Origin of the sequence: Anoxybacillus suryakundensis (genome assembly GCF_001418025.1) — a bacterium.
Classification (GTDB): domain Bacteria; phylum Bacillota; class Bacilli; order Bacillales; family Anoxybacillaceae; genus Anoxybacillus; species Anoxybacillus tengchongensis.
Map to the genome: position 1 here is coordinate 115,343 of NZ_LIOK01000004.1, position 56,699 is coordinate 172,041.

Annotated in this window: 69 protein-coding genes and 2 riboswitches (2 of these 71 running past the window's edge); of the genes, 5 read left to right on the plus strand and 64 right to left on the minus strand. The window is 41.9% G+C overall.

What is annotated here, in order from left to right; all coding sequences use genetic code 11:
* From ASC42_RS04080 to ASC42_RS04115, 8 genes are all read right to left on the minus strand, one after another.
* Positions 1-740: the 5' portion of a MerR family transcriptional regulator gene (locus ASC42_RS04080; RefSeq protein ID WP_032099911.1), read on the minus strand. 181 nt of this gene lie to the left of the window's left edge; only the first 740 of its 921 coding nucleotides appear in the window; its start codon is at positions 738-740; the stop codon falls past the left edge of the window.
* A gap of 82 nt (positions 741-822) precedes the next feature.
* A complete protein-coding gene (locus tag ASC42_RS04085) occupies positions 823-1,584 on the minus strand; it encodes a metallophosphoesterase (RefSeq protein ID WP_055440671.1) in 762 nt (253 codons plus the stop codon).
* Between the two features lies 1 nt (position 1,585).
* Positions 1,586-1,960, minus strand: coding sequence for a hypothetical protein (locus tag ASC42_RS04090; RefSeq protein WP_032099913.1), 375 nt, complete (start codon positions 1,958-1,960; stop codon positions 1,586-1,588).
* Positions 1,961-2,005: 45 nt separating this feature from the next.
* Positions 2,006-2,446, minus strand: a complete 441-nt coding sequence (locus ASC42_RS04095) for a YpbF family protein (protein WP_032099914.1) — start codon at positions 2,444-2,446, stop codon at positions 2,006-2,008.
* 60 nt (positions 2,447-2,506) lie between these two features.
* Complete coding sequence (locus ASC42_RS04100; RefSeq protein WP_055440736.1) at positions 2,507-3,028, minus strand: LysM peptidoglycan-binding domain-containing protein; 522 nt, start codon at positions 3,026-3,028, stop codon at positions 2,507-2,509.
* Positions 3,021-3,611 carry a CPBP family intramembrane glutamic endopeptidase gene (locus tag ASC42_RS04105; RefSeq protein ID WP_055440672.1) on the minus strand — a complete coding sequence of 197 codons (591 nt, stop codon included), beginning with the start codon at positions 3,609-3,611 and terminating at the stop codon, positions 3,021-3,023. Before ASC42_RS04105 ends, ASC42_RS04100 begins: the two co-directional genes overlap by 8 nt.
* A complete protein-coding gene (locus tag ASC42_RS04110) occupies positions 3,608-5,050 on the minus strand; it encodes a RecQ family ATP-dependent DNA helicase (protein WP_055440673.1) in 1,443 nt (480 codons plus the stop codon). The genes ASC42_RS04105 and ASC42_RS04110 overlap by 4 nt, the downstream gene beginning before the upstream one ends.
* Positions 5,043-6,065, minus strand: coding sequence for a YpbB family protein (locus tag ASC42_RS04115; protein ID WP_055440674.1), 1,023 nt, complete (start codon positions 6,063-6,065; stop codon positions 5,043-5,045). The genes ASC42_RS04110 and ASC42_RS04115 overlap by 8 nt, the downstream gene beginning before the upstream one ends.
* A 200-nt stretch (positions 6,066-6,265) precedes the next feature.
* On the opposite strand from ASC42_RS04115, the gene ASC42_RS04120 reads away from it, so the two are divergent.
* From ASC42_RS04120 to serA, 3 genes are all read left to right on the plus strand, one after another.
* Positions 6,266-6,514 (plus strand): ferredoxin, encoded by a 249-nt coding sequence (locus ASC42_RS04120; RefSeq protein ID WP_003394452.1) that lies wholly within the window; start codon positions 6,266-6,268, stop codon positions 6,512-6,514.
* Positions 6,515-6,633: 119 nt separating this feature from the next.
* Complete coding sequence (locus ASC42_RS04125; RefSeq protein WP_032099918.1) at positions 6,634-7,131, plus strand: inorganic diphosphatase; 498 nt, start codon at positions 6,634-6,636, stop codon at positions 7,129-7,131.
* A gap of 174 nt (positions 7,132-7,305) precedes the next feature.
* Positions 7,306-8,880, plus strand: a complete 1,575-nt coding sequence (serA, locus tag ASC42_RS04130; RefSeq protein WP_055440675.1) for a phosphoglycerate dehydrogenase — start codon at positions 7,306-7,308, stop codon at positions 8,878-8,880.
* A 29-nt stretch (positions 8,881-8,909) separates the two neighbouring features.
* Here the strand turns inward: serA and ASC42_RS04135 are convergent, their stop codons facing one another.
* The 30 genes from ASC42_RS04135 to ASC42_RS04290 form a co-directional block, all read right to left on the minus strand.
* Positions 8,910-9,722, minus strand: a complete 813-nt coding sequence (locus ASC42_RS04135; protein ID WP_055440676.1) for a histidinol-phosphatase — start codon at positions 9,720-9,722, stop codon at positions 8,910-8,912.
* Between the two features lie 223 nt (positions 9,723-9,945).
* On the minus strand, positions 9,946-10,647 hold the full coding sequence (locus tag ASC42_RS04140) for a hypothetical protein (RefSeq protein WP_055440677.1): 702 nt from the start codon (positions 10,645-10,647) through the stop codon (positions 9,946-9,948).
* On the minus strand, positions 10,640-11,110 hold the full coding sequence (locus ASC42_RS04145; RefSeq protein ID WP_082435684.1) for an ECF transporter S component: 471 nt from the start codon (positions 11,108-11,110) through the stop codon (positions 10,640-10,642). The genes ASC42_RS04140 and ASC42_RS04145 overlap by 8 nt, the downstream gene beginning before the upstream one ends.
* Positions 11,111-11,112: 2 nt before the next feature.
* Positions 11,113-11,694, minus strand: a complete 582-nt coding sequence (locus tag ASC42_RS04150; RefSeq protein ID WP_032099922.1) for a cob(I)yrinic acid a,c-diamide adenosyltransferase — start codon at positions 11,692-11,694, stop codon at positions 11,113-11,115.
* A gap of 12 nt (positions 11,695-11,706) precedes the next feature.
* A complete protein-coding gene (locus ASC42_RS04155; RefSeq protein WP_055440679.1) occupies positions 11,707-12,135 on the minus strand; it encodes a bifunctional adenosylcobinamide kinase/adenosylcobinamide-phosphate guanylyltransferase in 429 nt (142 codons plus the stop codon).
* On the minus strand, positions 12,087-12,683 hold the full coding sequence (locus ASC42_RS04160; RefSeq protein WP_055440680.1) for a histidine phosphatase family protein: 597 nt from the start codon (positions 12,681-12,683) through the stop codon (positions 12,087-12,089). The genes ASC42_RS04155 and ASC42_RS04160 overlap by 49 nt, the downstream gene beginning before the upstream one ends.
* The gene (locus ASC42_RS04165; protein WP_055440681.1) at positions 12,641-13,390 is read right to left on the minus strand and encodes an adenosylcobinamide-GDP ribazoletransferase; all 750 of its coding nucleotides are present in this window, start codon (positions 13,388-13,390) and stop codon (positions 12,641-12,643) included. The genes ASC42_RS04160 and ASC42_RS04165 overlap by 43 nt, the downstream gene beginning before the upstream one ends.
* Entirely contained in the window at positions 13,369-13,920 is a 552-nt protein-coding gene (locus ASC42_RS04170) for a bifunctional adenosylcobinamide kinase/adenosylcobinamide-phosphate guanylyltransferase (RefSeq protein ID WP_055440682.1), read from the minus strand. Before ASC42_RS04170 ends, ASC42_RS04165 begins: the two co-directional genes overlap by 22 nt.
* The gene (gene cobD, locus ASC42_RS04175; protein ID WP_055440683.1) at positions 13,917-14,972 is read right to left on the minus strand and encodes a threonine-phosphate decarboxylase CobD; all 1,056 of its coding nucleotides are present in this window, start codon (positions 14,970-14,972) and stop codon (positions 13,917-13,919) included. The genes ASC42_RS04170 and cobD overlap by 4 nt, the downstream gene beginning before the upstream one ends.
* Positions 14,947-15,879, minus strand: coding sequence for an adenosylcobinamide-phosphate synthase CbiB (cbiB, locus tag ASC42_RS04180; RefSeq protein WP_055440684.1), 933 nt, complete (start codon positions 15,877-15,879; stop codon positions 14,947-14,949). The genes cobD and cbiB overlap by 26 nt, the downstream gene beginning before the upstream one ends.
* Before the next feature lie 6 nt (positions 15,880-15,885).
* On the minus strand, positions 15,886-17,328 hold the full coding sequence (locus ASC42_RS04185) for an adenosylcobinamide amidohydrolase (RefSeq protein WP_082435685.1): 1,443 nt from the start codon (positions 17,326-17,328) through the stop codon (positions 15,886-15,888).
* Positions 17,329-17,330: 2 nt separating this feature from the next.
* A complete protein-coding gene (locus ASC42_RS04190) occupies positions 17,331-18,371 on the minus strand; it encodes a FecCD family ABC transporter permease (RefSeq protein ID WP_055440686.1) in 1,041 nt (346 codons plus the stop codon).
* A complete protein-coding gene (locus tag ASC42_RS04195; RefSeq protein WP_055440687.1) occupies positions 18,337-19,293 on the minus strand; it encodes an ABC transporter substrate-binding protein in 957 nt (318 codons plus the stop codon). The genes ASC42_RS04190 and ASC42_RS04195 overlap by 35 nt, the downstream gene beginning before the upstream one ends.
* Positions 19,294-19,409: 116 nt before the next feature.
* Positions 19,410-19,601: riboswitch (cobalamin riboswitch) on the minus strand.
* A gap of 67 nt (positions 19,602-19,668) precedes the next feature.
* Positions 19,669-21,432, minus strand: a complete 1,764-nt coding sequence (locus tag ASC42_RS04200; RefSeq protein ID WP_055440688.1) for an ATP-binding protein — start codon at positions 21,430-21,432, stop codon at positions 19,669-19,671.
* Positions 21,429-22,145: a response regulator transcription factor gene (locus ASC42_RS04205; protein ID WP_055440689.1), complete on the minus strand. Its 717-nt coding sequence runs from the start codon at positions 22,143-22,145 to the stop codon at positions 21,429-21,431. The genes ASC42_RS04200 and ASC42_RS04205 overlap by 4 nt, the downstream gene beginning before the upstream one ends.
* An 88-nt stretch (positions 22,146-22,233) precedes the next feature.
* Complete coding sequence (ccsB, locus tag ASC42_RS04210; protein WP_055440690.1) at positions 22,234-23,409, minus strand: c-type cytochrome biogenesis protein CcsB; 1,176 nt, start codon at positions 23,407-23,409, stop codon at positions 22,234-22,236.
* Positions 23,410-23,420: 11 nt separating this feature from the next.
* On the minus strand, positions 23,421-25,037 hold the full coding sequence (gene resB / locus ASC42_RS04215) for a cytochrome c biogenesis protein ResB (protein ID WP_055440691.1): 1,617 nt from the start codon (positions 25,035-25,037) through the stop codon (positions 23,421-23,423).
* Positions 25,038-25,049: 12 nt separating this feature from the next.
* Positions 25,050-25,571 (minus strand): thiol-disulfide oxidoreductase ResA, encoded by a 522-nt coding sequence (resA, locus tag ASC42_RS04220; protein WP_055440692.1) that lies wholly within the window; start codon positions 25,569-25,571, stop codon positions 25,050-25,052.
* Between the two features lie 93 nt (positions 25,572-25,664).
* The gene (rluB, locus tag ASC42_RS04225; protein ID WP_055440693.1) at positions 25,665-26,402 is read right to left on the minus strand and encodes a 23S rRNA pseudouridine(2605) synthase RluB; all 738 of its coding nucleotides are present in this window, start codon (positions 26,400-26,402) and stop codon (positions 25,665-25,667) included.
* Positions 26,403-26,973: 571 nt separating this feature from the next.
* Positions 26,974-27,507 (minus strand): spore maturation protein, encoded by a 534-nt coding sequence (locus ASC42_RS04235; RefSeq protein ID WP_055440694.1) that lies wholly within the window; start codon positions 27,505-27,507, stop codon positions 26,974-26,976.
* The gene (locus ASC42_RS04240) at positions 27,507-28,100 is read right to left on the minus strand and encodes a nucleoside recognition domain-containing protein (protein ID WP_055440695.1); all 594 of its coding nucleotides are present in this window, start codon (positions 28,098-28,100) and stop codon (positions 27,507-27,509) included. Before ASC42_RS04240 ends, ASC42_RS04235 begins: the two co-directional genes overlap by 1 nt.
* Positions 28,093-29,205, minus strand: a complete 1,113-nt coding sequence (locus ASC42_RS04245) for a D-alanyl-D-alanine carboxypeptidase family protein (protein WP_055440696.1) — start codon at positions 29,203-29,205, stop codon at positions 28,093-28,095. The genes ASC42_RS04240 and ASC42_RS04245 overlap by 8 nt, the downstream gene beginning before the upstream one ends.
* A 70-nt stretch (positions 29,206-29,275) precedes the next feature.
* Positions 29,276-30,052, minus strand: a complete 777-nt coding sequence (locus ASC42_RS04250; protein ID WP_055440697.1) for a superoxide dismutase — start codon at positions 30,050-30,052, stop codon at positions 29,276-29,278.
* Between the two features lie 59 nt (positions 30,053-30,111).
* On the minus strand, positions 30,112-30,600 hold the full coding sequence (locus tag ASC42_RS04255; protein ID WP_032099942.1) for a YpuI family protein: 489 nt from the start codon (positions 30,598-30,600) through the stop codon (positions 30,112-30,114).
* Positions 30,601-30,611: 11 nt separating this feature from the next.
* Entirely contained in the window at positions 30,612-31,031 is a 420-nt protein-coding gene (locus tag ASC42_RS04260; protein ID WP_055440698.1) for a hypothetical protein, read from the minus strand.
* 399 nt (positions 31,032-31,430) lie between these two features.
* Entirely contained in the window at positions 31,431-31,712 is a 282-nt protein-coding gene (locus tag ASC42_RS04270; RefSeq protein ID WP_167338092.1) for a hypothetical protein, read from the minus strand.
* Positions 31,713-31,792: 80 nt separating this feature from the next.
* Entirely contained in the window at positions 31,793-32,098 is a 306-nt protein-coding gene (locus ASC42_RS04275) for a hypothetical protein (RefSeq protein WP_141653489.1), read from the minus strand.
* 530 nt (positions 32,099-32,628) lie between these two features.
* Positions 32,629-33,414, minus strand: a complete 786-nt coding sequence (locus tag ASC42_RS04280) for an ISL3 family transposase (RefSeq protein ID WP_209424220.1) — start codon at positions 33,412-33,414, stop codon at positions 32,629-32,631.
* Between the two features lie 104 nt (positions 33,415-33,518).
* On the minus strand, positions 33,519-34,100 hold the full coding sequence (gene scpB, locus ASC42_RS04285) for an SMC-Scp complex subunit ScpB (protein WP_082435686.1): 582 nt from the start codon (positions 34,098-34,100) through the stop codon (positions 33,519-33,521).
* The gene (locus tag ASC42_RS04290) at positions 34,093-34,854 is read right to left on the minus strand and encodes a segregation/condensation protein A (protein WP_032099948.1); all 762 of its coding nucleotides are present in this window, start codon (positions 34,852-34,854) and stop codon (positions 34,093-34,095) included. The genes scpB and ASC42_RS04290 overlap by 8 nt, the downstream gene beginning before the upstream one ends.
* Before the next feature lie 48 nt (positions 34,855-34,902).
* On the opposite strand from ASC42_RS04290, the gene ASC42_RS04295 reads away from it, so the two are divergent.
* Positions 34,903-35,409 carry a DUF309 domain-containing protein gene (locus ASC42_RS04295; RefSeq protein WP_055440703.1) on the plus strand — a complete coding sequence of 169 codons (507 nt, stop codon included), beginning with the start codon at positions 34,903-34,905 and terminating at the stop codon, positions 35,407-35,409.
* A gap of 6 nt (positions 35,410-35,415) precedes the next feature.
* On the opposite strand, the gene ASC42_RS04300 is transcribed toward ASC42_RS04295, so the two are convergent.
* From ASC42_RS04300 to ASC42_RS04325, 6 genes are all read right to left on the minus strand, one after another.
* A complete protein-coding gene (locus ASC42_RS04300) occupies positions 35,416-35,760 on the minus strand; it encodes a GNAT family N-acetyltransferase (protein ID WP_055440704.1) in 345 nt (114 codons plus the stop codon).
* Between the two features lie 82 nt (positions 35,761-35,842).
* The gene (ribH, locus tag ASC42_RS04305; RefSeq protein ID WP_032099951.1) at positions 35,843-36,307 is read right to left on the minus strand and encodes a 6,7-dimethyl-8-ribityllumazine synthase; all 465 of its coding nucleotides are present in this window, start codon (positions 36,305-36,307) and stop codon (positions 35,843-35,845) included.
* 13 nt (positions 36,308-36,320) lie between these two features.
* Positions 36,321-37,514, minus strand: coding sequence for a bifunctional 3,4-dihydroxy-2-butanone-4-phosphate synthase/GTP cyclohydrolase II (locus ASC42_RS04310; protein ID WP_055440705.1), 1,194 nt, complete (start codon positions 37,512-37,514; stop codon positions 36,321-36,323).
* Between the two features lie 5 nt (positions 37,515-37,519).
* Positions 37,520-38,158 (minus strand): riboflavin synthase, encoded by a 639-nt coding sequence (ribE, locus tag ASC42_RS04315; RefSeq protein WP_055440706.1) that lies wholly within the window; start codon positions 38,156-38,158, stop codon positions 37,520-37,522.
* Positions 38,159-38,163: 5 nt separating this feature from the next.
* Positions 38,164-39,240 carry a bifunctional diaminohydroxyphosphoribosylaminopyrimidine deaminase/5-amino-6-(5-phosphoribosylamino)uracil reductase RibD gene (gene ribD, locus ASC42_RS04320; protein WP_055440707.1) on the minus strand — a complete coding sequence of 359 codons (1,077 nt, stop codon included), beginning with the start codon at positions 39,238-39,240 and terminating at the stop codon, positions 38,164-38,166.
* A 140-nt stretch (positions 39,241-39,380) separates the two neighbouring features.
* Positions 39,381-39,513: riboswitch (FMN riboswitch) on the minus strand.
* Positions 39,514-39,661: 148 nt separating this feature from the next.
* The gene (locus tag ASC42_RS04325; RefSeq protein WP_055440708.1) at positions 39,662-40,102 is read right to left on the minus strand and encodes a peptidylprolyl isomerase; all 441 of its coding nucleotides are present in this window, start codon (positions 40,100-40,102) and stop codon (positions 39,662-39,664) included.
* Between the two features lie 119 nt (positions 40,103-40,221).
* On the opposite strand from ASC42_RS04325, the gene ASC42_RS04330 reads away from it, so the two are divergent.
* The gene (locus ASC42_RS04330; RefSeq protein ID WP_055440709.1) at positions 40,222-41,085 is read left to right on the plus strand and encodes a DUF1002 domain-containing protein; all 864 of its coding nucleotides are present in this window, start codon (positions 40,222-40,224) and stop codon (positions 41,083-41,085) included.
* Between the two features lie 24 nt (positions 41,086-41,109).
* Here the strand turns inward: ASC42_RS04330 and lysA are convergent, their stop codons facing one another.
* The 20 genes from lysA to ASC42_RS04430 form a co-directional block, all read right to left on the minus strand.
* Entirely contained in the window at positions 41,110-42,429 is a 1,320-nt protein-coding gene (gene lysA, locus ASC42_RS04335) for a diaminopimelate decarboxylase (protein WP_141653490.1), read from the minus strand.
* 69 nt (positions 42,430-42,498) lie between these two features.
* Positions 42,499-43,968: a spore germination protein gene (locus ASC42_RS04340; protein WP_082435688.1), complete on the minus strand. Its 1,470-nt coding sequence runs from the start codon at positions 43,966-43,968 to the stop codon at positions 42,499-42,501.
* Positions 43,925-44,527 carry a stage V sporulation protein SpoVABEA gene (gene spoVAEA / locus ASC42_RS04345; RefSeq protein ID WP_055440712.1) on the minus strand — a complete coding sequence of 201 codons (603 nt, stop codon included), beginning with the start codon at positions 44,525-44,527 and terminating at the stop codon, positions 43,925-43,927. The genes ASC42_RS04340 and spoVAEA overlap by 44 nt, the downstream gene beginning before the upstream one ends.
* Entirely contained in the window at positions 44,524-44,844 is a 321-nt protein-coding gene (locus tag ASC42_RS04350) for a SpoVA/SpoVAEb family sporulation membrane protein (RefSeq protein WP_055440713.1), read from the minus strand. The genes spoVAEA and ASC42_RS04350 overlap by 4 nt, the downstream gene beginning before the upstream one ends.
* A 2-nt stretch (positions 44,845-44,846) precedes the next feature.
* The gene (gene spoVAD, locus ASC42_RS04355; RefSeq protein WP_055440714.1) at positions 44,847-45,854 is read right to left on the minus strand and encodes a stage V sporulation protein AD; all 1,008 of its coding nucleotides are present in this window, start codon (positions 45,852-45,854) and stop codon (positions 44,847-44,849) included.
* A gap of 11 nt (positions 45,855-45,865) precedes the next feature.
* Positions 45,866-46,210, minus strand: coding sequence for a SpoVA/SpoVAEb family sporulation membrane protein (locus tag ASC42_RS04360; RefSeq protein ID WP_055440715.1), 345 nt, complete (start codon positions 46,208-46,210; stop codon positions 45,866-45,868).
* Positions 46,211-46,221: 11 nt separating this feature from the next.
* Positions 46,222-46,641 carry a stage V sporulation protein AB gene (locus ASC42_RS04365; protein ID WP_055440716.1) on the minus strand — a complete coding sequence of 140 codons (420 nt, stop codon included), beginning with the start codon at positions 46,639-46,641 and terminating at the stop codon, positions 46,222-46,224.
* Entirely contained in the window at positions 46,631-47,251 is a 621-nt protein-coding gene (locus tag ASC42_RS04370) for a stage V sporulation protein AA (protein ID WP_055440717.1), read from the minus strand. The genes ASC42_RS04365 and ASC42_RS04370 overlap by 11 nt, the downstream gene beginning before the upstream one ends.
* An 81-nt stretch (positions 47,252-47,332) precedes the next feature.
* On the minus strand, positions 47,333-48,070 hold the full coding sequence (gene sigF, locus ASC42_RS04375) for an RNA polymerase sporulation sigma factor SigF (protein ID WP_004889712.1): 738 nt from the start codon (positions 48,068-48,070) through the stop codon (positions 47,333-47,335).
* A 13-nt stretch (positions 48,071-48,083) separates the two neighbouring features.
* Complete coding sequence (gene spoIIAB, locus ASC42_RS04380) at positions 48,084-48,524, minus strand: anti-sigma F factor (RefSeq protein WP_032099963.1); 441 nt, start codon at positions 48,522-48,524, stop codon at positions 48,084-48,086.
* A complete protein-coding gene (spoIIAA, locus tag ASC42_RS04385; RefSeq protein ID WP_055440739.1) occupies positions 48,525-48,875 on the minus strand; it encodes an anti-sigma F factor antagonist in 351 nt (116 codons plus the stop codon).
* 100 nt (positions 48,876-48,975) lie between these two features.
* Complete coding sequence (locus tag ASC42_RS04390; protein WP_055440718.1) at positions 48,976-50,133, minus strand: D-alanyl-D-alanine carboxypeptidase family protein; 1,158 nt, start codon at positions 50,131-50,133, stop codon at positions 48,976-48,978.
* Positions 50,134-50,222: 89 nt separating this feature from the next.
* Entirely contained in the window at positions 50,223-51,524 is a 1,302-nt protein-coding gene (locus ASC42_RS04395; RefSeq protein ID WP_055440719.1) for a pyrimidine-nucleoside phosphorylase, read from the minus strand.
* Positions 51,525-51,541: 17 nt separating this feature from the next.
* The gene (locus ASC42_RS04400; RefSeq protein ID WP_055440720.1) at positions 51,542-52,366 is read right to left on the minus strand and encodes a purine-nucleoside phosphorylase; all 825 of its coding nucleotides are present in this window, start codon (positions 52,364-52,366) and stop codon (positions 51,542-51,544) included.
* Between the two features lie 13 nt (positions 52,367-52,379).
* A complete protein-coding gene (gene deoB / locus ASC42_RS04405; RefSeq protein WP_055440721.1) occupies positions 52,380-53,561 on the minus strand; it encodes a phosphopentomutase in 1,182 nt (393 codons plus the stop codon).
* A 157-nt stretch (positions 53,562-53,718) separates the two neighbouring features.
* A complete protein-coding gene (xerD, locus tag ASC42_RS04410) occupies positions 53,719-54,615 on the minus strand; it encodes a site-specific tyrosine recombinase XerD (protein ID WP_055440740.1) in 897 nt (298 codons plus the stop codon).
* A 7-nt stretch (positions 54,616-54,622) separates the two neighbouring features.
* A complete protein-coding gene (locus ASC42_RS04415; protein WP_003394345.1) occupies positions 54,623-54,835 on the minus strand; it encodes a YqzK family protein in 213 nt (70 codons plus the stop codon).
* Positions 54,836-54,934: 99 nt separating this feature from the next.
* Complete coding sequence (gene fur / locus ASC42_RS04420; protein WP_003394343.1) at positions 54,935-55,384, minus strand: ferric iron uptake transcriptional regulator; 450 nt, start codon at positions 55,382-55,384, stop codon at positions 54,935-54,937.
* Between the two features lie 104 nt (positions 55,385-55,488).
* Entirely contained in the window at positions 55,489-56,133 is a 645-nt protein-coding gene (gene spoIIM, locus ASC42_RS04425) for a stage II sporulation protein M (protein ID WP_003394340.1), read from the minus strand.
* Between the two features lie 86 nt (positions 56,134-56,219).
* Positions 56,220-56,699 carry the 3' portion of an NUDIX hydrolase gene (locus ASC42_RS04430; protein WP_003394338.1) on the minus strand. 60 nt of this gene lie beyond the right edge of the window, so 480 of the gene's 540 nt are visible here — the last part of the coding sequence; the start codon falls outside the window, past its right edge; its stop codon occupies positions 56,220-56,222.

Here is a 56,699-nt window from a genome sequence, read left to right on the forward strand (position 1 = left end):
TCGACAAGTTGTAGTGTCGCTCGTACATTTTGGTGCAATGTGCACGATAAAAAAATATAAGACGGCTTCACTTCATGGATGACAATCGGTAAATCTTGTTGCTGAATGCTTGCCCCTAAATAAATGGTTTCATAGCCTCTTCTACGCAAATATAAAGTAAAAATAAGTAATCCAAGTTCATGCCATTCATTTGGCCCGCAAACAGAAATTGTTTTCGGAAGCAAGCGATTCACTGGAATCATAGAAAAGGCCATACCAAGTCGTGAGCGTAAAAAGGCGGAAGCGAAATGTTCATGCGCGCTCGTAATTTTTTCATTTTCCCATAAGTCCCCGATCCTTACAAGAAGTGGACTTAATATGTCAAGTGCAACTTTTTCAACCGTATATAAACTGAACGCCTCGTTTAGCAATTCATGTGCTGTCCACTCTTCAAATGATAAAAGGGCTTGCAATAACCGTTCGCGAAGCGCAGTGACATGATCTTCTGCTTGTATATGCATTTCTGACGGTCGCTGTTCTAACAGCGAAATGGCTTGGCTAATTGTAAACCCTTGATTTACTTTATCAACGAGCCATTTTAATATTTGTACTTGCTCTTCTGTATATAGACGGTGCCCTGCTTCATTTCGCGGTGGGGCAATAATTTGATAACGGCGCTCCCACGCTCGCAACGTCCCAGGTTGAATCCCTAGCATGTTTGAGACCGCCTTCACATTATATTTTCCTTCTTGTGTTGACATACAAAATCCTCCATATCTCGCGTCATTCTGTCAACATTATAGCGGATGTGAAGGAAGTGTGTAAAATTTGTATAGGTTTTGCTTAACTTTTTTTATGTTTTAACTCAATGAGATGCGTTTCCACACGTGCACCTAAACGAAGTGGAAGCGTCGTCGTCCCATACCCGTTACTAACAAGCAACATCGTTCCATTTACATTTTGCAAACATCCTTTTTCATATAAACCAAACGGTCCGAGACGAATTTGGCCGCCATGCGTATGTCCGCTTAAAACGAGATCAATTCGATGTTGTGGCATGATTTTCTCAATGATGCGTGGATCGTGACTAACGAGAATGCGAAACGTTGTATGCTCTGCGTCACTTAACGCAAGATCGAGCCGATCTCGCTTTTTATTCATATCATCAACACCGAGCAAAGCGATGCAATCACCTTGCTCACTTTCAAACGTAACCGCTGTATTATCTAATATTTTTACACCGCTTCCAAGTAGTAGTGCGTCTAACTCATGGTAATCTACTTCATAGTCATTGTTTCCCCAAACAAAATAAACAGGGCCGAGTTGTTTTAACAATTCAATATTTCGTTTGACACGTGAAAATGGGACCCCTTCTTCAGTTAAATCGCCGCCGATGATGACAAGATCGACTTTTCCTTTTAATGAGTCAATAAACGTTTCAGATATGCGTCGACGATGAATATCTGAAATAAAAAAAAGACGAAAGCGCGAAAAGCTTTCTGGAAACGTTGGAAATGATAATGAATGAAAAACTACTCGATGACGATGCGCTTCGATCCACATGTATATCATAAATGCAACAAAAGCTACGATAATATACACCATATTAACTTTCCCTCTCTTTGTATACGTTCATTGACATCATACCATATGCGAAAGAAAAGAGAAAAAAAATGATCGTTTTTTTTACATCAATCATCGACAATATAAAAAATGTAAGCAGTACAGTATACGAAAGAAACTGCTCTTTTCGGTTCGTTGTCTCCTTTCGCCACGCTTGTAACGTATGCCAAGTGGCTGAGCGAATTAAAATCGCATTAGAAATAAAACCAATAAAAAAACTAACAAGCGCAAAAAATGTTTTCATTGGATCGAAAATGATATCCGTTAAAAACACTTCCAACACGAACGGATCTACCGTTGGCGTCCAAGCAATCATAAAATATCCACATAACAATCCAACAATAAAAAGAAACCACATGTTGCTCCCTCCCTTTCTCAACATATGAAGCGAGAGAGTGTGTGGTCACTTATTTTCATGATAAAGTGAAATATCGTACGTTTTTTTCATCCATTCATAAAGAACATGCCTTTTCTCCCACGCTCGTTCTTGAAGCAATTCGCTACTTTTTTGAATGAATTCGCAGCGGAGTGCATGGAAGTCTTGCTCCGCTTTTTCACTTTTCTTTTTATAAAAAAGGACGAGCCATGCGAGCGATCCGACAAATACAACGAACGAAAAGGTACGCTCATCATTCATGAGCGCCATCATTATTCGTTCTATAGATGTTCGATGCGAAATAACAAACGTCTGATATATATATAATCCAAATAAAGCAAGTGAAAGCAAAAACAAAATGAATGACAGGTGCATTCTTTTTTTCATGTCATTCCATTCTTTTTTATGCGTCATGACTCGCTTTAAAATCGCTTTTGTTACTTCATCTAATTCAATTGGAAAAATCATAACCACCCCTACCGATCATGTTTTACTACGATTGTATGTCCATCGACGGGGCAGTATACCTTATTTTCCATTCATATTTGGGATTTTTAATACTTGGCCTTTTTGTAGCTTCATGCTCGTTAAATGATTCCATTCTTTAATAAGATCCATTCCTTTTTCATTTCCGTAATATTTCATCGCAATACTATATAATGTTTCATTTTCTTGTACCGTATGATAAGTAAAGGATGACTCTGTTTCATCCGCCTCTTGTTCTACTTCTTTTGCTTCGTTTTCAAGCGGTTTTTGTTGTGGCTTATGTTCTTTCTGTTGATCGACATCAACAGTCTCATAGCTTTCATTATCAATCGTCACGACTTGGATCGGTCGTTTTTCAACTAAGTGGTATATGCTATAAATGGAAATAGGCAATAAAACAAAAAAGAGCGCAAGAATACGGATGAGTGGATGTTTGATTTTCCATTTCGTTTTTTTCGTTTTATGCACTTCGCTGCGCGGTGGCAACTGAAGTTCATCATTTTCTAGCTGCTTCCCGATACTTTCCATCTTTTTTCGCAAGTTCTCTGCTTGATCTTCACGCATCATTTGTCACCTCTTTTGTCCGATACCGGATGTGTAACGCCAAAATAAAATCAATAAGAAAATGAGCAAAAATCGTTACCCATAAATTGTTTGTCCATTCATATATAAGACCAATCCAAAAGCTTAAACTAACGACAGCAACAAGAAGAAGCCATTTTCGCCAATAACGAATGTGCAATAAAGCAAAAATGACACTTGCGAAAAATAAGCCAACGTGTGTTTGAATGACACCACGAAACAATAGCTCTTCACAAAATGCAATGACTATAGTCATCAAAAAAATGTGCGGTACCGAACGGGAACGAAATAATTTTTCATTGATTCCACCATCATCATACCATTGTTCAGGCGCATACTGAATAAGTAAAAAATCGACAAAAAGAACGAGCGCCGCACAACCGCTACCGTATAATAGTATTTCTCGTATATCCCACTGCCACATCGAAAAAAATGTCACAGGTGTAAATAAAAATATGCTGAATATGACCGCAACAAGAAAAATAAGCGCTTGTGTCATATATAGATGATATACCATTTCTCGGTCGCTCATTTGACTTGCCATCTCTATTTGTTTTTTAATCATTTGTTCCCCACCTTTATGGCAAACATTGAACGGAGCTCTTCATGCCAAGGCCGAAGCTGTATTTGTTGAATATGTTCGATAGTGGCATCTGCATGTATATGAGCGCCACAGCGATCGCAACAACGTTCATTTTTAAGCGGCTGTTGTTCAAAATAGGAAAGAAGCGAACGTCGACGACATGTGTGCCCGATTACCCATCGTTGCATAAATATCCATTTTGTCAGTTTTTCTTTTTTTCTTTGTTCCGTGCGAGCATATAGTTGCTTCGCTAATGTGTGGATATGTTCTTGTTTGTCCATTTGTTCAAGCCAATATAAAAGTAGACGTTGTTGTACGTCTGTCAGCCCTGTTTCTTTCTGCCCATGACGTAAAGCGTGTAGCGCATAAACAATTTGTTCCATTGTTGGAAATTCCATATCGATCATCGTTTGTCCCACTTGTTCATCTCCTGGTGCATACAGTAATATCGCGATGCTTTCTTTTCCATCACGTCCGGCGCGCCCAACTTCTTGCCAATATGCTTCTGGTTGTGTCGGCAAATGAAAATGGATGACGAAGCGAACGTTCGGTTTATCGATCCCCATTCCAAACGCATTTGTACAACAAATGACCTCTAACTGATCATAAACGAACTGTTGTTGAATAAGTAGTCGCTGTTCACCATCCATGCCTCCATGATAGTAACTTACACGATGATCCTCACGAAGCACCTCGGATAATGTTTCTGCCCATTGCCGACTAGCGACGTACACAATTCCAGGTTTCGGCAATATCGCAACGAGATGTTTTAACATCGTGATTTTTTCTTCTAGCGTACGAACATATTGAACGCATAAACAAATGTTTGTGCGATCAAGTGGATACACGTGTTGTTTGACATGATCCAGACGAAGCGTTGTCACGATATCATCAATGACTTGGCGTGTAGCGGTTGCCGTTAGTGCTAAACAAGGCGGATTGCCAAGCGTCTCGCGAAGAAGACCTAGCTTCAAAAAATCAGGGCGAAAATCGTGTCCCCATTGTGAAATACAATGCGCCTCATCTACAACAAACAGCGAAATGTTTATACGTGTTAGCGCTTCAATGAGTAACGGAGATTGTAAAACTTCAGGAGAAGCATAAATAAAACGATACGATGCCAACTCACGCAACACGTCTTTTTTTTCGCGATAAGAAAGGAAACGATTGAGGGCTACCACACGTTTTTCACCACGATTTCTCAGTTGTTGTACTTGATCTTCCATAAGTGAAACAAGCGGGGAAATAATCAACACACTGCCGTCTAACATATAACCCGGGAGCTGATAGCAAAGCGATTTTCCTCCACCGGTCGGAAGCATAGCAACACAATGTTGTCCATTCAGCACATCTTCAATAATTTCTCTTTGACCTATCCGAAACGAATCGTAACCAAATCGTTCCTTTAATATGTTAAGCATCTTCTCTCTCCCACCTTGCTAGCGCGAGCCGAATTTCGAAATAAGAAACGTCTGGTAACAATTCTTTTATCGCCCGCAATTTTTTCGTCTTTAATTGACGTGCTTGTTGAATAATGCGCTTGCGTTTATTTTCCTCTAAAAATGGTGTCGACACAAACGTTGGAATATACGTGGCAATTTCTACAATATGATCTTCAATCGTTCCTTTTCTCAACCCGCGCAGCTGTGCAATTTGTTCAAGTGAATAACCTTCCTTTAGCAATTCCCATGTTTTTTGAGCTGAACTTGTCAATTGTGAACGTTTTCGTTCACGTAACGAATATAAAAGCGGAAATTTTTCCGTTTCTTTCTCTGTCATTTCAAGCATAAAATGAAGGACGTTTTGAAACGATAACAAAACCGCCACATCTTCCTCATTTATGGCATAAGCAATTTGTTCGTTCGTCCATCCGATGCGTTCATGGCTTGTTAACCGCCAAACGAAAATGTTAGCATCTTTTTCTTCTACATAACTAAGTAGCTCGTACATTTCTTCATATAATGAACGAGCGAGCGTTTTTATATGTGTATGTTGAAACAGCCACCGTTTCACGAACGATTGAATGTGTTCATCGCGATGTATAGGCTCAAATGACGTACGATGAATGATGTTTGCGATCGTTTGAATGAGTAAAGAGAGCCTTTTCCAAAACAAAGAAGATTCATTCATATATTTCCATCCATCAATGTAAGGAGGAAGTATAAAGCGTCGAAGTTTCTCTTTTCCACTTTCAGTTGTGCAATATATATGTTCATCGACTTGAGAAATGAATCCGTCCGCCTCTAATGCTCGTGCGACATCAAATAAACGAGAACGATCAATCGGTACCATTCCAAATAAACGGCTAACGTCATACCATTTACTATCTTGTAACGTTTGGGCTGTTTTTTTTCCATTGAGTAAATGATCGATCGCAGCTAGTGATCGTTCTCCACGAAACCGATCGATACAAAATAAAACGATATGTTGTAACATGCGACATTCACTCCATTTTCCCTTTCATTTTATCAGATTAAGCGAGGGGATGTGAGGGAAAACTACGTACTGATAAGCATTTTCATTGGAGTTTTTTATTGAAAAGTTACCGCAACACCTTTATTATAAAAGTGTGAGGAATACGTTTCCAACGTTTCATACGAAGCGATTGGTTCCATATAATTAAGGAGGGTCATTGTATGCCAAAGTACACGATTGTTGACAAAGAAACATGTATTGCTTGCGGTGCATGCGGAGCGGCTGCACCAGACATTTACGATTACGATGATGAAGGTATCGCTTACGTTACACTAGACGACAACCAAGGCATTGTTGAAGTGCCAGACGTACTCATTGATGATATGATGGATGCATTTGAAGGCTGTCCAACAGACTCGATCAAAGTAGCGGACGAGCCATTTGACGGCGATCCAAACAAATTCGAATAAGAAACATCTAAGGGCAAACTTCATATGAAGCTTGCCCTTTTCTTTCGTTCAGTCATTGTCACCACTTGTCCAATCGACTATAATAAAAAAGTATACATAACAAAAAGGAGGAATTTGGCATGGCGTTTGAAAACAAAGTTGTTGAAGCGTTTATTGAAATTCCAACAGGTAGCCAAAACAAATATGAATATGACAAAGAGCGTGGCGTATTTAAACTCGATCGCGTCTTATATTCACCAATGTTTTATCCTGCAGAATACGGCTATTTAGAAAATACACTCGCATTAGATGGCGACCCACTTGATATTTTAGTTATCGTGACAAATCCAACATTCCCTGGTTGCGTCATCGAAACACGTGTACTCGGCTACTTAAACATGGTAGACGGTGGCGAAGAAGATGCGAAGTTAATCGGTGTTCCTGTCGATGATCCTCGCTTTGCTGATGTGCGTACGCTTGAAGATCTTCCACAACATAAACTTAAAGAGATTGCTCATTTCTTTGAGCGTTATAAAGACTTAGAAGGAAAGAAAACAGAAATCGGTACGTGGGAAGGCCCAGAAGCAGCTGCGAAACTTATTGACGAATGCATCGCGCGTTACAATGAGCAAAAATAAATACATTCCATGTTTTAAGCTGGCTTTGAGCCAGCTTTTCGTCTTTTTTCCGAACATTTATATATAAAAACGCTTTCATTTGTATGACCTTTCCGAAAGTTATTGACACGCGTATACGGTTATGTTAAATTATCAGAAATTTAAAAACTAATAGCTTGAAAGGAGCGGATATTTGTGGTTCGCATTTTAGTAGCTGATGCGATGAGTGAAGAAGGTCTTGCCCCACTTCTTGCTGATCCAACGATTGAAGTCGTACAAAAAAAAGTAGGTGATGTAGAAGATGAGCTTGATCAATTTGATGCGTTACTCGTTCGTAGCGCAACAAAAGTAACAGAACAGTTACTACAAAAAATGAAAAATTTAAAAATTGTTGGGCGAGCTGGGGTTGGTGTGGACAATATTGATGTTGATGCAGCTACACGATACGGTGTCGTCGTCATTAACGCCCCAAACGGCAATACGATTTCAACAGCGGAACATACATTTGCGATGATGGCTTCATTAGTGCGTCGTATTCCACAAGCGCACATCTCGGTCAAATCACGTGAATGGAATCGTTCCGCTTTCGTTGGTGTCGAGTTATTTGGAAAACATTTAGGTATTATCGGCTTTGGTCGCATTGGTTCTGAAGTAGCGAAACGGGCGCGAGCATTCGGTATGCATGTTCATGTGTACGATCCATTTTTAACGAAAGCACGAGCAGAAAAAATTGGTGTCGACGTTTGCACGCTTGATGAGTTGCTTGCAAAAGCGGATATCATTACCGTACATACACCGTTAACAAAAGAAACAAAAGGGCTTCTCGGTCCGAAAAACTTAGCAAAAACGAAAAAAGGTGTGTATTTAATTAACTGCGCCCGCGGTGGAATTATCGACGAACAATCGCTCATTTCGTTTTTAGAAAATGGACACGTGGCAGGCGTTGCGCTCGATGTATTTGAACAAGAGCCTCCAGGAGATCATCCACTTCTTTCGTTTGATAACGTCATCGTCACTCCACATCTCGGGGCATCAACCGTCGAAGCGCAAGTGAATGTAGCGACACAAGTAGCTCAAGAAGTATTAACATTTTTACAAGGAAAACCTGTCACATCGTCCATTAACTTGCCGACACTTTCGAAAGATGTATACGAGAAAATTCAAGCTTTTTATACATTAGCTCGAAAAATGGGCATTCTAGCTTCGCAATATATGAGCGAACCCGTTCAAGAAATTGCGATTACGTATTCAGGTTCTGTTGCTGATTTAGAAACAACATTTATTACACGTAGTTTGCTCGCTGGATTTTTAAAACCTCGCGTTGCGTCAACCGTCAACGAAGTGAACGCAGCGATGATCGCCAAAGAACGCGGCATCGCCTTTAGCGAAAAATTTTCAGCAAACGGAAACGACTACAACAATAGCATTACATTAACAGTATATGGTGAAAACAAAACGTTTACGATGAAAGGAACGCATATCGCTCACTATGGTGATCGTATCGTTCACTTTAACGGTTTTGCGATCGACTTTGCTCCAGAAGGACATTTGTTGTACATTCAACATCATGACAAGCCAGGGATGATTGGAAAAGTCGGAAACATTTTAGGTGACCATCAAGTAAACATCGCAACGATGCAAGTCGGTCGCCAAGAAGTTGGTGGAAAGGCCATTATGATGCTTTCGCTCGATAAACCGCTTGATGATACACTCGTTGAAACGCTCGAACAAATTAGCGATATTGATGTTGTGAAAAAATTAGAAGTATAAAAGGTTCAGCCGCATGGCTGAACCTTTTATTATCCAAGTGGAACGGCTTTTCGTTCCCCTTTACAAAACGTCATGATTTCCTTGTAACCGACTGCTTCAGCAAGAGCGATCGCTTTGTCATAATCGGCACCCACATCTTGTGGTACGTGTGCATCGGATGATAGCACGATGGGAATGCCTTTGTCATAGCACATTTGTAATAGCCGAGGATCAGGATATAGTTCACCGACCGGTTTACGCAAGCCTGCCGTACTAATTTCAACGCACGTTTTAGAATTCGCTAACGCTGTTGTTGCACGATCGTACTGTTCAAGCAAAAACTCTTCATCTTCTGGCACATATTTAAAAATTTTCACTAAATCTAAATGACCGATAATGTCAAATAAGTTCGACTCAGCTAACGTGACAACTTGATCGAAATATTTTCGATATGTATCGTATATATCACGACGATCCCACTCTCTCCGAAACTCGGCTAAATCAATGCCAAAATCATCAACCCAATGAATCGAACCGATGACATAATCAAAATCGTAGGCGCGAATAAATTGCGCCATTTCTTCATGTTTGCCTGGCGTATAGTCCATTTCGATCGACATTTTCACATCAATCCCAGCATCCCACGCTTCGTGAAATAAACGAACGTAGTCAACCATGTCATAATAACGACGCTCTTCAATCCATGGATTCGACAAAATATTTTTCGTTTGATAAAAATGATACGCATGTTCCGAAATACCGAAATGTTCAATTCCTTTTCGTGCAGCTTCGTCAGTAAATTGCTTTAAATAATCGAGCGTTAACGTGCCACGCTCTAAATGATTATGGTAATCTGTTAACATCTTTTTCTCCCCCTTTCGTATTGTTTTTCATTATATAGCACATGTCTCTTTTTTTCTAGTTGTTTAAGCCAACAAGAAACAATAAATGAATGCATGCTGCCATGCCAACAACAACAAGCACACGTTTCATCATATCTTCCATCGTTTATTCCCTCCCGTTCACCGATGACCATATATGTTGTATGCAAAAAAATGAACGGTTAGAACGATAGAACATAACATTTTACAATTCATTTACAATCGGATAAAAAAGTGTTTGCGCCAGTGATTGTAATAACGGTGCGTGCTTTCGATGATAACTTACGAGCACACATGTCGCTGGACCAGCAGAAGCATGTAGTGGAAGGGGGCAATGAATCGATTTATCCCCATGAATGAGCTTCCACTCGTGCCATATTCCTTTGGAACCGATTGGGATCATTTCATACACCCCATCTATGTGCAACAACATACGAAATAAAGAAAGCGGAATCATGCGATCCTTTTTATGCATAACCGCTTCGCCAACGAGCGGCTCACCGATCACTGCCCAGCACGCATCAGTTGGTGTCACGTTTATTCTCTTTTCTGTTTTCCCTACCGTTCCAACAGCAACAAATCCAACAGCGGATTGCATCAGCGGTATGTTTGACTCACTACTTCCTGTTACAGGAAGCGATAACTGTAACTCTGCCATCGTTTGTTCGACGCCTGTGACAAGTGCACCCCATGAACGATCATCGACAAAGTTTTGTAGTATAAAAGCATTGGGTGTTGCCCCAATGCTTAGGAGTTCCATGAGCGCAACGCGCGCTCCGTAATAACCGACAACGTCATATGGTACATGAACAACATCATGTTGCTTTAATCCAATCCCGCCCGAACAATCGGCCGCAAAAACGAGCTCATGTTGTTCGTCAAGCGGCACACATAATACATCACGCATGCCGCTCCCCCCTTACACGTTGTAGCGCTTTTGAAACAACAATAGCAATGGCCAAATTGACTGCCGTTGCTAACGCAAGAGAAGGGACAATCGATAAAACAAATGCTGGACTAATAATCCATATAAATGGCAACGGTGCAATAAATGCGTTGCCTATAAAAAAACATATATAACTGTAAATGAGGCAACCTCTTTTTATGAGTAAGCCGACAACATACAAAAGCGCAGCCATTTCACACGCTACAAGCAGATGAAATGGCCCGAGCGGAAAACCGCCAAACAAGGCGGATACGATATGCCCGACACTAGCAATGAGCGCAGCTGCCGTCGGACCGAGTAAAAAGGCAGCTACAACCGCAGGGGCGCTATCGAGCGCAATGCTGCCAATTGTAAATGGGATTTTTATAAGCGAACCGATGACCGATAAACTAATAAACATAACAAGCAACGTCAGACGGCGCATCATCATTCTCCCTTCTTTTCTTCTTTATCACGAAACACGATCGCACTCCGTTCATATTCTACGTCTTTCACTTGCAAGCGAGCGTTGACAACGCGCGCAACTGCAAATAAATAATCTGATAAACGGTTAATATATTGCAAAACGACTTTGTTCATTTGTTCTTGTTTCATTAACGCCACGACACAACGTTCCGCCCTCCGCGTTACTGTACGTGCCATATGTAACGCAGCTGCCTGCGGTGACCCTCCCGGCAAAATAAACCGTTCTAGCGGTGGCGCTTGTTGAATATATGCATCAATCCGTTCCTCTAAAAACGTCACCATATCTTCTTTCACTTTGTACGGCATTTTTTCACTAACGATCGCTAAGTCGCCTCCACAATCAAATAGCTCATGTTGAATACGCTGTAGTTCTTGATAAATATCGCGAAATTTCTCATCTTGCAATAACGTCATCGCCCAACCAATTACTGAATTTGCTTCATCAATCGTTCCGTATGCTTCCACACGCACATGGTTTTTATCAACTCGTCCACCGACTAAACTCGTTTGTCCTTGATCTCCTGTTTTCGTGTACAATTTCATAGTCCATCACCTCTATTTTATTTGTTCATGCATACCACACCATATGTAATCCACACGGTTACATATGCGCGCAAGCTGTTGATACGTCCAGCCTACCGCATCTCGCCACGCTCGTTCATGCGCATCAATGGGCACAATTCCTTGACTAATATCACAGCCAATCCAAATGACCGTCCGTTCCCCCTCTTTTTCCCATCTTTCCCACGCATACATATACGACATGATTGCTTCTTTTTCACGTGTTGTATAAGGAAAGAAATATTCGCGAATCCATTGCTCAATTCCTTCAAGCACAACAATAGTGGCATGTTCATGACCGTTTGGAAATGAAAACGGCTGTTCATATGCACAATGCCAAACGTGTGGCGTATGCGTTAATGAATAATATGCGTTTACCCATTTTCGTTTTCCTTGAAACGCACCGCCGCTAACGAAATGCATCGCTTTCTCTCCCTCCATCGTTCTTTCGTATTATAAAGTGTCACTCCTTGGCCAAAAGGGACGTGCCATTCCCAAAACGGACGTATGTCTGGTGCGTACTGTGATAACACATAACGAATCACTCCGCCATGCGTCACAACAACAACATGCGACACCGACCGACGAACAACATCGTCAATCGCTTGTTCCACCCGTGCTTCAAAATCAGTAAACGTCTCTCCGTTTGGAGGCGCATAACGAAATGGATCGCCAAGCCAGTAGCGATACGCTTCAACCGTTTGCAATTGTTCATATGTTTTTCCTTCAAAATCGCCAAAATGGAGTTCACGCCAACGATACGAACATTCAATAACAACATCTCGGAATAAAAGCTGTGCCGTTTGTCGACAACGAAGCAAATCACTTGCCATAACGATGTCTACTTCAAGCTGATGCGACACATTCGTTTGCTTTACAATAGGCACATTCGTCCAACCGATATATTGCTTCGCTTCATTTTCTTTCGTTACAAAATGACGAATGTATGTAATAGCCAAATGATGAGCCATAAAAAGGTTTCGCTCCCTTCAATGAACGCGCCAAGCACGTCGCCTGTTATCCCACCAAACTGCTTCACTACAAACGCGCGTGCGACAACATAAAATAACACCAATGCTATAAATAACACGATCGTTTCACGCGATAAGAAAGCAATGAGCCCGTACATGATGATAGCCGGAACATATTGGTAATCGACATATTGACGAAATGCAGCCGCCATGCCTGTTTGTTTCGCCAGCGGTGTTGTCAATAAAAGCACTGTCATTCCAAGGCGAGAAAATAACGGAATACAAAAAAGAGAAAACAATGACATATGTGCGACCGTTTCAAATATGAAAACGAAGCGAAAGCCAAGCAAAAATAAAATCGATAACACCGCAAACGCCCCAACGCGCGAGTCGCTCATAATGTCAAGGCGGCGTTTTCGATCACGATATGAAAAATACGCATCGCTACAATCCATCCACCCGTCCGCATGCAGTCCCCCTGACAGAAAGATAGAAGAAAATAGGAATGAAAACGATAAGACGAGCAAAGAAACGTGATTAAACAATAACTGATGTTGGGCAACAAGAAACGTGCCAATGATTGCACCGACGAACGGAAATGAAAAGACAGCTCCGCGCGCTGTTCGTTCATTCCATTCGACTTGCATACGAATGGGAAACACAGTTAAAAACTGTATCGCTAAGATCACTCCGCGCCACATGGCCATCTTCCTTTCTTTACAATCGGCAAACCGTAACGCATCAAAATAGCTACATCACTAAATGCAACAATGTGTTGGTGCAATAAACCGAGTCCGTGCATATACGCATACGTTCCTTGTTCATGAGGTATACCATCATAAAATATTTCGTTACTTACAACTATACATGCTTTCGCTTGATCGCCTAATTTTTTGATTTGTTGCACGATGCGCGGTGCTTTCTCCTCTATGTGCCATCGATCATCACGAAACAGCTCATTAGCCCACAAATTTGTTAAACAATCAAGCAATACGATATGACGGTTAGAAAAAATAGGAATGATCTGATCAAGATCATACGGCTGTTCCCACGTTTGCCAACGATCATATTTTCGCTGTTGTTGATGATGAATGATGCGCGCTTCCATTTCTTCATCTGTCCGCACCGCTGTGGCGATATAATGAAGCGAATCACCCGCTTCTGCTATCTTTTGCGCGCATTGTTCCGCCAATGAAGATTTTCCACTACGTACACCACCGCTAATAAATATGATCATGTCTTCCACCTTCTTAAGCAAGAAAGAAGGCAATCATTTTCTTCTTTCGTTCGGATAGCTAAACGAACATATTTGCCATCAAGCCCTTGAAAATTAAACGTATGACGAGCGACAATGCCATGTTGTAAAAGAAATGGGAATAGCGTCATCGTCTCATCATGCAACATATAAAAATTGACGACAGACGGTGTATATATATAGCCGAGTTCTGTAAATTGCGCAAATAATCGCTTCCGTTCCGATGCAATATACACTTTCGTTCGCTCCACAAATGCATCGTCCTTTAATAGCTGTTTCGCTATTTGTTGAGCAATCGTATTAACGCTCCACGGCGGCTGTTTCTTCATTAACCTGTTTACAACATGTTCGTGTGCAAGCACATAACCGATTCGTACACCTGCTAGTCGATACATTTTCGTTAACGATCGCAATACAATTAAACGATCAAACGTACGCAAAAATGGAGAAACAGCATAACCGTCAAGCCAAAAGTCGTAAAACGCTTCATCAACAATAATATATACTCCTTCATCATTTGCCGCTCTTAACAAAGTATACATCGTTTCTTTTGACCATACCGTACCTGTTGGATTGTTCGGATGGCAAACGAATAGAGCGTGTAAAGACGGCAAACGCTCGATCACTCGGTCAATTGGTGGGTGCCAATGTTCATCCAACATAAATGACTGAACAGTACAGCCGTATGCCTCACATGCCTGACGATATTCTGAAAACGTTGGCTCGATGATGCCGATATGTTTTCCTGCAAATTGTTCAGCAAACAAGTAAATGCACTCGGCAGCACCATTTCCGACAAAGACGTTTGACGGCATGACATGTTCTCGTTCGGCAATAATCGTGCGAAGCGCTTCACTTCGCTCCTCTGGATACTCACTCATCCATCGAAACCATTGTTTTTCATTTAGCATATATTCGTCTGGGAGCGAAAGCGGATTTACATTTACACTAAAATCGATATATTCGCTTGGTATATTCATTTTCATCGCTTCATATAAACGATGCGGATTAGCTCCATGTACAGGCAGATGCAAGCAAGCTCCCCCCAATCGTAAAAGCAACTGTCGTTCGTTTCATTATCGCCACAGCTTGTTCAATATGCGCGGACGCAAGTGGAACAGACGCATCACCAATCGTCGGACGAACCGATACGACACCTTTATATGTATTCACCCCACCGAGTTGAACGCCTAGTAATGCGGCCACCGCCGCCTCGCACCATCCGCTGTTTGGACTTGGATGGTTGTTGGCATCACGAAACAATAATTTCCATGCCCGCTTGTTAGCACGATGGACAAGAAGCATAACAAACGCTGTTAGTCTTGCAGGAATGTAATTGAGTACATCATCTAAGCGGGCAGACGCCCAGCCGAATTGAGCATACCTTTCGTTTTTATAGCCAAGCATTGAATCGCACGTATTCACCGCACGATATAACATCGCCAAAGCTCCCCCGCCAAGAAAAGCATAAAAAAGGGGCGCCGTCACTCCATCGCTCGTATTTTCCGCTACCGTTTCCACACATGCACGCACGATTCCATCTTCTTGTAACATCTCTGTATCACGCCCGACAATCATCGCCACGTTTTTTCTCGCTTCCTCCATATCACCTCTTTTTAGTGGCTCAAGCACACTGTATGCGGCTTTTGCTAAGCTTGTCGGAGCAATAGAAACAAAAATGATCATCGCTTCGATAAACATGCCAACTAAAAAAGAAAGCCGATACGCAACAGTAATGACACTATAGCTCACGACAAGCGTAAGCGCACAAACGACAAAAAGCGTGAGTAACCCTTTTCCTTTTCGCCACTTTCCTTTATTCAAGCGACGATCCATATACGTAATCACTTGTCCGATCCAACAAACAGGATGAAAGCGATGAGGATCAGCGAATATGCGGTCAAGCAAAAGCGCAAGTAATATAGCCCACACGTGCATCACCGATTCTCACCTCTTTCGTTCATTATAGCGATCGATTGCCATTTGTGTAGCTTCATAGACGAAACGAGCAAGCTGTTTGCCGATCAGTGTAATCGTTCCTGCATATTCATAATATGTACCTTGTTGTGATGCAGCAATGGCAGTACAATCTGTTGATGTGCCTGTTGCGATTGTATTTGTTTGTGTATCAACGACTTGTTTATCGTACAGAGCCTTTGTTTTTGCTTCTGTTACAGTCATTAACGCTTGCACAAACGCTGCTTCTGATAAATGGGCATCAATAAAAACAAACGTATTAATTGTTCCAGGAGAAGCGATCACATCCGTTCGACGCCACGCATTCGCACTATCAACGGCATTTCCCACCCCAGCAGTTACCGCAACAAAAAGGCGAACGGGTTCATAAGCGGATGTAAACACAACATCTCTTACATCAACCGCTGTCATCATCCCAACGGTCCATTGCTCATCAAAACCTTGTTGTCGCAAAAATTCAATCATCTCTTGTGCAGCATCGTCACAACGGTAGTCCAGTGAAACATGGCGATTCACAAAAGTCGTTGCCCAACGCGTGCCACCGCCAACGATGGCCGAAGAAAGCACTTTAAACGGTTTTATCGTTTCAATGACAACCATCGTTTCATGTTGTGTGACGTGCCATGGCACATCGTCAATCGGTTGTTCTAAAAACGGAACGAACGTTACAAGCGGTTTCGGTAATACAGGATGTTCATGTCGTTTCATACATGTATCAAATACGCTCTCAATCATGGACTCGTTCAACAACTCTCTCGGTGTTCCACACGCAACTGCCTTTCCATCTCGCAAAAAAAGAAGACGATCGCAATATAGCGATGCGATATTTATATCATGAAAAATAGCAACAACCGTAAGCTTCGATTGCTTTAATAAATTTAACAACTTGAACTGTTGCGCCACATCCATATGGTTCGTTGGTTCATCTAGTAATAATACGCGCGGTTGTTGTGCTAACGCACGTGCAAGCGCCGCTCGTTGACGTTCTCCGCCGCTTAATTGCTCTAGGAAAACATGTTGTTTATGCGCTAATGTCACACAACGAAGTGCTTCATCAACAACTTGATCATCTTCCTCCGTCCATTTAGGAAAAAGAGTAGATTGGTAAGGATAGCGACCAAGCTCAACCATTTCTTTGACTGTATATCCAAACGAAACGTCTATATGTTGAGGCAACGCAGCAATGAGTTTAGCATATTGTTTCGGTTTATACGTTTCAATATGTCGTCCGCAAACAACAATACTTCCTCGTTGTAACTGCAGTTCTCGACTTAACAGTTTCATTAACGTTGTTTTTCCGCTTCCGTTCGGCCCTAAAATACCAAAAAACTCCCCTTCATGAACGGTAAATGAAATATGGTGTAATACTTGCTTTTCCCCATATTGATACGAAACGTCTTTCACATCAATCATGTTCATCCCGTCTTCCGTTTTAAACTTTTAAATAACAACATCGCAAATAACGGTGCTCCAATCAACGATGTAATGACTCCGATCGGCAATTCCCGCGGTGCAACAATCGTTCGCGCCACGACATCTGCTAATACTAAAAACGCGCCACCATATAAAAAGGAAAGCGGCAACAATTTTCGATGATTCGCCCCACAAATCAAACGAGTCATATGCGGAATGACCAGTCCGACAAAGCCGATCGTTCCCGATACAGCTACCGCTGCGCCTGTAAGTAGTGAGGCGCTAAGTAAAATGAATAACTTTTTTTGTAATACATGTACACCAATGTTTGCGGCTGCCCGCTCTCCAAATGAAAAGGCGTTTAACTCGCGAATATGTATAAATAAGCCGAGACAGCCGATGATAAAAAACGGTACAAATAAAGAAACATATGGCCAGCCGCGCATCGCGACACTTCCCATTAACCAACTGATAACTTGACGCAATTCCTCACCGCTAAAGGCAACCATAAGTGAAATAACAGAGCCGAAAAACGCATTCATGATAATACCGATTAAAACAATTGTTTCAATTCCCATATTGCGTTCAGCAAGCCGAGCAAATAACAAAACAAACAATAACGTCACGAGCGCAAACATAATGCTCACAATCGGTAACGTAAAACGACCGAGAAACGACAAATGAAGCTGAAAAAAGAAAACGATGACCGCTCCAACAGCTGCACCAGATGATACACCGATCGTATACGGATCAGCTAAAACGTTTTTCAAAAGACCTTGAAACGCTACCCCTGCAAGTGCTAGTGCGGCGCCAACTAAAAAAGCGAGCACAACTCGTGGTAAGCGAATAGAAACAATAATTTGCGAAATGGCCGCGGGAACATTTGTAGATGTATGAAACGTATGATGCAACAACGTTTCCCATATAGAAGAAAAGGGAATCGATTGTGATCCAATCGATATCCCTAATAATAATGCAACGATCGCAACGATTGATGCAGTAATGTAATTATTTAAAAATGTCTGGATAAACGACTTTGGCAATTTCTTCGACCCCTTCAACTAAACGTGGCCCTGGACGAGAAACTAAATCAGAATTGACATCGTATACTCGTTTATTTTTAATCGCAGGAACTTCTTTCCATGCCGGACGAGCGAGCACTTGCTCGACAGCGTTTGGCGTATAATAGCCATACGTCGTAATAATGACATCTGGATTTAATGCCACCGCATCTTCTTCAGTAAACATCGGCCATCCTTCTTGATCACCTGCTGCGTTTTTCGCGTGAATGATCGTTAACATTTCATCCATAAATGTTCCTTTTCCTGCTGTATAAATTTCTGGTGCAGGAGAAACTTCGACCCAAACTGTCGCTTCCTCTTTTACTTCTTTCGCTTTTTCAGCAATCGTATCAATTTTTTGTTTCATTTGCTGCACAACATCCGCTGCTTCTTTCGCTTTCCCTGTCGCTTTCCCGATGAGCTCAATGGACGCATATACGTCGTTGAACGACGTCGCATTTGGCACGACAATGACCGTAATGCCTGCATCTTTTAACTGCTTTAACCCTTCTTCAGCATTGTGGGCACTAGATGCATGCGCAAGCACAACGTCTGGTTGAAGCGAAATAATTTTTTCTACATTAAATTCCATGCCACCAATTTTTTCTTTGTTTTTCACATCTTCTGGATAATTATCAAAATCGCTGACACCGACAATTTTGTCACCAAGCCCTAACGCGTATGCAATTTCTGTATTGCTCGGAATGAGTGAAACGATTTTTGTCGGTTCTTTTTCAATCGTGACATCACCAACCGCATCTTTGACGGTCACTGGAAAAGCAACTTCCTCTGTTTTCGTCTCTTGTTTTGTTTCTTTCGCTGGCTCTGCGTTACTGTTGCACGCTGCTAATCCGAGCGTCAACACGAGTGCCAAAAGCCACATGTACTGTTTCCATTTTTTCATGATTTTACCCCCTTTTATGTATAAAAATAAAAAGCTCACTCCAAATGGAATGAGCTGGAAACAACAAAAGATAATAACTCCTCTTGTCGTTTCGCTATCTCACTCCCCGAAGACGCGAATGACGATGCAAAAAGGCAGGTCTACTGACTTATGCGTCATCCTACTTTGAAGCCTTCCCATACGAATCGTACAGTGGCATATTTCATTTCGTCAGCACTTACAGTTGCGGGGACAGTTCTGGACTTGCACCAGATTCCCTATTAAGTCTACTAGGTCGCCCGTTCGACACCTTTTTGCAACGGATGTATGTAATTATCGAACAATTTTTACGTTTCTATCATAACGAAAAATATGATGAATAGCAACAAATTTTTTCTATTTTAATGGCAATGCAAATGTAAATGTCGTTCCTTCTCCGAGTTTGCTATGAACAGTAATTGTTCCTTTATGCGCTTCGACGATGTTTTTCGCAATCGCAAGACCTAATCCCGTGCCTGAGCGACCGCGCGTACGTGCTTTATCCGCTTTATAAAAACGCTCAAATACAAACGGTAAATCTTCTTCTGGAATACCTGTACCAGAATCTTGTACGGAAATGCGTACTACTTCTTCATCCGCAGCGACAATGACACGCACTTCCCCACCATCGTCTGTATGACGAAGAGCGTTATCAATTAAATTCGTCATCACTTGTTCAATGCGATCGGGATCAAACGAAACAACGAGTTCATCGTTCATGTCAACAAGCAAACGAACCCCTTTTTCTTTCGCCAGCCCTTGAAATTTATGAATGATACGTTCAATATACGGTCGAAGGGACACTTGCTCGTGATGAAGCGTTAAATGGCCAGCTTCCATGCGCGCTAAATCAAGCAAATCATTGACGAGGCGTCCCATGCGCAACGACTCATCATAAATGACTTTTGCTAATTCTTTTTTCTCTTCATCTGTCGCTGCAATATCATCGACAATTGCTTCGCTATATCCTTGTAACATCGCAATCGGCGTGCGCAATTCATGAGAGACATTGGCGATAAAATCTTTGCGCAACTTATCTAATCGTCGTTCTTCCGTCATATCGCGAAGCACCGCAACCGCTCCGCGAATGACCTTGCCGTTGTATAACGGCGTTATGACAATAACCCAATTGCGACCTTGTAACGCCATTTCTATCGCTTGTTCCTTCTCTTCCGTTACCGCCGTCTTAAACAACTCATTCACTTGTGGAGGAAGTGGCGATAAATCGTCGCGCTGCCCTTGTTCGTAATACCACGCTTGTAAAAATCTATCAGCAGGCGGATTTGTAATGAGCACTTCGCCATTTCGATTGAGCGTGATAACACCATCTGCCATGCTACTTAAAATGCTTGCTAATTGCTCTTTTTCTTGGTTTAACGCATTAATATGAAATTGCAGTTGCCGACCCATTTGATTAAATGCCATCGCAAGTTCCCCGATTTCGTCATGGGTGACGATCGGCACTTTAGAATCAAATTTTCCACGTGCGATTTCAAATGCCACTTGCCTCATTTTTCGAAGCGGTGCTGTAATGCGTGTAGACAAGAAAAATGCGAACACCGTCGTTAGTACAATCGCAATAAATGCCGCAAGAAAAATAAATTTCGTCGTTTGTTTTGTCGTTTCTTCTACTGCTTTTAACGATTGATACACGAAAACAGCACCGTTTCCATTAGATGTTTGAAGCGGGACGCCGACAATAAATAGCTCGTTATATTCATTGTTTCGCATCGTTTGATTTGGCGTCAGTGTTCGTTTTACCACTTTTTCCCCATTAAAAACACGCGATAACTGCCTATCTTGCTGAATAAACGAGAGCGGCAAATCAGCAAGCTTTTCATTCGGTGAGTACCAATAATGACGATCATCAACAATGATCATGAGCTTCGAGACGTCATCAACCATCGTCCAGGCAATGGAACGTGCAAATTGTTCATCATGTTCCGCCACGACACGAGCCACTTTTACTGCTTGTTGGGTTAATTGATCTCCTGTCTTTTCTAAATAATATTTTTCAAAAAAACCAAGTAACAAAACTGTTAAAATAAAAAGGACGAAAGCAACGAGCAACAAAATGGTCAGCCATAGTTTGCCAACTACACTACGCCATAATGCCATCATTCATTCACGACCTCAAATTTGTACCCGACACCCCAAACGGTGACAATCATTTTAGCCGCAGCAGGCGACACTTTATTTAGTTTTTCGCGCAATCGTTTGACATGCGTATCGACTGTGCGTAAGTCGCCAAAAAACTCGTAATGCCATACTTCTTTTAACAACTGTTCACGATCAAACACTTTATCTGGCGATTTCGCTAAAAAGTGAAGCAACTCGTATTCTTTCGGAGTTAAGCTTACTTCATGTCCATCCGCTGTGACACGATGAGCATCATGATCAATTGTTAAATGTGGGAAAACAAGCACATCTCGCGCAGTCGTATCCGTCGGTACATACGGAGAGTTTGCGGTACGACGAAGCAATGCTTTAACACGAAGCACCACTTCACGTGGGCTGAACGGTTTTACAATATAATCGTCCGTTCCTGCTTCAAATCCTTGCACGCGGTTTGCTTCTTCTCCTTTTGCTGTTAACATAATGACAGGCGTTGCTTTTTTCTCCCGTAGCTGTTTACATACTTCAATGCCATCTTTTCCTGGTAACATAAGATCCAGTAAAATTAAATCATAATCATTTTCAAGCGCTAACGCTAGCGCATCTTCGCCGTTTTCTGCCTCATCAATGACATATTGCTCACGTTCTAAATACATGCGGAGCAAGCGACGAATTCGTTCTTCATCATCAACAACTAAAATTTTAATTTCCTTCTCCATGATGTCATACCTCCTCATTCACTATTGTACAAAACCGGTAAACTTTTTTCTACTTTTCATAAAAAAACGCCTTCATTACGAAGACGTTTTAAGATCCAGCATATGAGTGTAAACCGGCAATAACTAAGTTCACTGCTACTAAGTTAAACATAATAATCGCAAATCCGATGACCGCAAGCCATGCCGAACGCTCTCCATGCCATCCTTTCGATAAACGCAAATGTAAAAACGCAGCATAAAACAACCATGTAATAAGCGCCCATACTTCTTTCGGGTCCCAGCCCCAAAAACGTGTCCATGCAATTTGCGCCCAAATCATCGCAAAAATAAGAGCACCGAGCGTAAATACTGGAAATCCGATGGCTACAGAACGATATCCGATCTCATCAACCAAGTCTAAATTAACGTTTTTCACAAGCGGCTGTAGCGCGGCTGCGATGCGCTTCCGTAAAACGAGGCGAAGCAAACCGTATAGGCCAAGACCTGCAAATAAAGACCAAATTACCGTATTTAATTTGCGCGCGTTAATGATCGCTGGCATGTCAATAAGCGGTGTCATGCGTCCTTCTGTTTTTAACACACCTTCGTGCGGTCCAACAAGTGCTGGCATATGATATACCATTTCATCTTGCTTACCGTTTTTATCGATCCATTCAAACGTTGCTTCGTAGCCAGCGACACGAAACGACGTTGTCACGATAACGAAACCAAGCGTACTAATTAAGAAAAACAACACGAACTCGAGCCAAAACGTGCGCTTACTCGGTTTCGATTGATCGACAACGCGAATTAAATAAATTAATCCTGCTGCAAAACTAATCGCTAAAATCGCTTCTCCAGCTGCCGCTGTCGTCACATGAATATGCAACCAATCACTTTGTAACGCTGGAATAAGCGGGGAAATTTCCCGTGGAAACATGCTCGCATAAGCAATCACTAAAATAGCAATCGGTAAAGTGAATAAGCCAAGTAAACTTGTTTTATAAATAAAATAAATGACGATAAACGCTCCAACAAGCATCATGCCGAAAAATGTCGTAAACTCAAATAAATTGCTGACAGGTGCATGCCCAGCGGCAATCCATCGCGTAATAAAATAACCGAGTTGTGCAATAAATCCAATGATCGTGACAACAATCCCAATCGTTGCCCAACGATCTACCCCGTCTTTCTTTTTGACGCGAATTGCACCGCCAAAGAAAAGTGTCGCAATTAAATAAAGAACAAATGCTATATATAGTAATGTACTGCTTAGTTGAACCACAATGTTCCCCCCTATGACCGCTTGTCTGCTTGATCAATCGGCATAACAAACGGCGTATCGTTAAATATTCCTTCAAGCTCTTTTTTCAATCCAAACCAGTTTTTATTCGTATGTGCGGCAATAAGCACTTCTTCATCAATCCGGCGAATCCATAAGCGGCGGTGATTCCAATACATCCCTTGAATAAGACCGATCATAAAAATCGCGCCGCCAACCCCTAAAATCCAAAGTGTAAAATCGCGTCGCACCGTTAATGCCGATACGTTTCGTGTTTCAATACCGGCAAACGACATCTTATATTTATTGTCACCAAGCGGTTCAATCGTTTGACGAATGGCGGTGAAACTCACTTCCCCTTTTGGACGATCAGGGGCAAACATTTTAAATACAAACGCTGGATTGTTTGGCACTTTCGAGCGCGTATTCGGATTTCCATTTTCATCAAAGTAAAAATCTGGAAAATAGCTTAATAGTTGTACTTTATAGCCGTTACCGAGGTCATACTCTTTTTCAGGTTGAATTAAGTCAATGGTAATCGTGCCAAATGATTTGTTTGTTTGTTTATCTGTCAAATGAAATGACATATTTTTCAATTCATCTAACTTGAAGTCTACTTGATATAATGCATAATGATCGTGTTTTAACGGTTCGTTGACACGAATCGAAAAACTTTTTATTTTTTTGAGCTTCGGCTCTTCGCCAGCAACGACGGGACCAACACGTTCGTATAATACAACGTCCGTTTGATAGTTTTTCGCCATCATTCCGCTACCGACACGGTCAATCGCTGGTTGAAACGCTTCCTTCTCTTTTTCTTTCTCATATACTTCAAAAATAAACTTTTTATTTTCTAAAAAATATTTTCCTTTTGTTCCTGGAATTTCTTTTATTTCCCCTTCGCGAATCCACATGTTTTCATCCACATACATTCCGGGAACGAATCGAAGCATCGCACCGATTAAAAAAATGATGAGACCAATGTGATTGACATACGGTCCCCAACGCGAAAAACGTCCTTTTTCCGCTAAAATGTTCCCATTTTCTTCACGAATACGATAGCCGCGCTTCGTTAACTTGTCCACGACATGTCGCAACGCCGTTTCATAATCTGTTGCTTGCGCGCGGCTAAATAGCCGTTGCCGCTGTAAAAATTGTTCATTGCGCGTCACCCGCTGATTATTTAACGCTCGGTATAGCGGAACGACACGGTCTAAGCTACAAATAACGAGCGATACACCGATCAGTGCAATAAGCAACATATACCACCATGAACTATACAAGTCATGAAAACCAAGTGTATAGTACCATTTTCCCAACCAGCCGTACTGTTGTTCATAATATTCGGCCGGTGATACAGTTGGCGGAATGTACATTTGTTGCGGATAAATCGTACCGATAGCTGAAGCAATTAATGTAATAACAATTAACCAAACCCCTACTTTGACAGACGAAAAAAAGTTCCAAATTTTATCAATAATCGTTTTGTTGTACGTTTGTGAACGTCGCGCGCTCCCTTCATAGCGCATATCTACTAATGTTGGCACCTCTTCAAGCGGTTTGCCACACGCCTCACAAAGTACCGTTCCGATCGGATTGACGTGTCCGCATTCACATTTTACGTGTTCCATATTGAAAACCCCTTACGGCTTAATTGTTTCCATATATTTTCTTACATCTTCTTCTGTCATTGTTCCTGTAATCATATCTACAATTTTTCCATCTTTATTAATTAAAAATGTCGTTGGCAACGGACCGATATGATACGCGTTCATCACTTGATCTTGTTGATCGATGACAACTGGAAATGAAAGCTGGAAACGGTTAACGAACGTTTGTACAGCGACTTTCGCTTCTCCTACGTTCACAGCGATCACTTCTACTCCTTCATTTTTATATAGATTGTATTGGTTATTGATGTATGGCATTTCTTTTTCACACGGCTTACACCAAGTTCCCCAAAAATTTAAAAATACACCTTTTCCACGGTAATCAGATAGTTGAATTTTGTTTCCATTTAGATCGGTAAGGACGAAATCTGGTGCCGAATCGCCAATTTGAATTGCTTTTTTCTCGACAAATACGTTTGAATAAATGGTATAGCCAATAGCTGCAAGCATAATAGCTAAAATGACCGTCCGAAGCCAAAATCGCTTTTCTTTCATCGCCAACTCTCCTATAAACCGTTTTCATCAATCCCATTATACAAGTTACCACTATACAAATAATGAAAATTATTTGAACAAACTGTGACAAAATTATGATGGATAAGGCGAACCAGCCGACGCCAACGCACGTAATTGCTTCACTTCATGTGGCGACAGCTCGCGGTAGTCTCCGGGATTGAGCCCCTTTAAATCTAAAAAAGCGTAACGTTCTCGTTTTAGCTTTAACACAGGGTGACCGATCGCTTCAAACATGCGGCGCACTTGGCGATTTCGTCCTTCATGAATACGCAGTTCAACAATGGCTGTTTGTTTTCGTTTATCAATAGATAACACTTTCGCTTTCGCTGGCGCCGTCATACCGTCTTCTAACATTATACCTTTTTCCAACTGTTTTATTTTTTCACGCGCTGGAATACCTTTTACTTTTGCGATGTACACTTTTTCAATTTCATAACGCGGATGCATTAATACATTTGCAAACTCCCCATCATTTGTTAACAACAACAATCCTGACGTATCGTAATCTAGCCTTCCAATTGGATAAATGCGTTTGTTTACATGTTTAAAAAAGTCAGTCACTACTTTTCTTCCCTTTTCATCTTTTACGCTCGAAATGACGCCCCGTGGCTTGTACAACAAATAATATACGGGCTCTTCACGCTCAAGCGGAATACCATCTACTTCAATGCGATCTTGTGGGCTTACTTTCACCCCAAGTTCGGTCACCACTTTTCCATTCACTTTTACTTTTCCTTCGACGATCAATTGCTCTGCTTTTCTTCGCGATGCCACGCCTGCATGAGCAATCACTTTTTGTAGTCGTTCCATTTCATTCACCTCACTATATAGTTTTACCACATTCGGTACAGGAGTTCAAAAATAAGAAAGGAGAAAATCGCATAGAACGCGACTTTCTCCTAGCAACGCTTGTATGAAGGAAAAGAAACAATAACAAAAGAAATGAGCAGTAACCAAACGATTTTCACTTGAAAAAACATATATAAAAAGAATAATAAAACAAGACCAACCAAATAGAAAGCAATAGCCTTCCTTCTCATCGAACCCACTGTTTTATTTACAAACATGTAATGTAGCCATGAAATAAACAGATGAAACATATATAAAATCAAAAATATAGCTGTAAAAACAACAATACTTCCCGGACTACTCATCTCGTTAGAAAAAAGAGGGTGTTCAATCATCAGAAGTACCAAGCTATATACAAAACTTAAAATAAAGGATAAAACAGTAATATTTAGAATCAATCTCTTGTTTTCAGTCATTCCCCACACTCACACCAATCTAAACATTGTATTTTATTATTCAAACCAGTCGATCCCGTATACTCTGATCATGTTACCAATATATCTGTCATAGGGCAACAAGCATATCGACCGCTTTATTTTCCAAACATCCATAACACAATAAAAAATGATACGATAAAGCTAACGAGATCGGCAAGCAAGCCGACTTTTAGAGCATCGCCCATTTTGCGAATGCCGACCGCACCGAAGTAAACAGTGAGCACGTATAACGTCGTTTCTGTACTTCCTTGAATCGTAGAGGCTAATCGTCCGATAAACGAATCGGGTCCGTATGTTGCGATTAAGTCGGTGACCATGCCGAGCGATGCAGTTCCTGAAATCGGACGGATGATCGCAAGCGGGACGACTTCTGGCGGCAAGCCGAGCGGGACGATAAACGGCTTCATATATGAAATAAAAAAATCAAGGGCACCGGAAGAGCGAAAAACGGAGACAGCTACAAGCATGCCAACTAAATACGGAATAAGGGAAAAGGCGATTTGAATCCCTTCTTTCCCCCCTTCAACAAACGCTTCATACGTTGGCACACGCTTGTACGTTCCGTGCAACAAAATGCAAGCGATGACCATCGGAATAAGCCAAAGCGACAAAAATTGAATGACGTACATTACATCCCTCCTTTTTTCCGCCTCCGTATGTAAAATGCGCGGTCAATCATCATTGCTGATATTGTCGCAATAAGGGAAGCGACAAACGTCGCCCCGATAATTTCTCCTGGTGAGGCAGAGTGATATGTCATGCGAATGGAAATGACGGTCGCAGGAATAAGTGTAATGCTTGCAGTATTGAGAGCGACAAACGTAATCATCGAACGGCTCGGCTCGTCTATTTGACCGTTTAATTGCTTTAATTGCTCCATCGCTTTAATGCCAAGAGGTGTCGCAGCATTTCCTAGCCCGAACATATTTGCAATCATATTAGATAATATATATCCGAGTGCAGGATGATCAGGCGGCACTTCTGGGAAAATTTTTTTCGCAATCGGGCGGAACAAATGGGCAAAAAACGAAAGCAGCCCAGATTGCTCAGCAATTTTCATTAAACCGAGCCAAAAAACGAGCACGCTAATTAGCCCGATGCTAATCGTTACCGCTTCTTTCGCCCCTTGAAACATCGCCTCATTGACGTCTTTCATCGTTCCGTTTATCGCAGCAAACGTAAGCCCGATGAGTAAAAGCGCAACCCAAATGAGATTAACCATCTCGCCCCACCCCCAACAGCCAGTCAAAAAAAGAACGTGTTTTCTTTTGTTGCCTATAAAAAATCGGTGTTTCATCAACTTTTTCGTTTCCGATATATAGTTCCGCTCTACCAACAACAGAGGGGACGCCTGTCTCTTTCCACTGTTTTTGTGGGCGAAGCAATTTTCGCTCTAAACGAAGCAACGCTTCTTCTTTTTTTGTGACCGGATATATAAAATCACGTGCAACAAACAAATGATGGTCATAGAAAGGATCGTTCACATCTTTCACAATTGTATCTGCTTTAATCTTTACAAGTTCATAATGCGCAAATCCGTGCTCATACATCACAATGTGATCGTTCCAATCATCGCCTGCGTCAATCGTCACTGCAATGAGGTCAAGCCCATCTTTTGAAGCGGTTGTCACTAATGTGCGCTTCGCGCGCTTCGTATACCCTGTTTTTCCACCTGTACAATATTCATACAAATGCGTCAACAGCTTATTTTTATTGCGCCAAACACGATCCCAATCTTCTGTCGGATTTGGCGCACGATACAATTTTGTTCCCGATACTTCGCGAAATTGCTCGTTTTGCATCGCATATCGCATCAATAACGCCATATCATACGCAGTAGAGTAATGATTTTCCGCATCATCTAACCCATGTGGATTGGCAAACTCCGTATTCGTCATACCGATTTTTGCTGCTTTTTCATTCATTAAAAAAACGAAGCCTTCAACGCTACCACCAACATGCTCAGCAATCGCTACCGCCGCATCGTTTCCAGAACGAAGCATAAGCCCATACACTAAATGTTTTAATGCAATTTTTTCACCTGACTTTAAATAAATTGAAGATCCTTCCGCACGAACTGCCCGTTCACTTACCGTCACAAGTTCTTCCCATTTTCCCGATTCGATCGCTAAAATGGCAGTCATAATTTTTGTAATGCTCGCAATACGTCGCTTCGTATGCGCATCTTTTTCAAATAGCACCCGTCCTGTCTTTTGTTCCATTAAAATCGCACTTTTGGCACTAACCGACATCGCCTTCGCTTCATTCGGAAGTAGCGAACAAAAAAAACAAAACGCGATCATCCATATGAACCATTGCCGTCGCATAACACACTCATCCCTTTGTCCGTTTTGTACAAGTGTATGCGCTAGTCAACGATGTATGACAAAAAGACCGCTACATAGCACGGTCTTTCGCTTTTACAAATCGTCGCTCGACATCGTCCCAATTCACGACGTTCCACCATTGTTGAACGTACGTCGCACGATCGTTTTTATATTGCAAATAATACGCATGCTCCCATACATCTAATACAAGGAGTGGAATAGTCGTCCATTGTGTACCACATTGATGTTTTTCCGTCTGTAAAATTTCTAACCGTCCTGCAAATGGTGACCAAACGAGAAGTGCCCATCCATTTCCTTCTACTTGTTTTGCCGCTTCTGTAAAATGTCGTTGAAACGCTTCAAAGTTGCCAAAATCGCGCTCGATTTGTTGAAGTAGCATCCCCGTTGGACTCCCACCGCCACGCGGTTTCATATTGTTCCAAAAAATTGTATGCAAATAATGTCCGGATCCATGAAATGCAGCTTGACCTTCCCAATGTTTTAATAGCGCATAGTCATTTTTTTCACGCGCTTGTTGCATCATTCGCTCCGCGCGGTTTAACCCGTCGACGTAGCTTTGATGATGTTTTTCATGATGCAAACGCATAATCTCTTCCGCAATATATGGCTCTAATGCATTGTACGCATACGGCAGCTTAGGTAGCGTATGTCCTCCAATCGGCACGCGCTTACGCTGTAATTGTTCATATATGTTTGTCACTTGCCCATGAATGCGTACGACATCTCCACGTTCAAGCTCTAACATTAATTGCTCAACCGCCTCTTCGTCGACAAACGGCTTTATGCGCTCAAGCCACATTTGCACGTTATGAATATATTCGTTCATCTTCACACCTCCTTCGGCATCATATGCAGTAAAAAAAGAAGCTGACACACGCAGCTTCTTTATTGCGATTGAATCATTTTTGTTCGGTAGTCTGTTTCGTAAAACTCGAGCTCTTCCCGCATCGTTTGAAAATCAGCTTCAATCGCATGAAGCAATTGTTGTAACGATTGAGGCGCAGGTTGTCGCAATTTAATCGAATGTCTCCCTGTGTACGCCGAGCGGCTATCTTCGTACCATAAATCGCGCTTTGGTGTAAAAAACTCCGCGACACATGAGTGATAAATTTTATATAGTGCCTGTTCTGCAGCAGCTTTCCGAAACGGTTCTTCTTGAAGGACGATGCGACATGCGTCAATCCCTTCTTCGCCATATACGGCTAAACGGCGCAAATCTGCAAGCACCCCTTCATAATAATGGCGGTCGCCCGCACATTCTGCTTGCATTTGTTCAATCGTCGTTTCGTTCAAATAACGAGTAATTTGTGCTACAATGCCACTTAGCAACTGCTCAACTTGCTTTGTTTGGTTAAAAACAACAGTGTTACCCATAGTATCCTCCTTTACGGTTGCGCGATGAATAAAAGCGATGATTTCACATCGTACGCTTGTTGTTTCGCAAGCGATTCAAATACTTCTGGCAATTTGGCAAAGTCGATCGATGAAAAATAGCGACGAAGCTCTTCTTCCTCACTTATATATACACGTTTTCTCATCCGAAGCGATGGATCGACAAGCAAACAGACGAGCGCGACAACATCTTTAAAATATACGTCTTTCCCACCTGCTTGAAATACCGGGTCTTTTTCATACGGCGTCCATTGTGAAAAACGCTCATCGAAATATCGAACATATAACACACGCAACGTCCGCTCCGTTCCATCATCATCAACAAACGTCACTTCCGAACGGTTAAAAAAATCTTCCGACGTATTCGGCTGTGCTTTTTGTAATTCGTACCCATGACAAGAAATAATTTTCACAAACGATACACCCCTTTTTCAACAACGAAGCTACATTTATTTTACCATAAATTAAGAATCGTGCGAAAAATTTTATCATTTCTATAACAAAGAAAAAACAGGCGCACAAAGGCACCTGCTTACTTTCCAGGCAAAATACCGATTTCGTATAAAAAGATCGCTATACATAACGCACCGATCAGGCTTGGGAGCCATATTTTCATTTTTATCTTTTTCTTAGAAAAGCCGTAGCGTTTTTCTATTTTATGCAAAAAAACAAATCCAAAGACAACGATAAAAATTCTAATGGCACTTTGTACAATTGTTATATCCACATACGTTTCGATAAAGTAATCTATCATTCTTCCAAAGATGAGAGCGAAAATAAGAAAAATGAAAAAGCTAAAGCTCATTGACAATTCACCTTTTTAATAGTTTATGCTTTAGTGAGAGTCGCTTCGTATAATCTAAAACAGAATTTGAATGATCGATAGTAATTTTTTGTTTGTAATACTCATTCCCACTATAGTCAATAACACTAATAACGACAAAATCTAATTTACGCAAGCAATCAATCTCTTTAAAGAAGTCTAAATATACTTTATACGCATACGGAAACTGTATTAAGCTATATTTATGATGTTGGAAAAATACAGCGATAATCAAGTCTTTTGTTATTTCAAGCTCGTACTCTTCATTCAATATAATTACAGCATATGGTGAAATTGACGACATTTTCACTTTATCAATGTGTAACATAGAGCAACACTTACCTTTTTATTTTATCTGCGCTGACCATTCATCATGGATGTCGCCTTCTTTCCGGCTTCGCTAATTCGTTGTATTTCATTTTTGACGTACTGAATAACCGCATTCGTGCCTTTTTTTACCCCTCCAATAACTTTATCATCTACTGAATACATATTGTTCGCTATTTCTGTCACGATCACAGCCGCAGCTCCACACTTATGAGATGTCGCTTCACTCATTCCTGACTTTTTACATACTTTATAACCAGCCCCGTAAGCAACACCATCCGTCATTATTTTACCGACTAGCAACTTTGTTGTTGCATCCACTACATTCAAAAAAATCATCCCCCTCACCATCTTTTATATTACATAATACGTATATATTGTAAAAAAAAAAGACAGTCAATACGTTTCACATTTTTTTCACTTTAAATCGAGTAGGAGGAGGTGATTAACCATACCCCTCAAGTTTAGTGGTTAAGCATCGATGTATCCATACACCATGTTTGTGATCATTAGCCGAAGAAAAAGAATACCACATGTTTTAAGCATGCCAAATAACCCTCTTTGAGAGGGGTATTTGCAGACTGTTGAAAAAATGCACTTTGCAAAATTGGATGTAAAATATACGTCTCTACATCGTATTCAACCATTCTTCCAAAAACAAAAATAAAAAGGGGTCTTCACCATTTTCTGTGATTTCCACTCAATCCCAGAAACATGTTAGCTGGATGAAATGGGTTCATCAGCCAAGATCCTTCTTCCGCATACAGACCATGAAATTGGTAGAATGGAAACAGTCAAGTGCTTTCCTTGACGGGTTCCATTCTACCAATTATCATACCGATAGCGGAAGAAGGGAGCGCTTAAGAAGCCTGACTACCTGTCGTGTTCCCTGTACACTCCAGAAATACACGCAAACGAAACCGTTCTCGATTTCGATAGCCATATGCTCGGCGTTTGATGTTTTTGATCTTGTGATTCGTCCCCTCGATTCGGGCATTGGTATATGGGCACAAAAAGTAGGAAAGAATCGGCTCCTTCCACCTTTCAAGCGTGTTGGCTGCTTCCTGAAAAGAAGCAAAAGGGCTCTGTTTGGCTAACTGAATCCATTCTTCCAAGCGTTCCTTTGCTTCGTGATATCCATCGGTTCGGTAAAAATCCCGAAACAACTCTTTCAGATAATAGGCAATGGAAAGTACCAGATACTCCTCCAAGATATCGTCTAATCGACGCCGTTGATCTTTACGAAGCTTTTCACAGCCTTTTAAGAGAAGATATCGAGCCTTCTTCAATGGAGAACATTCCTTTCTTGCTTGATCCAAGGCTTGTGTCACTTTTTGAACCACATGGTACTTATCGATGACAATCGAAGCAGATGGAAACAGGGCGCGAACCGCCTTATGATAAGGTTCCCACATGTCCAGAATCACCGTTTGAACCCTTTCTTTCGACAGGACATTCTGGCTCAACAAGTGGATGGCGGAGTCACATTGGCGATCGGCATGCATTCCCATGACCGATCCAGCTTTAGCATCCATCAATACGGTTTCATACTGATGTCCCTTTTTTACCGTTGTCTCTGTTTTCTCTACATGAATCGCATAACCATAGGAATGAAGTTCTTGTTTAATCACTTTCAATTCTGGCAATCCTAGTGGTATCGAATTTTTGTCACTAAATCACAAAATTTGGTGATGAACCATAAAAAGAAGCCCAAAGAAAAAACGAAAACTCATCCCCCATCACCTTTGATTTACTCATTCACTGCTTGCAGTTGTTCGTTTAGACGTTCGAAAAATAAGTCGGCTTCGCGTTCTTCTTCCTGTTCGTCCCATTCTGGAAGAGGCGGGAGTTCGTCTAACGTCTTTAAGCCAAAGTAGTCTAAAAACTCTTTCGTCGTTCCATATAAAATCGGGCGACCTGTTCCTTCTGCGCGACCTACTTCTTTAATTAACGCTTTTCCTAATAGGGTTTGAAGCGGTTTATCGCTTTTCACGCCACGAATATGTTCAATTTCGGCACGCGTAATTGGTTGGCGGTATGCGATGATCGCTAACGTTTCAAGCGCAGCTTGTGACAACGATGACGTCGCTGGTGACTCAACAAGCTTTTGCAAATATGGCGCGCATTGTTTTTTCGTCACAAGCTGAAGCGTTCCTGCCATCTCAACGACCATAATGCCGCGTTCCGCTGTTTCATACATATGCTTCAATTGTTGCACAAGCTCATATACACGTTCTTCTTGTATATCAAGCACATCAGCCATTTGTTTATACGTCAATCCTTCTTCACCTGCTGCAAACAATAACGCTTCCATAATCGCTAATTCATTCATATCGATCACCTTTTCGTCGAATATATAAATCAGCAAAATTGTTTTCTTGTTCAACAATAATTTCGTTTCGTTTCATCAATTCAAGCAAAGCTAAAAACGTCACGACAATTTGTTCACGATCGTCATACGGAAATAAATCGTAAAAGTTCATTCGCTCTCCATGTTTTAATATGTGTAAAATCTCTTCCATCCGTCGTCCGATCGGAATTTCTTGACGTGCTACTTTCGTATGAAGTGGCTTTTGTAATTTTTTCCGCCGCAACAATTTCGCAAGCGCCCCAAGCATATCGTACAAATCGACATCAAGTGCAAGCGGTGCACCGTTTGACGCATAAGCGGTTAAATCGCTTGGCGGCTTCGTAAATAAGAGCGCTCGCTCTTCTTCTCGCTCGCGCAACTGTTTCGCCGCTTCTTTAAACTTTTTATACTCGATTAACTGTTGCATTAATTGCTCACGCGGGTCTTCTTCGATAAAAAATTCATCATTCTCAAGCGTTTCTTCATGTTTAGGTAACAACATTTTACTTTTCATTTCAATAAGCGTCGCCGCCATTACTAAATATTCGCTCGCTACATCAAGCTGCAATTCTTTCATCGCGTGAATGTAAGCCATATATTGCTCCGTAATTTGCGCGACAGGAATATCGTAAATATCAATTTCATAGCGATGAATTAAATGTAACAACAAATCAAGCGGTCCTTCAAATTGATCTAATTTCACATGATAATGCACATCGATCCCACCTTTGTTCATAACCAATAGTATAATATAAGTATGCATATGAAAAAAGGGGGCTTTCACTTGTATCCGAAGGCATATATCGAATATTTACTTCACTTCCATGCTACGCGCGATTATTTTGAATGTCATGAAGTGCTAGAAGAACATTGGAAACAAACAGGCGAACATGTATGGGTCGGCTTTATCCAACTCGCAGTTGGGATGTATCATTATCGCCGAGGAAATATTGCGGGAGCAAAACGAATGTTTACAAAAGCATTGAACGCATGCGAAAGAGAAAAACAAGCATATGAAGCGTTAGGCATACATGCAGAACAACTTATTGCGCTTATTCATACATATGTAGAGCGAATCAATCATGGACAACCGTATGAAAGCTCTTGCTTGCCGATCATTGATGCTTCCTTATTACACACATGTCAACAACAATGTGGGCAACAAAGGCTTGTATGGGGAGAAAAAAGCGATATGACAAACGAGTATCTCATTCATAAACATAAGTTGCGCGATCGAAGTGATGTCATTGCTGAACGCGAACGACAAAAACAAAAAAGACAGGGGCGTTGATCCCTGTCATTGTTCGCATTTATCCAAAAATGGAGCGGTCATGTCATTGGCACATAACGACCTATTTGGATACAATTCTTTTAATGCTTTCACCATTTGTTTTCCTATTCCTTGATGGCGATGGGACGGATTAACGCTAATATGCTGCACTTCAACCGCATGTTCGCGCACGATTGCACCGATGATGCCAATAAAATCTTCTTCTTGCTTCCATAAAAACAGATGCCAATCGTCGTTAGTCTCGTAGTTTTTCATCGTTTGTTGAAGCTGTTTTAAGTCTTTTTCATTTGGCATAAACGACAAAAGACCCATCGCAATTTTCTCATAGTTTTTTCGATAGCGAACTAGCATACGAATCCCTCATTATCGACAAGACTTATTGTTTACTCGCTATTGCTATTATAAACGGTCTTGTCGCTTTTTTAAACATTTTTTAAGAAAATGTGCGCATGACATTCGCCATTTCAATCGCGCTGAGCGCTGCTTCCCAACCTTTATTTCCGGCTTTTGTCCCAGCGCGCTCAATCGCTTGTTCAATCGTATCTGTCGTCAGCACGCCAAAAATAACCGGAACGCCTGATGAAAGCGCTGCATGGGACGTTCCTTTTGCTACTTCATTACATACGTAATCGTAATGGCTCGTTGCTCCGCGAATGACAGCGCCAAGCGTAATAACTGCATCATATTTTTTCGACTCCGCCATTTTTTTCGCGACAAGCGGGATTTCAAACGCCCCCGGCACCCAAGCGACATCAATATGTTGTTCCTCTACTCCGTGGCGCTTTAAGCCATCAAGCGCACCGCTTAGCAATTTGCTTGTAATAAATTCGTTAAATCGCGCAACAACGATTCCTACTTTTAACCCTGTTCCAACTAAATTTCCTTCATATACGTTCATCTCATTCTCCTCCTTAAAAGTGCAACATATGTCCTAGCTTTTCGTATTTTGTGCGCAAATAGCGCTCGTTATGGCGTTTCGCTGGCATTTGCAATGGAACGCGTTCAACGACTTCTAAGCCGTACCCTTTCAACCCGGTAATTTTACGCGGATTGTTCGTCAATAAACGCATTTTTGTAACACCTAAATCTTTTAAAATTTGCGCACCAATGCCATAGTCACGCAAATCTGGCGCAAAGCCTAATTTTTCGTTCGCTTCTACCGTATCATAGCCTTGTTCTTGTAGTTTATAAGCACGCAATTTGTTGAGTAAACCGATGCCGCGACCTTCTTGACGCATATATAGCAATACCCCGCGACCTTCTTCTTCAATTTGCGCTAATGCGGCATGAAGTTGCGGGCCACAATCGCAACGATGCGAGCCGAACACGTCACCTGTTAAACATTCCGAATGAACGCGCACGAGCACAGGTTCATCTGGGATGATTTCTCCTTTGACGATGGCGATATGTTCTTTCCCATCTAACGTATTTGAATATCCGATCACTTTAAATTCTCCAAAATCGGTTGGTAACGTAATTTCGACTTCGCGTTTGACGAGCTTTTCTTTCCGGTTGCGATAGGCGATTAAATCTTTAATCGTAATCATTTTCATATCAAATTTTTCAGCGATTTGTTTCAAATCAGGTACGCGCGCCATCGTTCCATCATCTTTTATAATTTCGCAAATGACGCCTGCCGGTTTCGCCCCGCAAAGACGGGCTAAATCGACAGCTGCTTCCGTATGTCCAGCGCGGCGCAATACCCCACCTTTTTTCGCAACAAGCGGAAAAATATGACCTGGTCGTTTAAAATCGCTTGCTTTTGCTTCTGGATTGAGCATTTCTTGAATCGTCAACGAGCGCTCAAAGGCGCTAATGCCTGTTGTTGTCGCTTTATGGTCAATACTGACGGTAAATGCCGTACCGTGGGCATCTGTATTATGATTGACCATTGGCGTTAAATCGAGCCGATCAGCTAGTTCTTCGGTAATCGGCACACATACGAGGCCGCGACCGTGTGTAATCATAAAGTTAATAACTTCCGGTGTCGCTTTTTCAGCAAGCGCTACAAAATCACCTTCGTTTTCACGGTCTTCGTCATCGCAAACGATAATAATTTTTCCTTGCATTAAATCGTAAATCGCTTCTTCAATCGTATGAAACATCGCGCTCACTCCTTATATCCGTGCTCTTGTAAAAATTGCATCGTCAATCCTTCACGTTTACCGCTGACGAACTGTTCAACATATTTTCCAATGATATCACATTCAATATTGACAACATCACCGACTTTTTTTGCTCCTAAAATCGTCGCTTCACGCGTATGCGGAATGAGCGAAATCGTAAACGTTCGATCCGTTAAACCGAAAATCGTTAAGCTTGTGCCATCGACAGCAACAGAGCCTTTTAAAATCATATATTTACGCAAATGACTTGGCACTTCAATGTCATAATAAACAGCGTTTGCGACAGGTTGTTTACGAACGATGCGTCCGATGCCATCGACATGCCCCGAAACGAAGTGTCCGCCAAAACGACCGTTTGCTGCCATCGCTCGCTCTAAATTCACTTTCGCCCCTACTGTAAGCGTGCGAAGCGATGTTGCCCGCACCGTCTCAGGCATGACATCGACAGTAAAGAAGCGATCTGTAAATGACGTCACGGTTAAACAAACGCCATTGACCGCAATGCTGTCACCGAGCTGTACGTCTTGTAACACTTTTTGTGCCCCGATCGTAAAGACGATCGCTTCCCCTGTTTGTTTCATTTGTTGAATTGTTCCAATTTCTTCAATAATTCCTGTAAACATCGCGATCATCCTTTAGCAACGATTTTTATATCTGATCCGATCCTTTCGACATGTTTCACTTGTAAACGAAGTGCATCTATCATTCGTCCAAATCCTTCTCCACCGATGGCAGAAGGAGCTTCATTCCCCCCAATTAATGTGGGGGCGATATATGCCAACACTTGTTGCACGGAACGGGAACGTAAAAAGCTGCCGTGCACATGTGCGCCACCTTCAACAAATATGGACATGACGTTGCGCTTACCAAGTTCAAGTAAAAGTGTTGGAACATCAATTTTATTTTCATTCATACGAATGATTTGTACACCTGCATGTTCATATGGCTTCATTTGTTCTTCTGTGACGTGATGGCCGACGACGATCCATGTTGGCGCCATTCGGTCTGTGACAACATTCGCATGAAGCGGTGTGCGCAAATGCGTATCGAGCACAATACGAATCGGTTGCTTCCCTTCGTGACCGAAACGAACGGTTAAACTCGGATCGTCCGCTAAAATCGTGCCAACACCGACAACGATCGCATCGTGCATCCGTCGCTCGCGATGCACGTCACGCCGCGCATCTTCCGACGTAATCCATTTGCTTTCACCTGTTTTCGTTGCAATTTTTCCATCTAAACTCATCGCATACTTTAACGTCACATACGGTGTTTTCGTTGAAATATAATGAAAAAACATTTCGTTTAACGCATCCGCTTCTTCTTTCAACACCCCGACGGTAACATCGATGCCCGCTCGCCTTAATTTTTCAATGCCTTTTCCTGCAACGAGCGGATTTGGATCCGTTGTCGCCACAACGACACGCTTCACCTTTTTTTCAATTAACAAATCGGCACAAGGAGGCGTCCTTCCATAATGACTGCACGGTTCAAGCGTCACATAAACAGTTGCTCCTTCCGCTTTCTCGCCCGCCATACGTAGCGCATGTACTTCCGCATGCGGTTCCCCTGCTTTCAAGTGCGCCCCAAAGCCGACAATTTCACCATTTTTTACAACAACTGCGCCAACAAGCGGATTTGGTGAAGTTTGTCCCCGTGCTGATTCCGCCAATTGTAACGCCAAGCGCATATATCGTTCGTCCATATCGCACCACCTTTCCAGCATGAATAAAAAACCCTAGGAACGACGTCCTAGGGCAAGATGTATGTAAAGATCGCCTTTTTTGCATAGCAAAAATAACCCATCGCCAAGCTTATTTTTTCCAATAAGTGACGTGAGTTTTGGCAATCCTTCTCCCATCCAGACTATACTGTCGGCTCCGGAATCGCACCGGATCATGCCTTAACGGCTCGCGGGCTGAGAAACATCTGTTTCATTACCGCCGGTCGGGAATTTCACCCTGCCCCGAAGGATGCGTTTATTCCATTTTTATTCATTATAGCACAATAAAACGAAATGTCTATGATTTTGCTATAACTAGCCAATACACGACTCCCCAAATGAAGCTAACAAACAAAAGGATGAAAAATAATACCCAGTTTTTTTTCATCTCTTCATCTTCCTTTTATTGTTCATCCCACACTTTCACTTCTTTCATCACATCACCATTTTTCATCGCTTTGACAACATCCATTCCAGCCGTCACTTGACCAAATACGGTATGTACACCATCTAAATGTGGCTGTGGCTCATGGCAAATAAAGAATTGGCAACTTCCCGTATGACGACCGCGATGCGCCATCGATATCGCACCTTCGATATGTTTATGTGGATTGTTATCTGTTTCACACGGAATCGTGTAACCTGCATCGCCTGTTCCATTTCCAATTGGGCAACCACCTTGGCTCACAAATCCCTTAATGACGCGATGAAATGTCAATCCGTTATAAAATCCTTCATTCGCTAACCTTTCAAAATTCGCAACTGTTGTTGGCGCTTCATTTGGGAATAGTTCAAATTGCACCTTTCCACCATTCTCCATTAAAATGTATCCTTTTTTCTTCATGAAACTTTTCCACCTTCCTATCGTAAAAACAAATGTAGCTTCATTTTACTATATTTCGCTTCTATATTCACGCAAATGTTTGTACAATAATACAGAAGGAGACTGAAGGAGGGCATGACATGAAGAAGTGGTTTACGATATTTATTTTATTACTGTTTATGATTCCATCGGTTAGTTTAGCTGATGCGATTGAAGGAGATGTCATTATTACGCTCGGAGAAAATTTAACAGAACAGCAAAAGCAACAAATATTAAAAGAGATGAATGCACCAGAGAACGCGGAAATGATTACGGTCACAAATGCAGAAGAGCATAAATATCTCGGTGACATTATTCCAAAAGGACAAATCGGAACGAAGGCGATTTCGTCATCAAAAATTACAATTGGAGCACCAGGTTCGGGGTTGCAAGTTGAAACAAATAACATTAACTGGGTAACAAAAGAAATGTATATGAATGCACTCATTACCGCAGGGGTGAAAGATGCAGTCATTTATATTACTGCACCGTTTCCTGTATCAGGGACAGCTGCGTTAACAGGGTTAATGAAAGCGTACGAACTTTCATCAAATGAGGTCATTCCTGATGAAGTAAAAAAAGTAGCAAACGAAGAAATGGTAAAAACAGCGCAACTCGGCGAATCAATCGGAAACGATAAAGCGGTCGCGCTGCTTGCAAAAATTAAAGAAGAAATAGCGAAAAATCCACCGCAAACAGATGCGGATATGCGTGCGCTCATTGAGAAAATCGCTCAAGAGCTTGGCATTACGTTAACAGAGGACGAAATAAACAGCTTGCTTTCTTTATTCAATAAAATGAAAAACGTCAACATTGATTGGAATCAAGTAAACGAACAACTTGCTCAAGCGAAAGACAAGCTATCTGCTTTTTTACAAACGGAAGAAGGTCGAACGTTTATTCAACGCATCGTTGACATTTTACGCGAAATATGGAATGCCCTTCGCGGAGCATTTGGATCATAAAAATAACCGAGGTTGTCTCCTCGGTTATTTTTTCAATTTCGTTCTTAACGGCAAATCAAGGCGAATTAAATCTTCATACGTTTCACGCTTTACAACAAGCGTTGCCTCGCCATCTTCAACAAATAAGACGGCTGGACGCGGAATGCGGTTGTAGTTATTTGCCATGGCATAGCCGTAAGCACCGGTACAAAAAACAGCTAAATAGTCGCCCGGCTGAGCCTTTGGAAGCGGTAAGTCCCAAATGAGCATATCACCTGACTCACAACATTTCCCCGCAATCGCTACCACTTCTTCACAGCGATCATGCATCCGATTTGCTAGCACCGCTTCATATTTCGCTTCATATAGCGCAGGCCGAATATTATCGCTCATTCCCCCATCTACCGCAACGTATTGGCGAACGTTTGGCACTTCTTTACGGGAACCGACCGTATAAATGGTTGTTCCAGCATCCCCGACAAGCGAACGACCCGGCTCAATCCAAATTTCCGGGAATGGCAGATGAAACGATGTCACATTTCTTTTTACTTCTTCAATAATTTGTTCCACGTATTGTTCAGGTGCGAGCGGATCATCTTCTCTCGTATATCGAATGCCAAAACCGCCACCAAGATTGACAACTTGCGCAGTAAAATGATACGTATCACGCCATACAGCAAGTTTTTCAAATAATTTCTTTGTCGCAAGCACAAAACCCGTCGCATCAAAAATTTGCGAGCCAATGTGACAATGGATGCCGAGTACATGAACATGTGGAGAAGCGAGAGCGCGTTGCAACGCTTCATCCGCTTGTCCGTTATGCAAATCAAATCCGAACTTTGAGTCTTCTTGACCTGTTAAAATATAGTCATGTGTATGAGCTTCAATTCCAGGTGTCACACGTAATAAAATCGGCATCGTATATTTATGAGTATGACAAAGCTGTTGTAGCATCTCTAACTCATAAAAATTATCGACGACGATACAACCAATTTTCGCTTCGATCGCCATTTGTAACTCTTCTTCACTTTTATTGTTGCCGTGAAAATGAATGCGTTCTACAGGAAATTTAGCAGCTAACGCCGTATATAACTCGCCACCAGAAACAACATCAAGCGACAAACCTTCTTGCTCCATTAATTGCACGATCGCTATTGTCGAAAATGCTTTGCTTGCATAAGCGACTTGCGCGCGCACACCGTGTTGATCAAACATTCGTTTAAATGCTCGGGCGCGTTCTCGAATAAGGGCAACATCGTAAATATAAAGTGGCGTTCCATATGTGTGAGCAAGTTCAATCGTATCGACGCCACCAATTTCTAAATGACCCCGTTCATTAATTCGCATCGTTCCGTGCATAATTATACATTCCCCCTGATGATTCCGAAATAATTAAAGAAAACGTACCATAAATTTTGGTACGTTTCAACCTTTTTATGTTGACTGCTTTTGCTTATTTTGTGGATGCACAATGCTCGGTCGAATCGATGACCCAGCCACAGATCGTCGCACAATAATCTGCATAAACGCCCCCGGATCAAATGGGATAAACGGCCATAAATATGGGGTATTTAACGAGCGAATGTTTGCAAGGAAAAGTAAAAACACCGTAACGCCAATCATAAACCCAGGAACACCGAACAAAGCAATAACAACTAAAAATAAAAGGCGAAAAATTTTATTTGCAATGCTTAATTCATAGCTCGGTGTCGCAAAAGAACCGATCGCCGCGACAGATACGTATAAAATCACCTCCGGTACAAACAGCCCAACATCAATCGCAATTTGTCCAATTAACGCTGCTGCAATTAAGCCCATTGCTGTGGAGAGCGGTGTTGGAGTATGGATTGCAGCCATACGTAAAAACTCAATACCAATATCAGCAATGAGAAGTTGCACAAAAATCGGGATGTTTGTTTTTTCATTCGGACCGATATACGATAATTTTTCTGGTAATAACGACGGATCAAGGACAAATACGAACCAAAGCGGAAGTAAGAAAAGCGAAGCAAAAATACCTAAAAACCGCACCCATCGCACGAACGTTCCTACTGCTGGCGATTGCCGATATTCTTCCGCATGTTGAACGTGATGGAAATACGTCGTTGGTGTAATAATGACGCTTGGTGACGTATCAACCATGATGATGACATGCCCCTCTAATAAATGCGTAGCAGCGACGTCAGGTCTCTCTGTGTAACGAACGAGCGGATACGGATTGTATCCTTGTTTCACTAAAAATTCTTCGATCGTTTTATCTGCCATCGTTAACCCATCAATTTGAATTTCGTTCAATTCCTTCTTAATAAGTTCAACAAGTCCCGGATCGGCCACGTCTTGAATGTATGCGATACAAATGTCCGTTTTTGACCGCTCACCTACTTGCATCATTTCAAAGCGAAGCCGTTCATCGCGAATGCGTCGACGCGTGAGTGCCGTGTTAACGACAATATTTTCAACATACCCATCGCGCGCCCCACGCACCACTTTTTCTGTATCTGGTTCCTCAGGCGAGCGACCTGGATAACTGCGCACATCGACAGCAAACGCTTTCGTCTCTCCATCAATAAACAATAAAATGAGACCGGTTAACAAAAAGTCAACCGCTTCATCTAAACTTTTTACAGGACTCACTTGTTGGTGAACGAGACGATTTTCGATAATTTCAAGTAACTTAGCTGGTTGGCGCTCACGATCGTTTACTTGAACGAGCATTTCAAGCAGCTCAATAATATATTGCGTATCACAAAGTCCGTTACAATAATATAAGTGGACATCTGTTTTTAAAATGTGTAGCTTACGCACACCTAAATCGAAGCTCGTTCCGACCCCGATTGCGTCTTTGAAAAACTGTTCGTTTTCATTCAACTTCGGAGAAATCGGTGTGTAACTTTCTATTTTCATCATGTTTGCTCCTTTCGAGAATATATTCAATCGCTTTGCGAGTAATGCGACAACCGCTACGAATGTCATCCCGACGTCTCATCTTTCCGATATCGCCAATTCCGACGATGATCGGAATCGATAATTGATCTAAACAATATACCGTATCTCCATTAATTCGGCCAAACTCCCATTCTGGAATGCCTTCTTTATCGACACCGTATGTTGTCAAATTCCCATCATAATCGACACAAACATCGACTTTTGTCCATTCTTGATTATTCGTGTCAGACGCAACAGCAACCGCTCCGAGCACATCAATTTGTTCATGTGTCGCAACATAACGGAGCGCTTGCTCACCAGCTCCTTCACCAATAATGCCACTATCATCAAACATGACAAAAACAGGGTCATATGGCGTCTGTAAAATAAGGTCAACAAGCTGTTTCCCTGTTAACCGCGATGGATTGCCTTGCGATTGGCTAATGCAACGAGCACCAAACTGCTTTGCCAGCTTCTCAAGCGCACGTTGTACATGTTGATCACCGTCTGTCACTAAAATGACTTTTCTTTTTTTCATTCGATCCTTCCTCTCGGTCTACAAACGATAGCGGTCATCCATGCGACAAAAATCGGAAATGAAATGAAAAAGATGACATTTGTAAAGTCCCCCGTTTTTACCGCTTGTATGCAAGAAGCACCAACATGGACAAGCGTCATCTCGATCCCAGCATGCGCAAATAACTGCATAGGCTCGTATAAACTAATTGCCTCGATCGTCATGCCGATGAACAAAAATATTGTCATCATGCGAATAAACGACCATTTTATAAGCAATAATTGTCCAATAAGTGATAACATACCGCCAACAATAAATGCGTATACGTACGTTTCCATCTTTACGTCACCGCTTCAATCGCAATCGCATGAGCGATCGCTGGAATGCTTTGATTTTGCTTTACCATCGTACTATTAAATAATGCTCCTGTCGCCACAACGAGCATCGTCTTTATTTTTTTCTCCCTCATTTTCTCAAGAAAATAACTATACGCCACAACGGCACAACATGCACATCCACTCCCGCCTGCAAATGCTTGTTGTTCCGCGTCGTAAATGAGCACACCACAATCATCATATCGCTCACTTAAGTTCATGCCCGTATCATGGCATAGCGACTTCAATTCACTACTTCCAACTCTCCCTAAATCTCCCGTGACAATAACATCATACGCTTCAAGCGAAAGTCCACAGTCTATCAAATGTTGTCTAATCGTTGCAAACGCTGCCGGTGCCATCGCTCGTCCCATATCGAGTGGATCGGTCACCCCGTTATCAATGACCCGTCCGATCGTTGCGGCGCGAATACGAAAAGGGGAACGTGTCGTACTTAATAGTGCTGCCGCTCCCCCTGTCACAGTCCACGATGCACTGTCCCCTTTTTGAACACCAATTGTCGTCGGAAAACGAAACTGCCGCTCAGCTGCACCGTAGTGACTGCTTGTGGCAACTAATACACGACGGGCAAATGCACCGTCAATAAACGTGCTAGCTACGAGCATCGCTTCCGTAATCGTTGAACAAGCACTAAATACGCCTAGAAAGGGAAGATCTAATTCACCTGCAACATAATTTGCAGTGACCGTTTGATTAAGTAAATCCCCTGCGATAAATAAATCAACATTTTGTGTTTGTACGTTTCCTTTCATTAAACAAACTGTAATCGCTTCTTTCATAAGGCGACGTTCAGCTAGCTCCCAACTTTGTTCACCACAATATAAATCGTCGTATGCGCGATCAAATGATGAACCAAGCGGACCTTCGCGCTCCTTTGGCCCCACGACAGTGCCAACTGATTCAATATAAATGTTTTTATCAAACACAATCGTTTGTGCCCCTACTCTTTTCATCTAAGTCCCCCTCATAAAAACAATGCTGCAACATATGATGCTACAATTAGCGTAACAATGATGCTCCCCCCAACAGAAAACATATGCTCTGTTGCTCCTTCATTGCGATGTTCAAGGGCACTAGCACTCCATATGTTTGCTAAACTCATCATCGGCACGATCATTCCCGCTCCTGCAAATTGCGTCAATCGGCGATACAATCGATTCGGTGTAAATATCGCAGCACATACGATGAGCGTCCCATTCATCCAGCGAATCGCCTCCTCTTCATTCATATGAAACCATATACTGTACATATCATGAAGCGCCTGTCCAACGACTGCAATGAATCCTCCGAACAAAAATGCTTTTCCCATCTGCTTCCCCCTTATCGATTCACAAAATATATCCAATGAAAAAGCGATCCTGCTACCTTACCAAATACCATGGCCATGAGTAAAACGACAATTTGCTCGTCAATGCCGAGCCGTTTAGCTAAAATCGGGAAAACATTTAATACTTCCGTTAATGCCGCTGCAAGCATGCCGACAAATACACCGCTAAACAGCCCAATAGCGCCTGCCAAAATAGGAGGAAAAGAAAAAAGAGGATCGCGCAAGCTCATCCAGCTGCTTACGACCGCTCCAAGTACAACGCCCCATTCGTACGTCGCAATCCATTTCATCGTTTTAGTTAATTGTGTTAAGCGTGGGATGACGCCAAGCACAGTTAAAAATGCGACAAAGCCAGAGCCAACAGCTAATCCTCCCGCCAATCCGACAAATGCCACAACGAATTCACGAATCATCGTCCATTCGCCTCATCGCCTCTTTATTTTCATGCATAATGACGTATTGATCGAGTGACTGTTGATATTGAAACATTTCAACTTCAAGTGGGCTCGGCTCTTCATTAATTCGTTTTTTAAAGAAATGGTTAAAAAACAAAATCATACCAATACCGAGCCCAAGTGAATATGGAATTTGAAACCATAATGGTTTTTCTACGTCCTTTCCTGTAATGACCCGATATAACCGTTGCTGTACCTGTTGCATGCTTACATCTTCATGAAAGTTCATAATCGCAAGCCCCGATCCGACAAACAAAAGAAGCCAAACGATCGGGACGTACAAATACCCCCATCGTTTTTTTTCATAAACAACTTCAACGATCGTTTGTGACGGTCCGAGCGACTGAATGTCATCATGAGGTGCAACGGCCATTAATACTTTCATCACATGCATCACATCAATAATGACAATGTTACGATCTTTCTTTTGTACTGTATAAATGGGAGTTTGTACAATATCGTCGATTCGTTTGTTTGCGACGACTTGTGCCACATCTCCTATCCGAATCGTTGCGTTCGGTTGTACTTGGACACGATGACGCATTTTCAAAAAAATCGTTTCTTTCATACTGACACCTTGCTTCCATCATTGTATTCGTAGTATGACATATGAACGTTCCCTATATGCATAAGAAAAGCCCGAACGGACTTATTCATCCATTCGAGCTTTCATTTGTTGCAATATTTTTTTCTCTAAACGAGACACTTGCACTTGAGAGATGCCTAATCTAGCTGCCACTTCTGATTGGGTTTGGTCTTTATAATAGCGCAAGTAAACGATGAGCCGTTCCCGTTCATCTAACTCTTCCATCGCCTTTTTTAACGCAATTTTGTCAAACCAAACGTCTTGCTCATCTGCAATTTGATCGAGCAGCGTAATCGGATCGCCATCGTTTTCATATACCGTTTCATGAATAGACGTCGGTGAACGGACCGCTTCTTGGGCTAGTACAACATCCTCGGGTGAAATTTGTAAAAACTGTGCGATTTCATTCACCGTTGGAACGCGACCGTTTTGTTTCGATAATTCGTCCTTTGCTTTTCTAATTTTATTGCCAATTTCTTTTAATGAACGACTCACTTTGACAGACCCATCATCACGAATGAATCGTTGAATTTCCCCAAGAATCATCGGTACCGCATACGTTGAAAACTTGACATCGTAAGATAAATCAAACTTATCGACCGACTTCATTAAACCGATACAACCGATTTGAAACAAATCTTCAGGCTCGTATCCGCGGTTTAAAAACCGCTGCACAACCGACCAGACAAGCCGCATATTTTTTTCGATAATCTCATCGCGCGCCTGCTGATCGCCTTGCTGACTCCTCCGAATCAACTCTTTGATTTCATGGTCTTTGACAGCTTGTACCTCGACATCCATAGGCACGTCTCCCTTAATTACATAGCGCTTTACTTTTCGTTAAATGCTTAATCAACTCCACAGTCGTTCCTTCATTCACTTTAGAATAAATGTTCACTTCATCCATAAAGTTTTCCATGATCGTAAATCCCATGCCGGAACGTTCGAGCTCTGGTTTCGTCGTAAATAACGGTTGCCGCGCTTCTTCAACATTTTCAATTCCTTTTCCATGATCGCGAATCGTTAAATGAACGGTATGTCCTTCAATCATGACAGAAATATAGACGACACCGCTCGGATCATTTTCATAGCCATGAATAATCGCGTTCGTTACTGCTTCAGATACAACGGTTTTAATTTCGGTCAACTCATCGAGCGTCGGATCGAGTTGCGCAACAAACGCTGCAACTGTCACACGCGCAAATGATTCATTTTGGCTGAGGGCGGAAAATTGAAGGTGCATTTCATTTCTCATTTACGCCACCCCCAACGTTTGTAATGCATACTGTTCGTTCACTTCTAGACGAATAATTTTAAACAGCCCTGACATATCAAACAAACGCTTAATTGATGGAGAAACAGAACAGACAACCATCTCTCCACCCATACGTTGTATTTGCTTATATCTCCCTAAAATAACACCTAACCCTGAACTATCCATGAACGTTAACTCATTCAAGTTTAAAACGATCGCTTGAATTCGCTCTCGTTCTAATACATCCGTGATAGCTGCACGCAACTGTTCGGCTGTATGATGGTCTAGTTCGCCAGCTAATCGAACAAGCAATACGTGTTGTTTTACTTCTAATTGAATGGATAAACTCACCATCGTTTCCTCCTTATCCGTTTAGGTTAAGGAAGAATTCGATTTGTTTATGCGTCAATCCTTCTTATTGACAAAACTAGTCGTCATTCGTCTCATTTCGTCAAGATGTGCGTGAGAAGGAGCGAAACATTCGTTTAAACAATTCCCACATATTTGCTTCTTCTACTGGCTCTTTCGCCACTAAAGAACTTTTAGCGATAACCGCCCCATCTTTTTTTATAACGAGCGTGCCGAGCACCTCCCCTTTTTTCACAGGGGCTTTCACTTTCTCATTTAACTTCCATTTCGTTTGTACTGATTCAGATTTTTCCCCTTTTTTCAATAGGACAGAAATCGGTTCAGATGTCACGGCGGCGACTGCCTTTTTCTTTCCTTTGCTGACAGGGAGCATCGCAATCGTCTCGCCTTTTTTATAAAGCGGCTTCGTTTCGTAATGACTAAATGCATAATCTAACATTTTTGTAATTTGTGCATTTCGCTCCTTTGGCGTTGGCGCTCCAAACACAACAGCAATAACGCGCATATTCCCTTTTTTCGCCGTCGCTGTTAAACAATATTTTGCTTCGCTCGTGTAACCCGTTTTTAAACCATCAACACCTGGATAAAATTTTACAAGTCGATTTGTATTGACAAGCCAAAATTTTTTATCTGTATGCTCTCGTAAATAATCTTCATACGTACCTGTGTATTTTGTAATTAAATCATATTTCAATAACTCTTTTGCCATCATCGCCATATCATATGCTGTACTATAATGATTTTTCGCTGGTAAACCTGTTGTATTTTCGAATGCAGTATGCTTTAAACGAAGTTCCTTTGCTTTTTCGTTCATCATATGAACAAACGCTTCCTCTGATCCTGCAATTCGTTCTGCTAGTGCGACGGATGCATCATTGCCCGATCCGATCGCCACACCTTTAAGTAAATCGTCTACTGTCATTTCTTCCCCAGGCTCTAGAAAAATTTGCGATCCACCCATCGATGCGGCATATTCACTCGCCCGCACTCGCTCGTCTAGCTTCAACTTTCCTTGATCAATAGCCTCCATAATGAGAAGCATTGTCATAATTTTCGTCATACTCGCTGGTGGAAGCGGCTCATGGGCATTTTTTTCATACAAAACAGCCCCTGTGTCTCTCTCAATTAAAATTGCTGATCGCGCCTCAGGTGCTAATTCAATTTTCGGCTGCTCCGCGCGCACAACGACGCTTGGAAGAAAAAGAAACGCGATAGCAAACATGCAAAAAAATCGCTTCATCTCCAACCCTCCATTTCTTTATACTTGCCATCTTTTCCATTTTTTATTTTTTATATACATAAAAAACCTGAAGGAGTGAATCCTTCAGGTTACGAAATTTTATCGTAAATTAATGTTGGCGCTTGAACTGGTGTTGCTGAAATACGGATGTTTTCATATAGTTTTTGTTTTACATCATCAATTTGTTCGCGGTTGCTGTAAATGGTGACGAGCGATTCACCTTTTTTCACCGCATCGCCAACTTTTTTGCGAAGCACTAAACCGACAGCTAAATCGATCGTTGATTCTTTCGTCGCCCGCCCTGCACCAAGCCACATCGCTGCCGTTCCGACCGCATCCGCGACAATTTCGGATACGTATCCATCTTCTTTCGCTTCTAGTTCAATAATATATTTTGCTTGCGGCAATTTGCTCGGATCATCAACAACAGATGCGTCGCCGCCTTGCGCAGCTAAAAACGTCTTAAACGTTTCAAGTGCGGAGCCGTCTTTCATCGCTCGTTCTAACATATGGCGAGCTTCTTCAAGCGAAGATGCTTTTTCAGCTAAATATACCATATGGCTTCCAAGCACTAAGCAAAGTTCTTGTAAATCTTCCGGTCCTTCACCTTTTAACGTATCGATTGCCTCTTTTACTTCAAGGGCATTTCCGATCGCATAGCCGAGCGGTTGGCTCATATCAGAAATGATCGCCATCGTTTTTCGACCGACGCGATTTCCGATATCGACCATCGCTTTCGCCAACGCTTTTGCATCATTTAAATCTTTCATAAATGCGCCTGCGCCCGTTTTCACATCAAGCACGATCGCATCAGCACCAGCAGCAATTTTTTTACTCATAATTGATGAAGCGATGAGCGGAATGCTGTTGACCGTTGCCGTCACATCACGAAGCGCATACAACTTTTTGTCCGCTGGCGTCAAATTACCAGACTGACCGACAACGGCAATTTTATTTTTATTCACAAGATCGATAAATTCATCGTTCGTAATTTCAACGTGAAAACCTGGCACCGATTCTAGTTTATCAATTGTTCCGCCTGTGTGACCAAGCCCACGCCCAGACATTTTTGCAACCGGAACGCCAACGGAAGCAACAAGTGGACCTAAAACGAGCGTCGTCGTATCGCCTACACCACCTGTTGAATGTTTATCGACTTTAATACCTTCGATTTTTGAAAGATCGATCGTATCGCCTGAATGCACCATCGCCATCGTTAATTCAGCTGTTTCTTCTTCGTTCATGCCGCGGAAGAAAATTGCCATCGCCAACGCGCTCATTTGATAATCAGGAATGTCACCTTTTGTGTACCCTTTAATGATAAACTGAATTTCTTCTTTCGTTAATGTATGACCGTCTCTTTTTTTCTCAATTAAATCGACCATTCTCATTGTATTCACCTTCTCGTTCAGTTTTTAGCCATGCGGCGCACGATCGCTTTTACAAATCGCAAAAAGTCGGCTTTTACTTTTTCCGTCGTTTCGATCACTTCATCATGCGTAAGCGGCTGATCTAAAATGCCGGCCGCCATGTTAGAGATGCAAGAAATACCGAGCACTTCCACCCCAGCATGGCGCGCAACAATGACTTCAGGCACAGTAGACATTCCGACCGCATCGCCACCCATGACACGAATCATGCGGATTTCTGCTGGTGTTTCGTATGCTGGACCTGTATTGGCGACATATACCCCTTCGCGCACACGCAATCCAATTTCATTCGCCACATCTTTCGCGAGTTGACGAAGTCGTTTACTATATGCTTCCGACATGTCTGGGAAGCGCACACCAAGTGCAGCATCATTCGGACCGATAAGCGGATTACCACCCATGTTGTTAATATGATCTGAAATAATCATTAAATCGCCCGGTTCGAACGACTCATTTACCCCACCTGCCGCGTTCGTAACAACGAGCTGTTCGACGCCGAGTGCCTTCATGACACGAACCGGAAACGTCACCTTATCAAAGCTGTACCCTTCGTAGTAATGGAAACGCCCTTGCATAACGACAACCGTTGCGCCTTCTAACTGACCGTATACGAGTTGGCCTGCATGTCCTTCGACTGTCGATACAGGGAAATTCGGAATGTCACTGTAAGGAATTTTGATTGCTTGTTCGATCTCGTCTGCTAACACACCTAAACCGGAGCCAAGAATTAAGCCGATTTGTGGTGGATTCGGAAACTTTTCTTTTAAAAATTGTGCCGCTTGTTCAATTGCTGCTCGATTCATATGTTCACGCTCCTTATTTTAAATCACGTAAAAAGCTTGTTCCATGTGCTGGCATCGCCACACCAAAGTTTTCCGCAATCGTTGCACCGACATCTGCGAACGTCTCGCGAAGCGGAAGTTGTTTTCCCCCATCCATGCTCGGGCTATAAACGAGGAGAGGGACGTATTCGCGCGTATGATCTGTTCCATGATGTACAGGATCATTGCCGTGGTCAGCTGTAATAATTAATAAATCATCATCTTTTAAACGCTCAAACACTTCAGGTAAACGGGCATCAAATTGTTCTAACGCATCCCCATATCCTTTCGGGTCGCGGCGATGTCCATATAGCGCATCAAAATCAACGAGATTAAGGAAGCTTAGCCCTGTAAAATCCATTTGTAACGTATCGACTAATTTGTCCATCCCGTCCATATTTGATTTTGTGCGCAACGTTTGTGTCACACCTTCGTTATCGTAAATGTCAGCAATTTTACCGATGGCAATCACGTTGTAACCTGCATCTTGCAGCTCGTTCATGACAGTTCGCCCAAACGGCTTTAACGCATAATCATGACGATTCGCTGTTCGTTGGAAATTGCCCGGTGTGCCGATGAATGGACGCGCGATCACGCGACCGACCATATATTTTTCATCAAGCGTCAATTCACGTGCAATTTTACAAATACGATACAATTCTTCTAACGGAATGATTTCTTCATGTGCTGCGATTTGTAACACTGAGTCGGCTGACGTATATACAATAAGCGCACCTGTTTCCATATGTTCAGGGCCGAGCTCATCAATAATCGCCGTGCCACTTGCTGGTTTATTCCCGATCACTTTTCTTCCCGTCCGTTTTTCCAACTCTTCAATTAATTCTTGTGGAAATCCATCTGGGAACACTTGAAATGGCGTATCAATACGAAGCCCCATGAGCTCCCAATGTCCTGTCATCGTATCTTTTCCTGCGGACGCTTCTTGCATTTTCGTGTAATAAGCAAGCGGCTTTTCCGCTTTTGGGATACCTTCAATTTCGCGAATGTTACTTAAACCTAGTTTCGCCATATTCGGCATGTTTAAGCCACCGCGATGTTGTGCGATATGTCCGAGCGTATCTGCCCCTTTATCGTTATATTTTTCAGCATCTGGCGCCTCGCCAATTCCAACAGAGTCCATCACAATTAAAAATACACGTTTATATGTAGGCTTCACCGTTTTACCTCCCCAATCGTTTCATTCGCTTCATAGCATGCCCACTATGAAACAAAATCACGCATCGTTCATATTTGTCAGAAGTCTGACAACTAAATTATAAAACGTTTTCATAATGAATTGCAATAAAAAAAACTGTGACAAGTCATCGTCACAGTTATGCTCGCGGGTGAAACTGCTTGTACACATCTTTTAATCTCGTTTTCGTTACATGCGTATAAATTTGCGTTGTCGAAATATCAGCATGCCCAAGCATTTCTTGTACCGCACGCAAGTCCGCTCCATTTTCTAGTAAATGCGTAGCAAACGAATGACGTAGCGTATGGGGGGTTAACGGTTTTTGAATGTTCGCTTCACGAGCAAGTCGCTTTAAAATTTTCCAGCATCCTTGTCTCGTTAGCCGCTCACCATGGTGGTTTAAAAACAATGCGTCCGTCGTCCCTCTTTTTTTACTCAACAGCTTCGGACGTCCCTTTTCCATATACTGTTTTAATGCTTCTGTCGCCATTTTTCCAATCGGCACGATCCGTTCTTTCCGTCCCTTTCCGTAACAACGAATGAATCCCATCGTCAAATGAACGTCAGATACGTCTAATTGAATGAGCTCGCTCACCCGAATACCAGTCGCATATAACAATTCTAACATCGCCTTATCCCGAATGCTAAACGGTGTGTTTTGCTTCGGCGCCTCGAGTAAGGCCTCGACTTCTGCCATCGACAACACGTTTGGCAACGTCCTTGGTAGTTGCGGTGTTTCAATATGAACAGTCGGATCTTGATCAACGGCTTTTTCACGCAATAAAAATTGATGAAACGACCGAACTGACGCCAAATGGCGTGCAATCGTTTTTGGCGAACTTCCTTTTTCTTTTAGAAACTTTAAAAATTGCATAATATGAAAACGAGTTATATTGTTCCAACTGCTTTGTTGTTCAACTTGTTGTAAATATTGAACGTATTTTTTTAAATCCCGCTCATACGACACGATCGTGTTATGAGCTAAATTTCGTTCTACAATTAGATAGTGAATAAAATCTTTTACTTGGTCTTCCACGCTCATCCTACTCCCCGTTTTGATAGAAAAACAATAGCCGATCAAGCCAATGTGTTTCTTGTCGTTCAGTCGTCGACACTTTTACAGCCGACCCCATAGGCTCATCGTAACGACGATAATAGTTGTATTCTTCGCTCATCCATACAATACTATAATAAAATAAAATCGTACATCCCGTAAATAAAAGAAACACTTTTAACACATCGACGATTCTTTTCATCGCATACCTCCGCTAACTGTCATATAGTAAGAGGATATGCCCGTTTCATCGCATTTTATACATAAATGAAAAAACCTTTTCATAGACGAAAAGGTTTTACTATGCCTCATGCTTATCTTGGCAACGATGGCAAATACCGTGAAACGTTAGACGATGATCTTTAATTTTAAAATTCCAATCACGCTCTACAATGGCTTCGACATCTTCTAATAAATCTTCTTGAATTTCATCAACCGCTCCGCATTCAATACATACTAAATGGTGATGAAAATGCGCCGCACCTTCTTTGCGAAGATCGTAGCGGGAAACGCCATCCCCGAAGTTAATTTTATCGACAATTTTTAACTCTGTTAATAACTCCAACGTGCGATATACTGTAGCTAACCCAATTTCAGGCGCTTTTTCTTTCACGAGGAGGTAAACATCTTCCGCGCTTAAATGATCTTCTTCATGTTCAAGCAACACACGCACCGTCGCTTCACGTTGCGGCGTTAATTTATAACTAGCTGCATGCAATTGTTTTTTTATTCGTTCAAGCCGACTTTCCATTTTCATTCCCTCCCTCGTTACTCATTCTCATTATAACAAAAGAAAGGAACGTGTCAAAATAAAATGATTATAAATTGATAAATAAAATGATTATTAAATAAGAATTATTTTTCTATTAATTGAACAACTTCTTTCATAAGTAACGGGGAAACGTATGCTTCGACCGATGAGGCAAATGCTAAAGCGATGCTGAACGATAGCATAATAAACGTATAGCGAAGCATCGCTCGGAAAATTGGTTCATGTGTTCGCTTCACAAATTGATGGCGAATCATTTTTAAAGAAAACGAAATAGATACAGCAGCCATCATAATAAAAATAGGAACGAGAATGATATTTTGTGGAACGACAGATACGAAAGCCAATAAAAATCCGTGCCATCCCATTTGATTGACTAAAAAGCCGACGGTAAACCCGATGACAAGCCCTTTTAAAAACAATAAAATTAAAATGAGTGGCAAACCGACGAGCGACATCGCCAAAATCCACATTAACCCGATATATTTTACGTTTTGTAAAAAGCTTTCTTTCCACGCATCATGCGCACTCGCCATATTGCCCGCGGAAACTTGTCCAAAAAAATTCGTTAAGTAATAGTATAAATCTTCTTTTTGATTAAAGCTTAAGCTATTGACGACGATGGCACCAAAAATAATGCCCATAATAAAAAGAACGACGGTGAATACATATGTCGTATAATGTTCTTGTACGTGTTGCCCCCACAAATTTATCCACGATCGCTTTCTCATCGCTCCATCCCCCTACATGTCCTGTTAATCTCATTGTATGGGACAATGGAGAGCGATATGACAAAAAGCGGTCACACAGACCGCTTTTACATATACAATTGCCAGTATAACAGAGCGTAAATCGTTTTTGCATCGTAAATTTGCTTTTCTTTCACCATGTTTAATGCTTCTTCTAACGTGACCTCGAGCACATCAACAAACTCGTCATCATCAAGCATTTGCTTTTCACTTTTTTTCGTTAGTCCTTTAGCAAGAAATATATGTACTAGTTCATCTGCAAATCCTGGAGAAGTGTAAAAAGAGTGGAGCGGCTCCATCGTTTCACATACATACCCCGTCTCTTCTTCTAATTCACGCCTTGCTGTTTCAAGCGGCGCTTCTCCTTTTTCTAGCTTCCCTGCTGGAATTTCAACAAGCACTCGTTCTAACGCTTTTCGGTATTGGCGCACGAGCACCATTTTATTTTCTTTTGTGATCGCTATAACCGCAACCGCTCCAGGATGTTTCACAATTTCGCGCTTGCTCGTTTCCCCATTTGGCAACAACACATCTTCCACATACATATC

What these genes read in the sequence shown, in the direction of transcription:
- spoIIM (WP_003394340.1), bottom strand. Translation starts at nt 56,133, where the DNA reads ATGAGAAAGCGATCGTGGATAAATTTGTGGGGGCAACACGTACAAGAA.
- ASC42_RS04090 (WP_032099913.1), bottom strand. Translation starts at nt 1,960, where the DNA reads ATGTGGTTTCTTTTTATTGTTGGATTGTTATGTGGATATTTTATGATT.
- ASC42_RS04185 (WP_082435685.1), bottom strand. Translation starts at nt 17,328, where the DNA reads ATGATTGATGTGAAAGACGTTTCGTATCAATATGGGGAAAAGCAAGTA.
- spoIIAB (WP_032099963.1), bottom strand. Translation starts at nt 48,524, where the DNA reads ATGAGAAATGAAATGCACCTTCAATTTTCCGCCCTCAGCCAAAATGAA.
- ASC42_RS04145 (WP_082435684.1), bottom strand. Translation starts at nt 11,110, where the DNA reads ATGCGCCGTCTGACGTTGCTTGTTATGTTTATTAGTTTATCGGTCATC.
- rluB (WP_055440693.1), bottom strand. Translation starts at nt 26,402, where the DNA reads ATGGAACGACTACAAAAAGTGATTGCTCATGCAGGCGTGGCATCGCGA.
- ASC42_RS04095 (WP_032099914.1), bottom strand. Translation starts at nt 2,446, where the DNA reads ATGATTTTTCCAATTGAATTAGATGAAGTAACAAAAGCGATTTTAAAG.
- ASC42_RS04205 (WP_055440689.1), bottom strand. Translation starts at nt 22,145, where the DNA reads ATGGAGAAGGAAATTAAAATTTTAGTTGTTGATGATGAAGAACGAATT.
- ASC42_RS04245 (WP_055440696.1), bottom strand. Translation starts at nt 29,205, where the DNA reads ATGCGACGGCAATGGTTCATATGGATGATCGCGTTTTGTTTTTTTTGT.
- ASC42_RS04415 (WP_003394345.1), bottom strand. Translation starts at nt 54,835, where the DNA reads ATGAAAAGAATCGTCGATGTGTTAAAAGTGTTTCTTTTATTTACGGGA.
- ribD (WP_055440707.1), bottom strand. Translation starts at nt 39,240, where the DNA reads ATGGACGAACGATATATGCGCTTGGCGTTACAATTGGCGGAATCAGCA.
- ASC42_RS04140 (WP_055440677.1), bottom strand. Translation starts at nt 10,647, where the DNA reads ATGCGTGATGTATTATGTGTGCCGCTTGACGAACAACATGAGCTCGTT.
- resB (WP_055440691.1), bottom strand. Translation starts at nt 25,037, where the DNA reads ATGGAACACGTAAAATGTGAATGCGGACACGTCAATCCGATCGGAACG.
- ASC42_RS04195 (WP_055440687.1), bottom strand. Translation starts at nt 19,293, where the DNA reads ATGAAAAAATGGAAACAGTACATGTGGCTTTTGGCACTCGTGTTGACG.
- ASC42_RS04255 (WP_032099942.1), bottom strand. Translation starts at nt 30,600, where the DNA reads ATGGGTAACACTGTTGTTTTTAACCAAACAAAGCAAGTTGAGCAGTTG.
- ASC42_RS04115 (WP_055440674.1), bottom strand. Translation starts at nt 6,065, where the DNA reads ATGTTACAACATATCGTTTTATTTTGTATCGATCGGTTTCGTGGAGAA.
- ASC42_RS04310 (WP_055440705.1), bottom strand. Translation starts at nt 37,514, where the DNA reads ATGTTTCATACGATTGAAGAAGCGATTTACGATTTAATGCAAGGAAAA.
- scpB (WP_082435686.1), bottom strand. Translation starts at nt 34,100, where the DNA reads ATGAATGAATTAGCGATTATGGAAGCGTTATTGTTTGCAGCAGGTGAA.
- sigF (WP_004889712.1), bottom strand. Translation starts at nt 48,070, where the DNA reads ATGGATGTCGAGGTACAAGCTGTCAAAGACCATGAAATCAAAGAGTTG.
- ASC42_RS04085 (WP_055440671.1), bottom strand. Translation starts at nt 1,584, where the DNA reads ATGGTGTATATTATCGTAGCTTTTGTTGCATTTATGATATACATGTGG.
- ASC42_RS04360 (WP_055440715.1), bottom strand. Translation starts at nt 46,210, where the DNA reads ATGGGAAAAGCATTTTTGTTCGGAGGATTCATTGCAGTCGTTGGACAG.
- ribH (WP_032099951.1), bottom strand. Translation starts at nt 36,307, where the DNA reads ATGAACGTATATGAAGGAAATTTAGTTGGAACAGGGTTAAAAGTAGGA.
- ASC42_RS04250 (WP_055440697.1), bottom strand. Translation starts at nt 30,052, where the DNA reads ATGAACGAATATATTCATAACGTGCAAATGTGGCTTGAGCGCATAAAG.
- ASC42_RS04400 (WP_055440720.1), bottom strand. Translation starts at nt 52,366, where the DNA reads ATGAATCGAGCAGCAATTGAACAAGCGGCACAATTTTTAAAAGAAAAG.
- ASC42_RS04110 (WP_055440673.1), bottom strand. Translation starts at nt 5,050, where the DNA reads ATGCTTAACATATTAAAGGAACGATTTGGTTACGATTCGTTTCGGATA.
- ASC42_RS04350 (WP_055440713.1), bottom strand. Translation starts at nt 44,844, where the DNA reads ATGGAAACGTACGTATACGCATTTATTGTTGGCGGTATGTTATCACTT.
- ASC42_RS04155 (WP_055440679.1), bottom strand. Translation starts at nt 12,135, where the DNA reads ATGCATTTCGTTAGCGGCGGTGCGTTTCAAGGAAAACGAAAATGGGTA.
- ASC42_RS04125 (WP_032099918.1), top strand. Translation starts at nt 6,634, where the DNA reads ATGGCGTTTGAAAACAAAGTTGTTGAAGCGTTTATTGAAATTCCAACA.
- ASC42_RS04105 (WP_055440672.1), bottom strand. Translation starts at nt 3,611, where the DNA reads ATGATTAAAAAACAAATAGAGATGGCAAGTCAAATGAGCGACCGAGAA.
- spoVAEA (WP_055440712.1), bottom strand. Translation starts at nt 44,527, where the DNA reads ATGAAAAAAAGAAAAGTCATTTTAGTGACAGACGGTGATCAACATGTA.
- ASC42_RS04120 (WP_003394452.1), top strand. Translation starts at nt 6,266, where the DNA reads ATGCCAAAGTACACGATTGTTGACAAAGAAACATGTATTGCTTGCGGT.
- ASC42_RS04390 (WP_055440718.1), bottom strand. Translation starts at nt 50,133, where the DNA reads ATGAAGCGATTTTTTTGCATGTTTGCTATCGCGTTTCTTTTTCTTCCA.
- fur (WP_003394343.1), bottom strand. Translation starts at nt 55,384, where the DNA reads ATGGAAAGTCGGCTTGAACGAATAAAAAAACAATTGCATGCAGCTAGT.
- ASC42_RS04365 (WP_055440716.1), bottom strand. Translation starts at nt 46,641, where the DNA reads ATGATTCGTGAATTCGTTGTGGCATTTGTCGGATTGGCGGGAGGATTA.
- ASC42_RS04325 (WP_055440708.1), bottom strand. Translation starts at nt 40,102, where the DNA reads ATGAAGAAAAAAGGATACATTTTAATGGAGAATGGTGGAAAGGTGCAA.
- ASC42_RS04395 (WP_055440719.1), bottom strand. Translation starts at nt 51,524, where the DNA reads ATGAGAATGGTCGATTTAATTGAGAAAAAAAGAGACGGTCATACATTA.
- ASC42_RS04135 (WP_055440676.1), bottom strand. Translation starts at nt 9,722, where the DNA reads ATGTTAACAGATTACCATAATCATTTAGAGCGTGGCACGTTAACGCTC.
- ASC42_RS04235 (WP_055440694.1), bottom strand. Translation starts at nt 27,507, where the DNA reads ATGTACGTCATTCAATTTTTGTCGCTTTGGCTTATTCCGATGGTCATC.
- ribE (WP_055440706.1), bottom strand. Translation starts at nt 38,158, where the DNA reads ATGTTTACAGGAATTATTGAAGAAATTGGAACAATTCAACAAATGAAA.
- ASC42_RS04290 (WP_032099948.1), bottom strand. Translation starts at nt 34,854, where the DNA reads ATGAACAAAGGTGGGATCGATGTGCATTATCATGTGAAATTAGATCAA.
- ASC42_RS04240 (WP_055440695.1), bottom strand. Translation starts at nt 28,100, where the DNA reads ATGGTTAATCTCATTTGGGTTGCGCTTTTACTCATCGGGCTTACGTTT.
- ASC42_RS04330 (WP_055440709.1), top strand. Translation starts at nt 40,222, where the DNA reads ATGAAGAAGTGGTTTACGATATTTATTTTATTACTGTTTATGATTCCA.
- spoVAD (WP_055440714.1), bottom strand. Translation starts at nt 45,854, where the DNA reads ATGAAAAGAGTAGGGGCACAAACGATTGTGTTTGATAAAAACATTTAT.
- ASC42_RS04200 (WP_055440688.1), bottom strand. Translation starts at nt 21,432, where the DNA reads ATGATGGCATTATGGCGTAGTGTAGTTGGCAAACTATGGCTGACCATT.
- ASC42_RS04100 (WP_055440736.1), bottom strand. Translation starts at nt 3,028, where the DNA reads ATGCGTGAAGATCAAGCAGAGAACTTGCGAAAAAAGATGGAAAGTATC.
- ASC42_RS04170 (WP_055440682.1), bottom strand. Translation starts at nt 13,920, where the DNA reads ATGATCATATTTATTAGCGGTGGTGTACGTAGTGGAAAATCTTCATTG.
- ASC42_RS04340 (WP_082435688.1), bottom strand. Translation starts at nt 43,968, where the DNA reads ATGAAAATAGAAAGTTACACACCGATTTCTCCGAAGTTGAATGAAAAC.
- ASC42_RS04300 (WP_055440704.1), bottom strand. Translation starts at nt 35,760, where the DNA reads ATGCTAGTTCGCTATCGAAAAAACTATGAGAAAATTGCGATGGGTCTT.
- ASC42_RS04160 (WP_055440680.1), bottom strand. Translation starts at nt 12,683, where the DNA reads ATGGCTCATCATTTGGCTATTACATACATTCGTCATTTTGTAACGAAA.
- ASC42_RS04165 (WP_055440681.1), bottom strand. Translation starts at nt 13,390, where the DNA reads ATGGCCATGTGGCGCGGAGTGATCTTAGCGATACAGTTTTTAACTGTG.
- ASC42_RS04150 (WP_032099922.1), bottom strand. Translation starts at nt 11,694, where the DNA reads ATGAAATTGTACACGAAAACAGGAGATCAAGGACAAACGAGTTTAGTC.
- resA (WP_055440692.1), bottom strand. Translation starts at nt 25,571, where the DNA reads ATGAAAGAAAAGCGATTTTGGCTTCGGACGGTCATTTTAGCTATTATG.
- ASC42_RS04370 (WP_055440717.1), bottom strand. Translation starts at nt 47,251, where the DNA reads ATGAAAGAAACGATTTTTTTGAAAATGCGTCATCGTGTCCAAGTACAA.